At 66.2% G+C, this 56,658-nt stretch carries 53 protein-coding genes, 2 tRNA genes and 1 other RNA gene (2 of these 56 running past the window's edge); 39 read left to right on the top strand and 17 right to left on the bottom strand.

All coding sequences use genetic code 11. The features are described 5' to 3' along the window. The 10 genes from NC595_RS17915 to NC595_RS17960 all read right to left on the bottom strand — a co-directional run. On the bottom strand, positions 1–183 hold the start of the coding sequence (locus tag NC595_RS17915; RefSeq protein ID WP_253568710.1) for a DUF262 domain-containing protein. It extends 1,656 nt beyond the left edge of the window; 183 of the gene's 1,839 nt are visible here — the first part of the coding sequence; it begins with the start codon at positions 181–183; its stop codon lies off the left edge, out of view. A gap of 41 nt (positions 184–224) precedes the next feature. Next, on the bottom strand, positions 225–3,002 hold the full coding sequence (locus tag NC595_RS17920; RefSeq protein ID WP_253568711.1) for a DEAD/DEAH box helicase: 2,778 nt from the start codon (positions 3,000–3,002) through the stop codon (positions 225–227). Positions 3,003–3,011: 9 nt separating this feature from the next. Then, on the bottom strand, positions 3,012–3,509 hold the full coding sequence (locus tag NC595_RS17925) for a hypothetical protein (RefSeq protein ID WP_253568712.1): 498 nt from the start codon (positions 3,507–3,509) through the stop codon (positions 3,012–3,014). Between the two features lie 5 nt (positions 3,510–3,514). Then, positions 3,515–6,718 carry a DUF1156 domain-containing protein gene (locus tag NC595_RS17930; RefSeq protein ID WP_253568713.1) on the bottom strand — a complete coding sequence of 1,068 codons (3,204 nt, stop codon included), beginning with the start codon at positions 6,716–6,718 and terminating at the stop codon, positions 3,515–3,517. Beyond that, complete coding sequence (locus NC595_RS17935; protein ID WP_253568715.1) at positions 6,719–9,349, bottom strand: S8 family peptidase; 2,631 nt, start codon at positions 9,347–9,349, stop codon at positions 6,719–6,721. Beyond that, the gene (locus tag NC595_RS17940; RefSeq protein WP_253568717.1) at positions 9,349–10,377 is read right to left on the bottom strand and encodes an AAA family ATPase; all 1,029 of its coding nucleotides are present in this window, start codon (positions 10,375–10,377) and stop codon (positions 9,349–9,351) included. Before NC595_RS17940 ends, NC595_RS17935 begins: the two co-directional genes overlap by 1 nt. 24 nt (positions 10,378–10,401) lie before the next feature. After that, a complete protein-coding gene (locus NC595_RS17945) occupies positions 10,402–11,403 on the bottom strand; it encodes a hypothetical protein (protein WP_253568719.1) in 1,002 nt (333 codons plus the stop codon). Next, positions 11,403–14,132 carry a DUF499 domain-containing protein gene (locus NC595_RS17950; RefSeq protein ID WP_253568720.1) on the bottom strand — a complete coding sequence of 910 codons (2,730 nt, stop codon included), beginning with the start codon at positions 14,130–14,132 and terminating at the stop codon, positions 11,403–11,405. Before NC595_RS17950 ends, NC595_RS17945 begins: the two co-directional genes overlap by 1 nt. A 462-nt stretch (positions 14,133–14,594) precedes the next feature. Next, on the bottom strand, positions 14,595–14,807 hold the full coding sequence (locus NC595_RS17955) for a hypothetical protein (RefSeq protein ID WP_253568721.1): 213 nt from the start codon (positions 14,805–14,807) through the stop codon (positions 14,595–14,597). Between the two features lie 398 nt (positions 14,808–15,205). Then, entirely contained in the window at positions 15,206–16,258 is a 1,053-nt protein-coding gene (locus NC595_RS17960) for a glycosyltransferase family 9 protein (RefSeq protein WP_253568722.1), read from the bottom strand. Positions 16,259–16,283: 25 nt separating this feature from the next. On the opposite strand from NC595_RS17960, the gene NC595_RS17965 reads away from it, so the two are divergent. The 9 genes from NC595_RS17965 (at position 16,284) to NC595_RS18005 (ending at position 21,838) form a co-directional block, all read left to right on the top strand. After that, positions 16,284–17,048 (top strand): 3-deoxy-D-manno-octulosonic acid kinase, encoded by a 765-nt coding sequence (locus tag NC595_RS17965; RefSeq protein WP_253568723.1) that lies wholly within the window; start codon positions 16,284–16,286, stop codon positions 17,046–17,048. After that, positions 17,045–17,803, top strand: coding sequence for an MBL fold metallo-hydrolase (locus NC595_RS17970; RefSeq protein ID WP_253568724.1), 759 nt, complete (start codon positions 17,045–17,047; stop codon positions 17,801–17,803). The genes NC595_RS17965 and NC595_RS17970 overlap by 4 nt, the downstream gene beginning before the upstream one ends. A 140-nt stretch (positions 17,804–17,943) precedes the next feature. Then, a tRNA-Ser gene (locus NC595_RS17975) sits at positions 17,944–18,036 on the top strand. A gap of 101 nt (positions 18,037–18,137) precedes the next feature. Continuing rightward, positions 18,138–18,234, top strand: an RNA gene (ffs, locus tag NC595_RS17980) — signal recognition particle sRNA small type. Between the two features lie 115 nt (positions 18,235–18,349). Then, positions 18,350–20,011 (top strand): DNA polymerase III subunit gamma/tau, encoded by a 1,662-nt coding sequence (dnaX, locus tag NC595_RS17985; protein ID WP_253568726.1) that lies wholly within the window; start codon positions 18,350–18,352, stop codon positions 20,009–20,011. A 25-nt stretch (positions 20,012–20,036) separates the two neighbouring features. Then, positions 20,037–20,360, top strand: coding sequence for a YbaB/EbfC family nucleoid-associated protein (locus NC595_RS17990; protein WP_253568727.1), 324 nt, complete (start codon positions 20,037–20,039; stop codon positions 20,358–20,360). A 103-nt stretch (positions 20,361–20,463) separates the two neighbouring features. Continuing rightward, positions 20,464–21,066 carry a recombination mediator RecR gene (gene recR, locus NC595_RS17995; protein WP_253568729.1) on the top strand — a complete coding sequence of 201 codons (603 nt, stop codon included), beginning with the start codon at positions 20,464–20,466 and terminating at the stop codon, positions 21,064–21,066. Between the two features lie 4 nt (positions 21,067–21,070). Beyond that, positions 21,071–21,475 carry a GNAT family N-acetyltransferase gene (locus tag NC595_RS18000; protein WP_253568730.1) on the top strand — a complete coding sequence of 135 codons (405 nt, stop codon included), beginning with the start codon at positions 21,071–21,073 and terminating at the stop codon, positions 21,473–21,475. An 18-nt stretch (positions 21,476–21,493) separates the two neighbouring features. Next, a complete protein-coding gene (locus NC595_RS18005; protein ID WP_253568731.1) occupies positions 21,494–21,838 on the top strand; it encodes a histidine triad nucleotide-binding protein in 345 nt (114 codons plus the stop codon). A gap of 66 nt (positions 21,839–21,904) precedes the next feature. On the opposite strand, the gene NC595_RS18010 is transcribed toward NC595_RS18005, so the two are convergent. Genes NC595_RS18010 through NC595_RS18025 form a run of 4 tightly spaced genes read right to left on the bottom strand, consistent with a single transcriptional unit; the run spans position 21,905 to position 26,389 of the window. Further along, a complete protein-coding gene (locus NC595_RS18010; RefSeq protein ID WP_063670310.1) occupies positions 21,905–22,486 on the bottom strand; it encodes a Slp family lipoprotein in 582 nt (193 codons plus the stop codon). A 44-nt stretch (positions 22,487–22,530) separates the two neighbouring features. Continuing rightward, a complete protein-coding gene (locus NC595_RS18015; protein ID WP_253568732.1) occupies positions 22,531–24,501 on the bottom strand; it encodes a transglutaminase TgpA family protein in 1,971 nt (656 codons plus the stop codon). Further along, entirely contained in the window at positions 24,498–25,451 is a 954-nt protein-coding gene (locus NC595_RS18020) for a DUF58 domain-containing protein (protein WP_253568733.1), read from the bottom strand. Before NC595_RS18020 ends, NC595_RS18015 begins: the two co-directional genes overlap by 4 nt. Further along, positions 25,451–26,389, bottom strand: coding sequence for an AAA family ATPase (locus tag NC595_RS18025; RefSeq protein WP_253568734.1), 939 nt, complete (start codon positions 26,387–26,389; stop codon positions 25,451–25,453). Before NC595_RS18025 ends, NC595_RS18020 begins: the two co-directional genes overlap by 1 nt. 110 nt (positions 26,390–26,499) lie before the next feature. On the opposite strand from NC595_RS18025, the gene NC595_RS18030 reads away from it, so the two are divergent. Next, entirely contained in the window at positions 26,500–28,035 is a 1,536-nt protein-coding gene (locus NC595_RS18030) for an ArnT family glycosyltransferase (RefSeq protein WP_253568735.1), read from the top strand. A 2-nt stretch (positions 28,036–28,037) separates the two neighbouring features. On the opposite strand, the gene NC595_RS18035 is transcribed toward NC595_RS18030, so the two are convergent. Both NC595_RS18035 and NC595_RS18040 read right to left on the bottom strand, forming a co-directional pair. Further along, positions 28,038–28,619: a Maf family protein gene (locus NC595_RS18035; protein ID WP_253568736.1), complete on the bottom strand. Its 582-nt coding sequence runs from the start codon at positions 28,617–28,619 to the stop codon at positions 28,038–28,040. Next, positions 28,616–28,879, bottom strand: coding sequence for a hypothetical protein (locus tag NC595_RS18040; protein WP_253568737.1), 264 nt, complete (start codon positions 28,877–28,879; stop codon positions 28,616–28,618). The genes NC595_RS18035 and NC595_RS18040 overlap by 4 nt, the downstream gene beginning before the upstream one ends. 6 nt (positions 28,880–28,885) lie before the next feature. Here NC595_RS18040 and NC595_RS20590 point away from each other — a divergent pair, with 6 nt between their 5' ends. The 29 genes from NC595_RS20590 to NC595_RS18185 all read left to right on the top strand — a co-directional run bounded on the left by NC595_RS20590 (position 28,886) and on the right by NC595_RS18185 (position 56,104). Further along, positions 28,886–29,734 carry a YceD family protein gene (locus NC595_RS20590; RefSeq protein WP_425493170.1) on the top strand — a complete coding sequence of 283 codons (849 nt, stop codon included), beginning with the start codon at positions 28,886–28,888 and terminating at the stop codon, positions 29,732–29,734. A gap of 36 nt (positions 29,735–29,770) precedes the next feature. Next, complete coding sequence (gene rpmF, locus NC595_RS18050) at positions 29,771–29,965, top strand: 50S ribosomal protein L32 (RefSeq protein WP_017462269.1); 195 nt, start codon at positions 29,771–29,773, stop codon at positions 29,963–29,965. A 154-nt stretch (positions 29,966–30,119) separates the two neighbouring features. Further along, the gene (locus tag NC595_RS18055) at positions 30,120–31,094 is read left to right on the top strand and encodes a beta-ketoacyl-ACP synthase III (RefSeq protein ID WP_253568738.1); all 975 of its coding nucleotides are present in this window, start codon (positions 30,120–30,122) and stop codon (positions 31,092–31,094) included. 139 nt (positions 31,095–31,233) lie between these two features. After that, positions 31,234–32,181 carry an ACP S-malonyltransferase gene (gene fabD, locus NC595_RS18060; RefSeq protein WP_253568739.1) on the top strand — a complete coding sequence of 316 codons (948 nt, stop codon included), beginning with the start codon at positions 31,234–31,236 and terminating at the stop codon, positions 32,179–32,181. Positions 32,182–32,214: 33 nt separating this feature from the next. Beyond that, positions 32,215–32,958, top strand: a complete 744-nt coding sequence (gene fabG, locus NC595_RS18065; protein WP_253568741.1) for a 3-oxoacyl-ACP reductase FabG — start codon at positions 32,215–32,217, stop codon at positions 32,956–32,958. 227 nt (positions 32,959–33,185) lie between these two features. After that, complete coding sequence (gene acpP, locus NC595_RS18070; RefSeq protein WP_017462265.1) at positions 33,186–33,425, top strand: acyl carrier protein; 240 nt, start codon at positions 33,186–33,188, stop codon at positions 33,423–33,425. Positions 33,426–33,575: 150 nt separating this feature from the next. Then, the gene (gene fabF, locus NC595_RS18075; protein ID WP_253568742.1) at positions 33,576–34,865 is read left to right on the top strand and encodes a beta-ketoacyl-ACP synthase II; all 1,290 of its coding nucleotides are present in this window, start codon (positions 33,576–33,578) and stop codon (positions 34,863–34,865) included. Positions 34,866–34,872: 7 nt separating this feature from the next. Further along, a complete protein-coding gene (locus tag NC595_RS18080; protein ID WP_253568744.1) occupies positions 34,873–36,225 on the top strand; it encodes an aminodeoxychorismate synthase component I in 1,353 nt (450 codons plus the stop codon). After that, positions 36,222–37,040: an aminodeoxychorismate lyase gene (pabC, locus tag NC595_RS18085; RefSeq protein ID WP_253568746.1), complete on the top strand. Its 819-nt coding sequence runs from the start codon at positions 36,222–36,224 to the stop codon at positions 37,038–37,040. Before NC595_RS18080 ends, pabC begins: the two co-directional genes overlap by 4 nt. Further along, the gene (gene mltG, locus NC595_RS18090; RefSeq protein WP_253568747.1) at positions 37,037–38,071 is read left to right on the top strand and encodes an endolytic transglycosylase MltG; all 1,035 of its coding nucleotides are present in this window, start codon (positions 37,037–37,039) and stop codon (positions 38,069–38,071) included. Before pabC ends, mltG begins: the two co-directional genes overlap by 4 nt. Before the next feature lie 2 nt (positions 38,072–38,073). Beyond that, positions 38,074–38,703, top strand: coding sequence for a dTMP kinase (gene tmk / locus NC595_RS18095; RefSeq protein ID WP_253568748.1), 630 nt, complete (start codon positions 38,074–38,076; stop codon positions 38,701–38,703). After that, positions 38,700–39,635, top strand: coding sequence for a DNA polymerase III subunit delta' (holB, locus tag NC595_RS18100; RefSeq protein ID WP_253568749.1), 936 nt, complete (start codon positions 38,700–38,702; stop codon positions 39,633–39,635). The genes tmk and holB overlap by 4 nt, the downstream gene beginning before the upstream one ends. A gap of 24 nt (positions 39,636–39,659) precedes the next feature. Continuing rightward, complete coding sequence (locus tag NC595_RS18105; RefSeq protein ID WP_253568750.1) at positions 39,660–40,583, top strand: PIG-L deacetylase family protein; 924 nt, start codon at positions 39,660–39,662, stop codon at positions 40,581–40,583. An 86-nt stretch (positions 40,584–40,669) separates the two neighbouring features. Then, a complete protein-coding gene (locus NC595_RS18110; RefSeq protein ID WP_017462257.1) occupies positions 40,670–41,023 on the top strand; it encodes a PilZ domain-containing protein in 354 nt (117 codons plus the stop codon). 255 nt (positions 41,024–41,278) lie between these two features. Beyond that, positions 41,279–41,635, top strand: a complete 357-nt coding sequence (locus NC595_RS18115; protein ID WP_017462256.1) for an NADH-quinone oxidoreductase subunit A — start codon at positions 41,279–41,281, stop codon at positions 41,633–41,635. Beyond that, complete coding sequence (locus NC595_RS18120) at positions 41,626–42,183, top strand: NuoB/complex I 20 kDa subunit family protein (RefSeq protein ID WP_026107339.1); 558 nt, start codon at positions 41,626–41,628, stop codon at positions 42,181–42,183. The genes NC595_RS18115 and NC595_RS18120 overlap by 10 nt, the downstream gene beginning before the upstream one ends. 13 nt (positions 42,184–42,196) lie before the next feature. Further along, on the top strand, positions 42,197–42,925 hold the full coding sequence (locus tag NC595_RS18125) for an NADH-quinone oxidoreductase subunit C (protein ID WP_017462254.1): 729 nt from the start codon (positions 42,197–42,199) through the stop codon (positions 42,923–42,925). 1 nt (position 42,926) lies between these two features. After that, a complete protein-coding gene (locus tag NC595_RS18130; RefSeq protein ID WP_253568752.1) occupies positions 42,927–44,183 on the top strand; it encodes an NADH-quinone oxidoreductase subunit D in 1,257 nt (418 codons plus the stop codon). A gap of 19 nt (positions 44,184–44,202) precedes the next feature. Then, positions 44,203–44,730 (top strand): NADH-quinone oxidoreductase subunit NuoE, encoded by a 528-nt coding sequence (nuoE, locus tag NC595_RS18135; protein ID WP_253568753.1) that lies wholly within the window; start codon positions 44,203–44,205, stop codon positions 44,728–44,730. A 4-nt stretch (positions 44,731–44,734) separates the two neighbouring features. Then, positions 44,735–46,078, top strand: a complete 1,344-nt coding sequence (nuoF, locus tag NC595_RS18140; RefSeq protein WP_253568754.1) for an NADH-quinone oxidoreductase subunit NuoF — start codon at positions 44,735–44,737, stop codon at positions 46,076–46,078. Then, complete coding sequence (nuoG, locus tag NC595_RS18145; protein WP_253568755.1) at positions 46,078–48,405, top strand: NADH-quinone oxidoreductase subunit NuoG; 2,328 nt, start codon at positions 46,078–46,080, stop codon at positions 48,403–48,405. The genes nuoF and nuoG overlap by 1 nt, the downstream gene beginning before the upstream one ends. Before the next feature lie 2 nt (positions 48,406–48,407). Continuing rightward, positions 48,408–49,436, top strand: a complete 1,029-nt coding sequence (nuoH, locus tag NC595_RS18150) for an NADH-quinone oxidoreductase subunit NuoH (protein ID WP_253568756.1) — start codon at positions 48,408–48,410, stop codon at positions 49,434–49,436. An 8-nt stretch (positions 49,437–49,444) separates the two neighbouring features. Further along, a complete protein-coding gene (gene nuoI / locus NC595_RS18155) occupies positions 49,445–49,936 on the top strand; it encodes an NADH-quinone oxidoreductase subunit NuoI (protein WP_253568757.1) in 492 nt (163 codons plus the stop codon). A gap of 15 nt (positions 49,937–49,951) precedes the next feature. Further along, positions 49,952–50,608, top strand: a complete 657-nt coding sequence (locus NC595_RS18160) for an NADH-quinone oxidoreductase subunit J (RefSeq protein ID WP_253568758.1) — start codon at positions 49,952–49,954, stop codon at positions 50,606–50,608. After that, complete coding sequence (gene nuoK / locus NC595_RS18165; protein ID WP_017462246.1) at positions 50,608–50,913, top strand: NADH-quinone oxidoreductase subunit NuoK; 306 nt, start codon at positions 50,608–50,610, stop codon at positions 50,911–50,913. The genes NC595_RS18160 and nuoK overlap by 1 nt, the downstream gene beginning before the upstream one ends. Positions 50,914–50,917: 4 nt before the next feature. Then, positions 50,918–52,960: an NADH-quinone oxidoreductase subunit L gene (gene nuoL, locus NC595_RS18170; protein WP_253568759.1), complete on the top strand. Its 2,043-nt coding sequence runs from the start codon at positions 50,918–50,920 to the stop codon at positions 52,958–52,960. A gap of 15 nt (positions 52,961–52,975) precedes the next feature. After that, positions 52,976–54,484 carry an NADH-quinone oxidoreductase subunit M gene (locus tag NC595_RS18175; RefSeq protein WP_253568761.1) on the top strand — a complete coding sequence of 503 codons (1,509 nt, stop codon included), beginning with the start codon at positions 52,976–52,978 and terminating at the stop codon, positions 54,482–54,484. Positions 54,485–54,496: 12 nt separating this feature from the next. After that, positions 54,497–55,951 (top strand): NADH-quinone oxidoreductase subunit NuoN, encoded by a 1,455-nt coding sequence (nuoN, locus tag NC595_RS18180; protein ID WP_253568762.1) that lies wholly within the window; start codon positions 54,497–54,499, stop codon positions 55,949–55,951. Between the two features lie 76 nt (positions 55,952–56,027). After that, positions 56,028–56,104, top strand: a tRNA-Met gene (locus tag NC595_RS18185). On the opposite strand, the gene NC595_RS20595 is transcribed toward NC595_RS18185, so the two are convergent. Further along, on the bottom strand, positions 56,061–56,658 hold the final stretch of the coding sequence (locus NC595_RS20595; RefSeq protein WP_425493171.1) for a recombinase family protein. The gene runs 947 nt beyond the window's last position; the window shows 598 of its 1,545 coding nt (coding positions 948–1,545); its start codon lies beyond the right edge, outside the window — the gene reads right to left on this strand; the stop codon is at positions 56,061–56,063. The two genes, NC595_RS18185 and NC595_RS20595, sit on opposite strands and share 44 nt — an antisense overlap.

Raw genomic sequence — 56,658 nt, forward strand, 5'->3', positions numbered from 1 at the left:
CAGAACGGTGCCGATGAAATACTGCCGCGTCGTGCCCGCATCGATCTGCTCGCCGATGTCCTCCAGCAGCTGATGCACTTCCTTGTCCGTCCAGACGTACTCACGCTGGTAGTCCGGGACGATGTAGAAGCACTCCCTGAAGGCTTCCTCGATGCTGTATTGGTGGTTTTCGATACGGGCCATGCTTCCTGTCCTTGTCTTCTTCTATGCGCCGCGTGGCGACCTCAGGCGCTCTGCGCCACGACCTCGACGTAGCCGATCAGTTCCGCTGAATAGCTGCCATCGCCATTCGCGGCTCCCTTGTGTTTCAGTTCCCGCTGCAGGCTTGGCTCGACGGCGTAAATGAACAGGTCGCTCCGCTGCTCGGGCCGAAATATCGGTGTGGCGGGCGGCGCTTGCAGGTATTTCTCGCACAGGCGCTCGACCGCCGGAACACGCGTGCCGTCCTGTTTGACGGCGATAGGCTGCACAACCACGCGACGTTCGCCCTTGCCAGCCGATGCTTCAACCATCCACAGCGACAGCAGCACCGGCTCGTCCACGTCGCCGGATACGGCAATACCGACTTCCTCCGGCGGCACGCTGCGCCAGCGACCCAACTCGTCCTGCACCAATGGGTGATCCAAGCCCATCAATTGCAGATCGTCCTGATTGGTCGCGGCTTCGCGGCTCAGGGTGAAGCGAGCGCGGCGCGTGCCTTCGACGGTGACGAGGTCGTAGGTCGCATCGTCCACCTTGACCAGCTTCTGCTGGCAATCCGCGACCGCCGCCGAGAGGAAGCGCACCAGCCGATCCAGGCTGGACGACACGTCCGAGAAGGGCTTGTAGTCGTCGAGGCTGAAGCCGTCGAGGTCTTGGAACAGGTCGAACACCACCTGCCGCGCCTCGCGAGAGTTCGACAGTGCCGCCTCCAGCTCCACCTGCGTGCGTTTCAGCTCCGGGTCGGACAACGCCTCCTGATACAGCCGGTCGTAGTTCAAGCGTTCGGATAACTGTCCAAGGATCTGCGCGCGTAGGTCCTCCGCCACGTTGCCCTGGTCATCCACCTTGCCAACCGTGCGCGCGATCTCGGTGAGCTTCTCGTCGAGCAGCAGGAAGATGCGGCCTTCGATGGTATCCGACAGCACGAGGTTGTAGACCTGCGCGGTATGGCTCTGGCCGTAGCGATGGATGCGCCCTATGCGCTGCTCCATGTCCATCGGATTCCACGGCAGGTCGAAATTGAACAAGACGCGCGCGAACTGCAGGTTAATGCCTTCGCGCCCGGCCGCCGTGCAGACCAGCACGCGCGGGCCGTCCTTCAGGCGGAAGCGCCGCTCCGCCGCCACCTTCGCGCCGTGGTCGCCGCCGCGCAGCACGGCAACGCCCTGGCCGGGGAAGATCTGCTCGATCTCGCGGGCGATCATGTCCACCGTGCCGAGGTAGGTGGCGAAGATCACGATCTTCTCGTGGGGGTTCTGCCGCCACAGCGTGCCCAAGCCGTCGAGCAGCTTTTGCATCTTGGTTTCGCGCTCTGGCGGGAACACGCGCAGCAGGTCGCCAATGCGCAGGCGCTCCTCGGGCAGGTGCAGGTTCACCACCGCCGAAGCGGCTTCCTCGGCGTGCGAGGACGAATACTCGCTGGCATAAGGGTCGGACGCCATCTCCAGCGCCTCTTCGTCCAGCTTCTTCACCAGCCGGTACTTCAGGTCGGCCAGCACGCGGTCTACCTCGCTGCGCCCGACGCTGTCGCGCGGCAAGCCAAACTCCTCGTGGATAAGCTCGCGCGCTTCATCGGTCAGGCGCTCACGGCCTTCGATGTCCAGTTCCTTGTCACGCAGAAACGCCTCGTGCAGCGTCAGCATCAACAGGCGGCGTTTGAGCGTGCGGCGCACGGCGGCAAAGCTCGATGCCGCGATCTTCTGGAAGATCGCCATCAAGAAGCCCAGTGCACGCCCCTGGTTGCCCTGGCGGCGCGCGAGGTCGAAGCCGTCCTCCAAGTACTCGCGTAGCTTCTCGTAGAACAACCGTTCGGCTTGGTTCATCACGAAGGATTCCGTGTGAACCAAGCGCCGCGCGAACAGCGGCGAGCCATCCGGCTGGCAAGCATCGGCCTTGGTGCGGCGGAACATCACCGTGTTGAGCCGGTGCCGCTCCTCCACCATCTCCTCGGGACTGCGGAACAGCGTCGGGTTCAGCAGTTGCGCCAGCATCCAGAACTGGAAGTGATTACCCTGGTGCGGCGTGGCCGACAGCAGCACGAGGTCGCGCGAGTGATCCTTCAGCGCCTCGGCCAGCTTGTAGTTCTCGGTTTTCCTGATTTTGCCGCCGGTCTTGTAGGCCGTGAGGTGATGCGCTTCGTCGAATACCACCAGATCCCAGCGCGGCGCGTCCAGCAGGCGCTTGATGCGCGCCGGGCGCTTCAAAGTGTCGATGCTGGCAATCAGCCGGTCGTGCTTGGCGAAGGCATTGGTCTTGCGGTCGGTGATGTCGCCTTCGGAGCCGAACACCTCGAAGTCGAGGTTGAACACCTCGTTCAGCTCGCGGTGCCAGTTGTTCACGAGACCCGCAGGCACCACCATCAGGGCGCGGGTCAATTCGCCCCGGCTGGCCAGCTCTCGCAAAATCAGCGCGGTTTCGATGGTCTTACCCAAGCCCACCTCGTCGGCAATCAGGTAGCGCCGGGGTGAGGCGGTGGCGATGCGGTGCGTCAGCACCACCTGATGCGGCAACAGGTCGATCTTGGCCGAGGTCAGCGCCGAGGCGCTTTCCATCACCGGCAGCGCGTGCGCCTCGTAGGACAACCATGCCTTGCGCGACCGCTCTGCGCCACCATCCACGGCGCCCAGGATGCGCTCGGTGCGCGTGAGTTCGCGACGCAGCGACGCCACCGGCACCCGCCGTTCGCCGACGCCGAAGAACGCGCGCAGATAGCCGTCACGCGCCGGGTCGAGGACGACACCCTGGCCGTACTCGTGGTGTGTGATGCGCTGACCGGGTTGGAACTGAATCTCTGCCGTCACGCGCCGACCTCAAGTAATCCGCAGGTGGAACAAGCCAGCGGGCTTACCGCTGTCGCGCAGCAGAATCTCCTGCGGGTACTCGTTGGCTTGGCCCCACAAGATGCGGCCGAGGTCGATCTGATGCCCGTGGGGCGCGTGGCACAACCAGCCCACCTCGTCCGTGGCGGCATTCGCCCTGACGCGGTTCTGGCCACCGGGCAGCCAGAACACCAACGCGCCATCGCTTCCCCATTCGTCTTGAAACGACAGCACGGCAGGTTTGATGGTGTCAGCCAACCACGCCTCGGCATCCGTTGGCGCCAGCAGATCGAGACTACCGTCCAGTCCAGCGACCACAAGCGTTCTGCCGCCATTGCTGGGGAGATCATCGGGCCATTGCCCTTTCGCACGCAGGAACTGGCGCAGGCTCCACACTTCGCGGGCTGCGCAAATCTGGTTGCGGGCCTCTTCGTCCCACACCCAACTGGTGCCGCGCCGCTGCCACACCGTGTCGCGCAGTTGTCTCATTGCTCTTACTCCCCATCGTCATCGAACAAGGAACCCTGCGCGGGCTGAGGTGCCTGGCTGGCTCGCCAGGTGGTGAAGATCGACACCGCACGCGAAGCCGCGTTGCGGGTAGCCTGATCCGGGCCGTTGCGTTGGAACCATTCCAGCAGCGGCTTCAGTGCGACGTGCGGCCTGAAATTGTCATTCCTGAGCGTGTCCGAGGCATTAATGCCGCTTCCGTCAAAGCACGCGCCGATCAGCACTAGCGCCTGATCCAGATCGGAGATCAGCCTGCGGCGATGCTTGCCGGACCATTCGCGCGCGAAGTCCAGCGCTTCGGTGCGGGTGAACACCTTGTTCTTCTCCGCGCACCAGCTGCGCTGCACGAACTCGTCCGGCGTGGTGATCGAGCCTTTGAGAAACTTCTGCAACTGGTCACGCTTCAGCTCCGGCGCGCTGCCGAAGGTGCGCAGGAATTGGCGCGTGATCGGCTCGGCGTTGACTGGCGGTGCTTCCTTGCCCTTGTCGGCGTCCTCGTCGATGAGCTGGTTGATGCCGACCAGCGCGTCGCGCACGGAGATGGTGCGTCCTTCGTCGACATACACCTTGCCGTAGTGGCGCGAGAAGTATTCCAGCGCCTTTCCGCGCCGGATGACCTGAATGTCGGCGGCAGGCAGCCCTTCCTTAGCGTGGTTCTCCAGCATCGCCTGCAATTGGCGCACGTCGGCCATCACCTCGCGACGCATGCGGCCCCAGCTCACCGGCTTGGGTTCTTCGGTACGCTTGCGGCAGACGTGGATGATGTCGTACTCGATGGTCTTGGAGCCGAATTCGCCTTCGCCCTTGGTTTCGTCAGAGCGTATGGGGTAGGTCGCTTCAAGGTAGTAGCCCGCATCGAACAGCGACTCCAGCACCGCCACCCACGGCTCGTCCTCGCTGTGGTGGAAGGTGAAGGCCAGGATGCCGCTGGGCTTCAACGCGCGATGGGCTTCACGCCAGCACTGCGTAAGCAGGCGCTGGTAGAAGCCATCCGGGTCTTCTGGCTCGCGCGCGCGGTTGGCAACCGCCTCCAGTGACTTGGGCGTGTAGTCGGCGCGGAAGTAGTCGGGGTACTTGTCCTTCAGCGCGAGGCGCAGCCAGACGTAGAAGAAGTCGGACAGCTCCGAGTAGTGCAACAGGCCGCCGAAGGGCGGATCGGTGATGACCAGATCAAGGCTGGCATCAGCAACTTTCGCCAGCTCTGTGGACGACCCACAGAAAACTTCCGCGCCGTTGACAGGGTCGCTGGGAAACACTTTCTCGCTCTTGCCGCTGATGCCATCGGCAAGCACAGCGTCCTTGCGCTTCAAGCTCTCAGCACTTACTGCCTCCCAAGGCTGCATAGCCCAATCGCGGCTCTCAAGGAGAACAGGGACACAAGAACTCCAAGGGCCATAGCCCATCGGCGAAAAGACACCAACTTCAACCAGCGTTGATTTGGGGTGAAAATTGTTGTTCGACATCGCAGGAACAAAGTGATCCTTGTTGATGTGCCAGAAGGCAAGAACGCTTTGGTTGCGTAGGTAGTTCTGGAATGCGCCAAGAACAAACTCGCGCGTCTTCCAGTCGTAGCTCCCGACGTTCACTATGGCCTTCAGCAGTTGCGCGTGAACGAGCAACTGGCGCGGATGGAACATCGTCCACCAATGCGTGAAGCCGTGGTTCGGGACGCCACCTTGCAAATGGTGGGTCATAAACCCGTATGGAAGCTCGGAGCGCGGCCAGTAGTCCTTCAGGTCGGCATCCTTGCGCGCTTCCCATTCCGCGAACGCGGCGTCGTATTGCTTGGCGTGCGCCGTGTCGTAGGCGGCGAAGAAGCGACCGCCGTAGGGTTTGCCTGCTTCATCTCGTCTGGGCGCGTAGCCCTGCACCGCGTAAGCGGCCATCGGCCCGGTCTTGCCCGTGGCCTTGATGGTGGTCAGCACATCCTGCACCGTGCCGCAGGCCGAACAGGCGTAGTGCGATTTCTTCGGCACCGTGCCTTTCTCGGGCGCGAAGGAGACACCCGTATCCGGGTCGGTCACTTCATCCGCCAGCGCACCGCGCACCTCCAGCAAGCGAATCTTCGCGGCGCGTGCCGCATCCCATCGCGTGGTCGCCGCCACATCGTCCTGCGCCGAACCGCCGTAAGGCTGGCCGTTTGGATCCTGCTTCGCTTCGCCCGCCAGCCATTGCGGATGCACCAACAGGCTCAGTTCCACCTTCTTGTTCTTGCCCTTGCCCAGGCTCACCATCGCGGTGTGGCCGCAGTGCGGGCAGATCACGCCTTTCCTACGGTCGAGCACGGAGTAAGGAGCTTCGGTTGGCGCGACGTAGAATGGTGCATCGGGTGCCATGCGCGCGGCTTCTTCCTCTACGTCGAAGCTCTCGCCACACTCGCCGCAGCTGTGTGCCCAATGCTTGACGGTGAGCGTCTTCACCGCCATTACCGGGCTGGTCATGATCGGCGTGCGATGGCCGCAGCCAGTCACTTGGCAGGGCCCGTGCTTGGCCCAGAAGGTGTAAATGATCTCCGGGCCTTCGTAGCGGTAGTCCTTGCGCTCGTCACGCGGGATGGCGAGCGGGTCAAAGTCGGCGGGCATCGCCTTGTTGCTGGGCAGATGGGTCCACTTGCCTTTCTCGCCTTGCGGGCCGTCGCAGTAGTAGTACGGCATGATCTGCGGCTTGACCTCGGCCTCGATGTCGGCGAGGAGCTTCTTCACTTGCTCCAGATCGACGTTGGCCAGTTCCTGCTTCACCACGAACCACGCGACCGGATTGAGGTCGTTGCCGACCATCTGCATCCCGAGGCGCGAGCCTTCCACCAGCGTGGTGCCGCCGCCCATGAAGATGTCCGCCACCTTCAGGTGTTTGAACGCGCCTTTCTTCTGGTGGTTGGCGTAGTAGTTGTCCCAGACCAGCTTGGCCGCGTGCGAAGGGTCGTCCGGTGCTTTGGTGGCCGCAGCGATCAGCATGGAGCGGAACACGCTGGAACGCCGCCGCGCCCACCACTTCGACATCTGGTAGATGGGCTTGCCCGCATTGCCCTCGATGATCGCCAATTGATTGACCGGCAGGATGGGGAAATCCACCTCCAGGCAGGTCTTAGGGCGGTTGGGGTCGTCGAAGTCCACCGTTTCCAGCGCGACGGCTTTGCCTGCACCTACGGCCTTGGCGACGGCTTCTTGGAGTAGTTGTTTTTTGGTGGCCATTTAAGGTGTTCCCCCAGCTGCACCAACAGCGACTTGAGGCTGGAGCCGGGTACGCAGTTGTTCGTAAATTGGAATTTGGATGCCTTCTGCCACCTCCAGGGTGACAGCCAGGCCATAGGGAATGGCGTCGTCGAGACGTGCCGTTGCGTCCTTCTTGCACGCGATGTGCAGCAAGATGCTGTCGCCGTCTTGAAATGCAGCGATTTGGTCTGTGCCTTCGAGCACTTCATGCTGCACCGTTCCGCGCAGCACCTGATTGTGATCTCCGTCTTGGCGCGCAAGCTTCAGTGGCAAAGTGCCCCAGTTATTGGCTGGCGACAGTTCCAGCTTGGCCTCGCGGAAATTCCGGTGATCGGGATTGACGGCGCTAAACCATGCCAGGGTCACCACCATTCGACGCCATGCCTGACTGCTGGACAGGCCGGGCGGTAGGGGCAGGCGATATTCGTGGATTTCGTTCTCACGGATTTCGCCGCAGCCCAGCACCGTGCCGCGCTGCTCTGTACACGCCAGCACACGTTCGATCTGCACTACGCCATAGCCAAGGTAGCGCGCCATCACCTCTTTGAACTGGCGCGAGTTATCTCGCGTTTTCAGCGCGGCAGTGATGGCCTTGCAGGCTTCATCATCCTGCTTGGCACCATGAACCAGTAGCGCCTTGATGAGTACGGAGACCAACTCCTGCGGAATGTTGTCTTCGTGTTCCCCGCGCAGAGCATCCAGCACTTCATAAATGCGTGCCGCGCTGCGCGTGGCAAGGGCGGTGGCGTTGCTGGTGCCACGCGTATGGACGGTTTGCGACAAAGCGCCAGATTGATTGCTGTCCCAGGCTACTTGCTGTCCCGGCGCTCCGAGTGAGCCATCCAAGGAATATGAGGTTTGGCTATTCAATACAGGCGTGCGATACAACTGTCGGCCACCGGGGAACAGGATTTCCGGCTTGACTGAACGACGGAAGCCATGTCCAAGCCGTCCGGCGGGGCTGAACAACGCTGCACCGGGCAGCAAATCTGTACGCTGCCCCTGGTAGTAGGTTCCGCCGCTGTCAGCGTGGGTTGCGCCAACCGTGATGGCATTGATGGATTCTGCCGGGGACAGGATGCGCCGCCCGGATAGCTGGGCCTGAATGCACTTGAGCACATGCTCGACCTTTTGGGGGTCGGCCAAAGCTAGGTAGTCCGTTCCAGACAAGCCAATGTCGATGGCGTCGTGATAGTTCCCAGCGCTGACGCAGAAAAGCACGCGGTATTTCCACGACAGCCAATCCAGCAGTCTTGCCCAAGGGCTGGGTGTATGGATGAAGGGGCGTGCGGGGTCGCCGATGGAGAGATTGATGACGCAGACGCTGGGGGCCTGTGCAGACACCGCGCCTTCGCCCTCAAACATCCGCCGAATCGCGCGCGCGATGCGATCCTCGAAAAATACCTCGTCGGGGACATGCTCGATTCTGTTTCTTGGATCGGAAAGAGGGTCTGGCTGCATGATGGGCAGCACATACACCAAACGCGACAAGGGCTCGGCTTGGCCGTCGGCCATTTCGCCATGCACCACCAAAGACGCCATTGCCGTGCCGTGCTTTCGTTCGCCCGGTTGATACTGCGCAGAAAGATTGTCCGGGTCGTCCAGCAGCAAACGGCCCTTCAGTGCCTGATGCTGCACATTGGGCACGCCGTCGAGAATGGCCGCGATGGGGGGAAGATCAACAACTCCTTCGGCTATTTCCGTATCGACGCCTTCACCATCTTCCGTGACTGCAAGGCTTTGCCCGGTTGGGCGGAAATACATGACGCCATGAAACTTGAAGAGCTGGATGTCGGTGTCGTGGCTCTCGGATTCCAGATCGTTCAAAAGCTGCTGGATGCGCTCTGCGGGCAATTCAGCCTTCACCGCGTGAAAGGCGATTTCTGGCATATCAATGAAGCCGCCCAGCGCCCGGCCACCAGCCGCTTCCAGCAGTGCAGCAACGTCGCGCTCGTTCTGTCTGCGCCTGTCTTCTGATCGGCGATAGAACAACTCGATCTGAAAATGGATTGCTTGCGCCGGATTGATGGGGTTCAGCAAATCCTGCCAGCGATCCAGCATGCCTGTCTCGCGCAGCGCCTCTTCAAGCCCCCAACGGCGGATTTGTACGGTCTGGTTGAACACATCGCGCCATTTGGTTTTTCCGCTTGGCAGCGTTTTGTTGTCCCGCCACTTCTCCCACAGCGAGAGAAGCTCCCGCATTCCTGCTTCGTTGCCGAGCGAGAGGAACATGCGTCCTTTGACGGCCTTGTTCGTGCGTTCCCCTTTGGAGTTGCGCTCGAAAAAATTCTCATCGGGCAGAATGTCGTCAATATCCCATTCGCCCATCCACTCCAGCCCAATGGCTTCGACAGCCTGCCGAAACTCGTTGACGCTGCCTGCAATTTCGATCACCAAGACCGTCTCAGGCTCAAAGCCAGCCACGGAGCCGCTGACGCTGGCTTTGTAGCGATCAAAGTCTTGTTGCAGCGTGGTCAGTTGCGCGCCCAGGCGCGTCACCTGCTTCCCATGTCCGGGAACATGGGGTTGGCTTGTCGGGAAGCCATTTCCTTTGGGTGGTGCGATGGTTTTTGCCTGCGGAAATACCAGAAGTGGAAGAGAGGTTGCCATCAGCGGTTCGCCCCCTCTTCAGTCACATCGTCAGCGGCCTCTATGCGCTTTTTTGCGGCTGGCTTCAGGCGGCCTTTCCACTGTTCCAGCTTCAGCTTGGTAATTTGTTGGGCGTTTTCCGTTTTCATGTCGAGCACGGCACGACGAACGACACCCAAACAAAACTCTTCGACCTCTGCAAAATTCAGCCCCAGCAGGTGCTTCGCCAACGTTTCGGGTTCATAGCCGAATTTCACGCCGCATCGCTCGCCAATGGAGGCGATGTATTGCGTCAGTTGCTCACGAGTCGGAATCGCCAGTTCGATACGCAGCTGAAAGCGCCGCCAGACGGCCTTGTCCAACAGCTCTGGATGGTTGCTGGCTGCAACGACCACGACGTAGTCGGGCATTTCATCCAGTTGCATCAGCAAGGTGCTGACGACGCGCTTTATTTCTCCCGTTTCATGGGTGTCGCCGCGCTCCTTGCCCAGCGTTTCAAATTCGTCGAAGAACAGAACGCAACGCTGCGTTCTAGCGTAGTCCATCACGCTCTTCAAGCGGCTGGAGGTCTCGCCCAGATAGCTGCCAACCAAGGTTTCGTAGCGAATGACGATTAGCGGGTACATCAGCTCGAATGCCAGCGCCTCTGCCAAGGTTGTTTTCCCATTGCCTGGCGGGCCAGCGAGCAAGACGCGGTTTCTGGCGCGCAGATTGTGGGCGTGTAGCAACTCTGCTCGATGCTGTTCCTCCACCAGCTCTTGTATCTGCGCCCTGATTTTTTCTGGCAATACCAGACTTTGCAGGTTGCGCTCAGGCGTGATTTCGTAAAACAGGTCTTTGTGCGGGCTGTTGCCCATCACCTTGCCAACCGGCGGGCGTGCAGTCTGAAGGGCACTGGGCTGCAATGCCTTGGCGAGCCGCTCCGCAAGCAGCCGGTGCCCCTTCTGCTTCTCCTCCTGGATCAGCCCTTCAGCCGCTTTGCGAAAGGCAAGCTGATCCCCGCTGGTCGCGGTTTTGACCAGATCAACCAATAAATCAGCTTGTGCCATTAGCCCATGCTCCGAAAAATATGCTCATCTGCTTATCTCAATCCAAGGCGACAGCACTTCCAGCAGCGACAAGCCGCCATGCGTGAGCGTCGGGTAGCCGCCTTGGCTGCGCCACTTCCTGCGGCCCAAGGCCAACAGGTGCGCGCCGTGGGGGCTGTTTATCTGCAATGCCACGGGCGGCACGAAGGGGCCGCAATCGTTTTGCGTGAGGCCGGTGCCCGCCTTGTTGCGCCCGCTGGAAAAGGTCTGCTTGAGGAACTGGCCGACCTCGCCATCCGCATCAGGGAAGTAGCCGGTGGCCGCGTAGCCGTGGTCAGATGTGATGACCAGCCGCCGTCCGGTGGCAAGGCGTTCGACGAAGGCCCAGAAATCGTCACTGTTCAGTTGCTCGGCAACGTCCCTCGTGAGCGGCTCCAGCCCCTGGCCTTGGCCCGCAATGTCGTGCAGCTTGGCGTCGGGCCAGTGGTGCCAAAAGATCTGGTTCGGCGCGCTGCTGATCAGGGCTTTGCAGTCCTCCCACGGCAAGTCCACGGTTTCGGTATTGGCGGCTTGCAGTTTGTGCGCAAGGCCGCCACCGTTGTTCTGGAGCTTGCTGCGGCTACTGAAGCCGAGCGCACGGGCAAACTCGTCGGTTTCGCCGGGCAGTTCGGAGGCGCAGGCAGCGACCTCGTGCGTGGTGAAATCGCGCTCCTTCGCGCCCTGCAACAGCCACGGCAGCTCGCGCAGGGAAAGGCCGTCGAGGATCAACACTGCCTTGGCGCTGAAGGGCTCGACCCACCAGCGCACCAAGCGATCCGAGGTGCGCTCCACGCTGTCGCCGAAGGCTCGCCACAAATCCCAGCCGCTGGAGGAGAGGAACAAATCCAGTGCACCGATCTCGCGGTCGCGCTTGACGACCTCGCTGGGCGCATTGCCTGTGGCCAGCGGTTTGCTGGCAATTTCGACCGCGTGGCCGACGATGACGCGCCAAGCATCGGCGTCGGAGCCTTGGGTCAGTGCCTGCAAGGCGCTGGCGGTCAGTGCCATCAGTCGTCCTCCTTCTCAAGGTTCAGCTCGAAGGTCATGCCTTCGGGCAGCTTCTTGAGTAGTTCCTTGAGCTGCGCACCGGTGGCGGCAGAGACCTTGATGGACACCTCCGCCACCTTGGTGGCCGGGCCGATGCCCCAACCCTCGATCTTGCCGATCAGGTTCAGCGGCGATGTAGCCGGGTTCGACAGCGGCGTGCGCGGCCTGGCGGCGCCGCCGTCACCGCCAAAGATGCCTCCGCCGGGCGTGGGGGCTGGTGTGGGAATGGACGAACCGCCCGGTATGGGTTCGGACACACCCGGTGCAGGGGCCGCGCCATCACCTGACACACTACCCGGTGCTGGTGCGGGCGGCGTAGAGCCACCCGTTGCGGGCACTGCCGATGGCAGCATCACGAATACGTCGTCGAGGTGGCGACCCGTGAGCGAGAGCTTGGGACGCAGTCGCCGCCACGCGGTGTCCTCGTCCTCGCCGGGGTTCGTCTGCAGGTACTCCATGCCGCGCACGTTGATGGCGATCTTGCCCTTTGAGCACAGGCGCAGCAGGCTTTCCTTCATCGCCGTTTCGCCCAGCCAAGGGATGCAATCCTGCCCGGCCGGGCGCGGCTCTTGCAGTTCGCGCAGCAACTTGCCGACTGATTCGTTGTTGCTGGCGTATACGAGCACCAGATCCTCGAAGTCCTCTGGCACGAACAGGTCGCCTTTTAGCGCCTCTTCGATGGCTTCGGGGATCTGCGAGCCCTGCTTGTCGAGACGCTCGACGCTGAATTTGCACTGCGCGGGGTCGGCGAAGTTCCAGCGTTGCAGGATGGCGAAGCGGTCGAAGCGCTTTTTGAGGTTGTCGCGCAGGGTGTTCTCGAATTCCTTGTGCAGCTTTTTGTATTCGGGGTTCTGGCCGCTCCATTCCTGCGCCTTCATTTCGGCGCGGGCGAGGATGAGCAGGTCGCGATCCATGAAGGAGTTGGTACTACCCGCGCGCGGCAGCAGGAAGCGCACGGTGTTGCGGCGCTTCTGCAACTGGTCTTTGAGCCAGCGGCCTAGCGTGGCGTCGAGCTTGTCGGCTTCCTCGGGCAGCACGAGGATGGGCAGGCGGTCATCCCATTTGTCGGGCTGCTCGGCTTCATCGAGCGTCGTCCACGGATCGTTGACCCACGACTTGGGCAGTGCGATCACGCGGAAGGTCTTGGCGACCTCGTCGCTGCCGCCGATGACATAGCGCACTTGCTTGGCGAGCTGCGCCTGATCTGCGCCGTCGGCGAACAGCTTGTCGTTGCGCGCGTAGGCCATGAGCTTGGCGCGCGGGTTCTCTTCCTCGCGGAAGATCAGCTTGGTGCCTTCCTGATGGATGTTGAAGCTGTTCTCGACGATGGTCGCCAGCTCGACCTGGAAGGCGTTGTCGTCCACCGGCTTGTCACGGGTGATGTCCAGTTGCAGCGTGGCGGGATCGGCTCCGGCAAGGTTGCCCACGGCAATCGATCGCAGCCACAGTGCACCGATGATTTCTTGCAGGTGTGGCGCGACGCTGGCGTGGTCGTGCCGCGCTTCCTGCACCGAGATGATGTTCTGCTGCGCCTTCTCGCGCAGCGTGCGGTGGTGCTGGTTGGCGACGGCTTCGAGCAGTGCGCCGATGCCCGAGGTGTCGTCGTCAAGCCGGAAGTCGGCAGCGGTGAGCACGGGCACGGCCTCGCCACGGCTCTTGTAGAGGTTGGCGAGGATGCGAATCAGGTCGCGCGTTTCCTGCGCATCGGTGGCGATGAGCACCTGTTCTTCGAGCAGGCGCAGCAGGTGCGGCGCGTAGGGCCACGATTCGGTGAACTCCCGGCGCTTGCGCTCCTGCTCGGCGGACGGCACGTCTAGCAGGCGGAAGGATTCTGCGACGTGCTGCGCGACCAGCGATTCGATGGTGCCATCGGCGATCTGCAAGCGGTTGTCGAACAGACGGTGCAGCAGCATGCGGCGGCGGTCCTGCTGGATGCGCTCGGCACTGCCGCCTGCCTTGAAGTCGATGGCGATCGGGTTGACGCGATGTACCTGCTGGTAGGCGTCGCTGCCGCCGTTGCGCACCGAGATAACCAATACCAGCAGATCGGGGCGCTCTTTGGCGATCTCCGAAAGAATCTGGATGAAGTTGAATGCCCAGTTCTTCCACGGGTACTGCTTGGTGTTGGTTAGACCGTCGTACCACGTCTGGAATTCGTCCAGCAGCAGCATCGTCGGCTTGTTCTCCAGCAACTCGATGATGAGCTTGTCGGACGGGATTTCGGTCTTGGACGCGCCCTGGCCGTCCCACTTACCCTGGATGAAGGTGCCGTGCGGATGGTTCTCGAACAGCACGTCCCACAGAAATTTATAGCGGTGGCGATGCAGGCTCTCGCCGATGACGTGCATTCCGTCGCGCAGGGCGATCTTGCCAATGCTGGCGTCGGCAAGCGTGGTTGCCCATGCATTGAGCCATGAGCTGGTCGAGGACGGGTCGGTCACCGCGTGGTAGAGCGCGGCCATCAAGTGCGACTTGCCGAGGCCGCGTTCGCCGATCACGACCACGGGGCGGCCCTGGTTGGGGCCAACGGCCTCGATGCCTTTCAGCAGGTCGTGCGTCGGATAGGTGATCTCCAGAAACTCTTTGGCTGCAATCTGGGTCGCGCCGGTCTTCTGATCGTTGGACAGCTCGATGGCTGTGCCCTTGAGGCGCTTGCCCCGGAATTCTTCTCGTAGCGTCAGTCCAAGCATTTCCGGTCGGTCCCCTGGTTCGATGTGCCAATCTTTTTTGCGCTTCCAAACACTCTTAGCCGCGATCCTGTGGCCTGGAGCGCGGCACCCTCTTCGTGATGATTTGCGACCAGAGACCGTGTGAATGCCCCAAGGCGTGTCAGGGTCCATCTGGCCTGAGGTCGGAATGAACGGTCATCCTCAGTGGGCGCAATCCTATGCGGCGGGGTGCTCGACCCTACAAGTCTTACAGAATACGCGCGGCTTGGGGACCACTGATAAGGCCTCAAGGCATGTAGCGTTCGTCATGCTTGGCACCCGCCCGCAGGAGCAGACCAAAGAGCCAGTCATCCCCGCAACGGAGCATGTTTCTGCCGTTCGGACGAATACCGGAGCAGGAGGGAGCAAGAAAGGCCGACGTGAATGAACCGAGGAAGGTCGAGGGACAGCCTAGAGACCGTCCCTCGAGACTGCGGCTTGCGATCAGCTCAAGAAATGCACGGCTTCTTCGCGGTCGATGTGCCGAATGACCACGCAGTCCTCGGACGCCACACCGCTGGCCTCGGCGACGCTGACGAGCTCACGATAGGCTTGTTCGGCCGTGTCGTATCCGAAGCGCAGCGTCTGATAGTGCGCTGCATCGCTGGCGGGATCGGGGAAGGTCACGTGGCTGATAGCGTAGGGTCCAGGGATCACAAAGGCCTCCTTGAAAGGGATGGAAAGGACGTGAGCTTGCAAGCGTGGCGGCTCATCGGCTGAGACGCGGTGGCGGCCACGCAAGAAATCACGGGAGGCGCATCCTACGCATCTCGCGCGCGTTGAAAAGAGGGGAGGTCGCAGTGAGGTCGGATGAGGTCGCGGCGAGGTGTGCGCGTGTCCGGAAAGAGGGTGAAGGAGCCCCGTGCCAATGGGTAGCCCGATGGGTAGCTAGAAAGAGCAATGGCCTGGAACCCTGTGCTGCATAAGGGTTCTTATAGTCCTACCAGGATTACCGCGCCGTCTGATCGATTCGAGTCGTGTAGGAGCCCGCTCGCGGGCGATACTCTTCGCTTTGATGCAGCATCAGAGCCAGAGCATCGCCCGCGGGCGGGCTCCTACACGGGGCGGGACAGGTCGAGATGGCTGGCGAAAGCCTCGAAGCGCTCGACCACGTCGTCGACGGTGATCAGGTCCATCACGCCCGGCTTCTCGATCTTTGCGCCCCAGGCCAGTTCGTTGGCCGGCTTGCCGAGGAAGCGGCGTGCGGCGTCGTCGTAACGGTTCACGCACCAGCGACGGTTGGAATAGGGGCCGGAACGGTCCGGATTGCTGGCCGCGTGCAGGCCGAGTACGGCTGTACCCATCGCGTTGGCCATGTGCATCGGTCCGGAATCCGGGGTGAGTAGCAGGTTTGCGCGCTCGAACAGGGCCAGCGCGCGCTTCAGCGTGTCCTTGCCGGTCAGGTCGATTGGCTGGTGCCGGCAGGCGGCGAGCACCGCATCGGCCATCGTGCGCTCGAGGGTGGACGGCCCGCCGACCAGCGCCACGCGCCAGCCTTTGTCCATGGCGTGGTCGATCACCGCCGCATAGCGTTCGGCGCGCCAGTTACGCAGCGCGTGGCTGGATGTGGGGCTGACCAGCAGAGTGGGGCGATCGCCTGGCAATTGCTCGGCGGCCCAGATGCGATCGGCCTCGGGGACGGGAATGTCCCAGCGCACCTCGGTCTGCTTCAGGCCCAGCGGTTCGCAGAAACTGCCGATGGCGTCGAGCACGTGCTCGCCGCTGCGCGCCGGGATGCGTTCGTTGATGACCAGGCCATGCAGGTCTTTCGAGCGCGCGCGGTCGTAGCCGATGCGTCGTTCGGCGCGGATGCCCAAGCTAAGCAGGTTGGAGCGCAGCGCCACCTGCATCTGCAGCAGGGCGTCGAAACGCTCAACTTTCAGCTCGGCATGCACAGCGCGGATGCCGGCGCGGCCGGCGGATTTGTCGAAGGTGACGAAGCGCACGCCCGGCAGGTCGCCGACCAGCCGGCGTTCCAGCTTGCCCACGATCCAGGTCAGGGCGGTGGAGGGCAACGCCCGCTGCAGGGTGCGCACCAGCGGCACCACGTGGGTGACGTCGCCGATGGCGGAGGTGCGCAGCAGGCAGATCGAGGCGGGAACGGTCATCGGCTTGGGCTAGAATCGTCGCGCCATGAATGCAGACAGCGCCCCCGACGTGCCCGGCACGAGCATGCGAGAACAGGTCCGCCGGGGCGCGGAAGGCGTGATTCTGTTCGACCCCGGCGTGTTCCCACAAGTCGACGGCGACTGGTTCGACCCGGACTACTGGCGACGCCACGGCGTGCTCAAGACGCAGAAGGGCGGTCGCGGTGGTGTGGCGGTGATCGAGACGCCGGTCGGCGAATGCGTGCTCCGGCACTACCGCCGCGGCGGCGCCGTGGCCGTGCTGATGGGTGACCTCTACCTGTGGACCGGCGCGGCGAGGACCCGTTGTTTCGCCGAGTTTCGCCTGCTGCAGGGACTGCGCGCGCGGGGTCTGCCAGTGCCCGAGCCGGTGGCGGTGCGCTACCGACGCCGCTCGCTCTGGTACAGCGCCGACCTGATCACGCGTCGCATCGCCCGCGCCGAGACCCTGGCCGAACGGCTCACCGTGAACGGCATCGGCACCGAGCTGGCTGAAGAGGTCGGCGCGCTGGTGGCGCGCTTCCATCGCGAGGGCGTCTGGCATGCCGACCTCAATGCCCACAACATCCTCATCGCGCCGAACGGGCTGTTCCTGATCGACTTCGACCGCGGCCGCCTGCGCGCGCCGGCCGAGGGTTGGCGGCTGGCCAACCTCCAGCGGCTGCGCCGTTCGCTGATCAAGCTCGGCGCGATGGAGGACCAGCCCGATGTCTTCGAGCAGCGGATCTGGGCGCCGCTGCTGCGCGGCTACGAGCGGACTTTCAGCGCGTGAGCTGGGCTCTGCATTTTCTCGGCACCGGCGCAGCGCATGCCGTGGAACTCGGTTCCTCGTCCGCGGTGCTGGAGCGTGACGGCCGCCCGGTGCTGCTGATCGACTGCGGCCCGGACACGCTGGACCGCTACGAGGCTGCCTACCGCGAGCCGCCGCGCGCGCTGTATGTCACCCACACCCACATGGACCATGTGGCGGGGATGGAACGTCTGTTTTTCCGGCTCTGGTTCGATTCGGAACGTCGGGGCCGCACCCGCGTGTTCCTGCATGCCGACCTGCTGCCATGGTTGCAGATGCGGGTGGCCGATTATCCCTGCGCGCTGGCCGAAGGCGGCGCAAACTACTGGGAGGCGTTCCAACTGGTGCCATGCACCCGCGGTTTCTGGCTGGACGGCCTGTGGTTCGACGTGTTCGCCACGCGGCATCACCGCCCGGGGACTTCGTTCGGACTGGCACTGCGCGGCAGTTTCCTCTACACCGGCGACACCCGGCCGATCCCGGAGATGCTTGCCGTACAGGGTGCCGGGGCCGGATGCATTGCGCACGATTGCGGGATGGTGGGCAACCCGTCGCATACCGGCGTGGACGATATCGAGCGCGAGTACGATGCCGCGCTGCGCGAGCGACTGTGCCTCTACCACTACGGCAGTGCGGCAGATGGCGAGGCCCTGGAAGCTCGTGGCTACCGCGTGGCGCGCCCGGGCGAACGCATCCCGCTGGATGCGCCGCCCGCACCGCGTGCCGACGCTGGCTGAACGTCGGGCCGCTTGTCTCGGTCCAAGCGTGCCGCTATCCTTCCGCCTCTTTGCCGGGGCGGGTTCGCCCGGCATGCACGTCGCCCTTCGAGGGTGGTCGTGTGACCGGCGCCACAGGACGCGGCCCGGGGAAGTTTTGCGGAGAGGTGTCCGAGTGGTTGAAGGAGCACGCCTGGAAAGTGTGTATACGGCTTATCCCCGTATCGCGGGTTCGAATCCCGCCCTCTCCGCCAATTCGTGAGGTGCGCGACGGTCGAAAGCCGGCGCGGAGGTAAAAAAGCCGCCGATCCGATCGGCAGCGACAGGGCGTAAAGCCCAATGTCTATGGTGGCCCCGTCGGTCCCCCCGCGACGATAGTCCGCAAACTCCGCCAGGTCCGGAAGGAAGCAACGGTAGTGGATGATTCGGGTGCCGGGGTGTGGCTGGCGGGGCCGCCGCCTTTTCGGGAGCTGCGCGGCTGACTTGCCCGTCCCGACTTGGCACAATCGGCCTTTGCCCCCAAGTCCTCCCGGACCGACCCGGCGCAGCAACACAGGTCTTTCCCGCATGTCCTACCAGGTACTCGCGCGCAAGTGGCGCCCCCGCAAGTTCGCCGAACTGGTGGGCCAGGAGCACGTGGTGCGAGCGCTGACCAATGCGCTCGACACCGGCCGCATGCACCACGCCTACCTGTTCACCGGTACCCGGGGCGTGGGCAAGACCACCATCGCGCGCATCTTCGCCAAGTCGCTGAACTGCGAGCGTGGGGAATCGGCCGATCCCTGTGGCGAGTGCTCGGTCTGCACCGCGGTGGATGCCGGCCGCTTCGTCGACCTGCTGGAAATCGACGCAGCCAGCAACACCGGTGTGGACGACGTGCGCGAGGTGATCGAGAACGCGCAGTACGCGCCCTCGCGCGGTCGCTTCAAGGTGTACCTGGTCGACGAGGTGCACATGCTCTCCAAGCCGGCCTTCAATGCCCTGCTGAAGACGCTGGAGGAGCCGCCGCCGCACGTGAAGTTCCTGCTCGCCACCACCGACCCGCAGAAGCTGCCGGTGACGGTGCTGTCGCGCTGCCTGAAGTTCAATCTCAAGCGCCTGCTGCCCGAGCAGATCTCCGGGCAGATGCGGCATATCCTCGCCGCCGAGAACATCGCCTACGAGGACGCCGCCATCGTCGAGCTGGCGCGCGGCGCCGACGGCTCGCTGCGCGACGGCCTGTCGCTGCTCGACCAGGCGATCGCCTACGGCGGCGGCGCGCTGAAGGCCGACGACGTGCGTGCCATGCTCGGCAGTGTGGCGCGCGGCCAGGTACTGGGCCTGCTGCAGGCGCTGGCCGCGGGGCAGGGCGAGGCGCTGATGCTCGAATGTGCGCGGATTGCTTCGTACTCGCCGGATTTCGGCGGCGTGCTCGATGACGTGGCGGCCGTGCTGCATCGCATTCAGCTGATGCAGCTGGTGCCGGGCTACCAGGCCGAGGGCGACGAGGGGGCCTGCGAGGAACTGGCCGCGCTGGCGCAGCAGTTCGCTCCGGAGGACGTGCAGCTCTACTACCAGATCGCCACCACCGGCCGCCGCGACCTGCCGATGGCGCCCGATGCCCGCACCGGATTCGAGATGGCCGTGTTGCGGATGCTGGCATTCCGGCCGGGCGAGGTTGGCGATGCGCCGGCGACACGTTCGATGCCGGCTCGCGCGATGCCAGCCGCCGCCACGGTCTCCAGCCCGGGGCATCCGGCCCCCGAGCGTGCCTCGCCATCGGAGGTGGCCGCGGCGCCGCGGCCGCCCGCGCCGGCTCCCTCCGCGCCGGAGTCGCGTCGCGCCGTGCCGACGGATGCCCGCGGCCTGCCCGACTGGATCGCACTGATCGACCAGGCCGGGCTGCGTGGCCCGCTCGGCCAGCTGGCGCAGAATGCCGCGCTGCGCGACCGCGATGGCCAGACGCTGACCCTGGTGCTGCAGGAAGCGCACATGCACCTGGCCGTGGAGCCGATGGTCGGTCAGATGGAAGAGCGCGTCAGCGATGCGCTGGGCGAGCGCATCCGCCTGCGCTTCGTCAGCGACGCCCGCGCCGCCACCCAGACCCCGGCCGCCCGCGCCGCCGAGGCGCGCGATGCCGCCCATGCGCGCGCCGAGCAGTCCATCGCGGAAGATCCCCTGGTGCAGGCGCTCAAGCGCGATTTCGGCGCCCGCGTCGTACCGCAATCCATCAAGCCCGTGTCGGGCTGACCCCAAGAGCGACGGAGTACCCCCCATGAGAGGACAGATCGGCCAGCTGATGCAGCAGGCGCAGCGCATGCAGGAAGACATGAAGCGCGCGCAGGATGAACTGGCGAAGATGGAAGTCACCGGCAGCGCCGGTGGTGGCCTGGTCAGCGTGGTGATGACCGGTGCGCACGAGGTCCGCCGCGTGCAGATCGATCGCAAGCTGTTCGCCGACGACCCGGAGATCGCCGAGGACCTGGTGGCCGCGGCCGTGAACGATGCCGTGAACAAGGTGGCGGCGGCCAGCAAGGACCGGCTTGGTGGAGTCACCGCCGGCCTGAACCTGCCGCCCGGCTTCAAGATGCCGTTCTGAAAGCAGGAGTGAGTGTCGAGAAGTGAGGAGTGAGAGAGCGGTAATGCCCTCGACTCCCCGCTTTTCTCTCACTTCTCACTTCTCTCCCCCACTCCCCGCGCCCATGTCCTCCAGCTCCCCCCTCCTCGCCGAACTGATCGACGCCCTGCGCTGCCTCCCTGGCGTGGGCGCGAAGAGTGCCCAGCGCATGGCCTTCCATCTGCTGGAGCGCGAGCGTGAGCGCGGTCTGAAACTGGCCGGCGTACTGGAGCAGGCGATGCAGCGCATCGGCAATTGCAGCCGCTGCCGCAACTTCAGCGAGGAGCCGGTGTGTGCGCTGTGCGCCAGCTCCAGTCGCGACCGCCACGTGCTGTGCGTGGTCGAGTCGCCGACCGACCTGGCGGCGGTGGAGCAGGCGACCGGCTATCGCGGGCAGTACTTCGTGCTGCTTGGCCGGCTCTCGCCACTGGATGGCCTGGGCCCGCGGGAGCTCGGCCTGCACCTGTTGACCGAGCGGCTGGCCGAAGGCGAAGTGGAGGAGCTGATCCTCGCCACCAGTCCGACCGTGGAGGGCGAGGCGACCTCGCACTATCTGGTGCAGCTGGCACGGGCGGGCGGCGTGAAGGCCACACGTCTCGCCCATGGCGTACCGCTGGGTGGCGAACTGGAGTACGTCGATCGCGGCACGCTGGCTCACGCCTTCGGCAGCCGGCAGGCGGTGGAGTGAGGCGATGGAAGCGGAGCTTTCCCTGACGACTCCCGGCGAGGACGAGTACCGCGCACTGCGCGTCGCGGCCGGACTCAGCGCGATGAGTCCCGAAGGTGCGCGGCTGGGCCTGCCGGCCAGCTGGTGCTCGGTGTGCCTGCGCCACGAGGACGAACTGGTCGGCATGGGGCGCGTGGTAGGTGACGGCGGGCTGTTCCTGTTCGTCGTCGACATCGCGGTGACTCCGGCCTGGCAGGGCCGGGGGCTGGGACGGCGGATCATGCAGGCGCTGATGGACGAGGTGCACGCGCGCGCGCCGGCGCGCACCATGGTCGGCCTGATCGCCGACGGGACCGCGCACAGGCTTTACGAGAAATTCGGTTTCCGGCTCGTTGGGCCGGGAGCGCAAGGCATGCTGCTGCGTCTTTGAAACGAGAGGAACCAAGCCATGGGCGACACGATCTTCGGCAAGATCATCAAGCGCGAGATTCCCGCCGACATCGTCTACGAGGACGACGAGGTGCTCGCTTTCCGCGACCTCAATCCGCAGGCGCCGGTGCACGTGCTGTTCATCCCGAAGCGGGCCATCGCCACGCTCAACGACGCCACGCCCGATGACGCGGCCCTGCTCGGCAAGGTGCTGCTGGCCGCGGCGGACTACGCGAAGCAGGAGGGCTTTGCCGAGGACGGCTATCGCACGGTCGTCAACTGCAACACCCACGGTGGACAGACCGTCTACCACCTGCACGTGCACTTGCTGGCCGGCCGCCGGATGACCTGGCCGCCCGGCTGAGGTGCGCCGCCGCGAGCAACGAAAAACGCCGGCCAGGAGCCGGCGTTTTTCATGGGTGCGGGACGCTTACTTCTTTGGCGGCGGCGGGGGTGGCGCGGGCACCACGATCACCCGCGGCTGGTACCAGTACGGGTAGCCGAAGCCCGGTCCCCAGGGGCCCCAGAACGGGTCGTAGAAGCCCGGCGGGTACGGATAGTTCACGGTCACCGGACGACGCGGCCACAGGTACACCACGTCGGCTTCCACGCGCGGATAAGCGTAGTCGTAGTCACCCACCTTGCGGGTGACCATGCCGTGCACGGTACCGGTGACGGTCAATTCGCGACCCTTGGAGAACACTTCCGGATCGTAGAAGCCTGCATGGCAGGCGACGAAGCGGCCATCCTGCCTGTCGTCGCCCCGGCCAGCGCGCGGGCGGGCCTGCGAGTCGAGCGGATGGGCCAGCATGTAGAAGCAGGTCTCCTGCGGGCCGGGTTCGGTCTTGATGATCTCGCCGCCCCAGCGCACCTTGGTGCCGCCGGCTCCGCCCTGCTGGGCGTTGACTGTGCTGACGTCGGCGTAGGTGCCTTCCAGTGGCTTGGGCACGGTGGCGCAGCCGGCGAGCAAGGCGACGGCAGCGGCAAGCGTGAGCGTTCGATAGTGAGCCATGAGTCTCTCCAGCAGGGACGATGGACGTGCCATCGCGTCGATGTTTATTGGACCACGCGAGCGGCCCGAAAATCCCGCACCTTCCTGCGGAAGTCCCGCAGTGATTCATCGGCCGGTTCATCGCCGGCGTAGCGCAATTGCAGATACTGCTCCATCAGCGCTCGCAGCGCTTCGCGTTGCCCGGGCAGGGCGCGCGCGGCACGGCGCAGGTAGTGCTGCGGTCCTTCGCCGCGTCGCCGTGCCACACCCGCACGGGCGAGCTTGCGCTCGAGCCGGCGGAGCGCCGACAGCGCCGGGTCGATCCGCTGACGCCGCGCCATCGCCCACGCCAGCCCTATGCCGCCGAACAGCAAGCTGCCGGCCACCAGCAACCAGGCCAGCGTCTGGTTGTCGGTCTGCTCCACGCCGAATGGCGTGAGCAGGCCACGCTGGCGCAGTGCATCGAATCCGACAACGCCCTTGTCCCACCAGCGGTTGACGATGTCCCAGCGGTTGCGCAGGTTCTGCAGCCAGGCGTCCTGATACCACGGACGTTCTCCGCCACCGGCTGCCGCAGCGCCCAGGCTGACCCGCTCGGGGCGCACCGCGGCGGTGGGATCCACGCGGACCCAGCCGTGGCCTGTCATCCACACCTCGCTCCAGGCATGGGCGTCGGATTGCCGTACCAGCAGGTAGTTGCCCATGCGGTTCCAGAAGCCGCCCTGGTAGCCGGTGACCACCCGGGCCGGTACACCCGCGGCACGCATCAGCACGGTGAAGGCCGAGGCATAGTGCTCGCAGAAGCCCTCGCGGGTGGAGAACAGGAAGTCGTCCATGGCGTCGCGTCCCAGCGGTGCCGGGGTCAACGTGTAGCTGAATCCGCCGTCATGGAACAGGGCCAGTGCGGTACCGACGATCGCCGCCGTATCGCCGTGGAAGTGCTCGCGCCACTCGCGTCCCAGTGCCAGCGTGCGTGGATTGAGGCCTGCCGGGAGCTCCAGGGCGGGTGCCCGTTCCGGGCCGAGCGTGGCCCCTAACCGGTAGTGAAGCGCCGAGGTCAGCCGGTAACGCAGGAGGTCGTCGACGGGCTTTTCGCGGGTCAGGACGCGGCCTGCACGCAACATGGCGCCGTCCGGGACGCCCAGCGGCACCCCCAGCGCCGGAAGGACCCGCTGTCCGTTCGGCAGCAGCGTCACCGCGTAGCTGACGCGGTCCGTCGCGCCGACCGGTTCGGGCTTCGCGTAGGGGGCCGACGCCCGCCAAACCGTGCCGTCGTAATTCCACATCACGAAGGCACGGAAATACAGGTCGCCGCGCGGTGGCGGTGCCGTGTCGAAGCTGACGCGCATGGCCGGGCTGTCGTCGACCAGCAACCGGGTCATGTCGCCGGGCGACATTTCGCTGCTCAGCCCGGTGCGCGCCTGGTCGTCCTGTGGCGCTCCCCACAGCGGCGTACTGAGCCGGGGTACGACAGCAAAGGCGAACAGCGTCAGCGGCAGCGATACCGCCAGCAGGGTCAGCCCCGGCAGCAGCTGGCGCGACAGGGTGGCCGGGGCCTGGGCAGGTTCCAGCGAGCGCAGGGCGGCAAGCACCGGCAGCAGGCCGAGTGCCACGCCGAGCGTGGCTGCCAGTCCCTGGTCGAACAGCAGCGCGGCCATCAGCGCGAAGCAGGCGAAGGCGATGCCGACCCGGGCGTCGCGGGCCGTTTCGGTCTCCAGCAGTTTCAATACCAGCAGGCCGACCGCCAGCGATGCGCCCGGGGCGCGCCCGAACACGGTGCCATAGGTGGTGACGATGGCCAGCGTAAGCAGGGCGATCAGCGGCAGCTTGAGCCAGGCCGGTGTCTTCCCCGGGGCGCGGCGCCGCTGCCACCAGCGCAGCGCCAGCACGCTGCCGAGACCGAAGGTAAGCCACACCTGCAGGTGCGGGGCATGTACCGCGAGCACCATCAGCATGGTCAGCACGGTGAGGTCGAAGCTGCGTGGTGTCAGCAGCGGACCCTCGACGCGTCGACGCCAATGGACGCGCCAACTCATGGCAGCAGAGCCAGCGCGCTCATGCAGCGCGCATAGTGGTCGCCGCCGCTGTCGGTGGCGATCTCCAGCGTGGGCAGCCACAAGCCGTAGCGGCGCCGTTGTGCGTGGGCCTCGCCGACCCAGCGGGCCAGCCGGGCGATGCGCGCCTCGTTGTCGAGCGCGCCGAGTTCGCGCCAGTCCAGGCGCCATTCCTCGTGCGCACGGGGCTGCTCGAAATCCTTCACCAGCAGACCCTCGTGGCGGGCGCTGGCCTTCCACGCCACATGGCGCGGCGGATCGCCGGTGCGGTAATCGCGCAGGGCGGCGAGATCCTCGCCACGATGAAGCTGGCGCTCCGCGGCGTCGCTTTCCGGCAGGCGCGGCGGCGGGCCCTTGGCCTCCGGCTGTGGCCAGACCAGCACCGACTGCTCGGGATACAGCCAGCTCCAGGCGCGGAACATGCCCAGCGGCCAGGTGCTCCATACGCGCATTCGCGGCAACGGCTGCCAGCCGCGGCGGCCCGTGGGCAGCTGGAAGACCAGCTCGGCCTCGCCGGCGGCGGCGAGATGGAATGTCCGCGACTGGCCGGTCAGGTCCACACGGATCGACTCGCGCGCCCGGGCGGCGGCGAAAACCAGATGCAGGTCCAGCGGCTGTCCCGCGATGGCCTGGCCGGCACGCACCGATGCCAGGTTCAGGCCATCCAGCGCGCGGAAAGTCAGCAGCATGCTGGTCATGCTGGCCGCGCCGAGCAGGCAGGTGAGCAGCAGCGCGGCGTTGTTGGTGTAGTTGAGCGCGCCGACCAGCATCACCAGCAGCAGTACGCCGAAACCCAGACCGAAGCCGGTCGGGACGATATAGATGCGTCGTCGGTGCAGTTCGATCGGCAACGACTCCGCGCGCCGGTAGCGGGTGAGCGCAGGCAGGCGCCGTTCGGCCCACTGCTGCAGGCGTGCGAGCGGAGCCCGCATCAGTCCACCGCGACCTCGGCGAGCAGTTCGCGCGCCAGTGCCTCGCCGCTGCTGCCGCGGCTGGGCACCAGGCGGTGGCCGGCCAGCGGTACGAACAGCGCCTGCAGATCCTCCGGCAGCACATGCCCGCGCCCGCTCAGCAGCGCCCACGCCTTGGCCGCGGCCAGCAGCGAGAGGCCGGCCCGCGGCGAAAGGCCCACGCGGATCTCGCCGTGGCGGCGGCTCGCGGTCAGCAGCGCCTGCAGGTAGTCGAGCAGGGCGGTGCTGACGGTGATCGCCTGCGCACGATCGCACAGGGCGACCAGCCCTGCGGCATCGAGCTGCGGGGCGAGCCGGGCCAGCAGGTCCCGGCGATCAGCCCCGGACAGCAGCGCCCGTTCCGCGCCGGCGTCCGGATAGCCGAGCGAGATGCGCAGCATGAAGCGGTCCAGCTGCGAGTCGGGCAGGGCGAAGGTGCCGTGCAGGTCCAGCGGGTTCTGCGTGGCGACCACGTAGAACGGCTGCGGCAACGCGTGGGTCTGGCCGTCGACGGTAACCTGGCCCTCGGCCATCGCCTCGAGCAGCGCGCTCTGTGTCTTCGGCGTGGCGCGGTTGATCTCGTCGGCGAGCAGCAGCCCGGCGAAGATCGGCCCCGGGTGGAAGCGGAACTGCGATGTCTCGCGCTCGTAGACGCTCACGCCGATAATGTCCGACGGCAGCAGGTCGCTGGTGAACTGCACGCGCTGGAAGTCGAGCGAGAACGTGGCGGCCAGCGCATGGGCCAGCGTGGTCTTGCCCACGCCCGGCACATCCTCCAGCAGCAGGTGGCCACCGGCGAGCAGGCAGGTGAAGGCCTGCTTGACCTGGCGCGGCTTGCCGAGCAGCACCTGATTGACCTGCGCCAGCGCCGCTTCCAGGCGCTGCATCAGCGGATCGTCGCGGAGGGGAGTGGCAGACATGGCGATGGGTGGTTTCCTTGCGGCTGGCTGCGCCGTGGCGCATGCGTGACCGGATCAGTGTAGTGGTGCCTGTCGCGCGCTGGCGAGCCGCTTTCCTCACGGTTTTCACCGTGCAGTTCGCCATCAAGGCGTGGCTGGTGGCCACGCTGGAGCCATTCACCGACGAGGCCTTCTACTGGCTGGAAAGCCGGCATCCGGCATGGGGTTACAGCGATTTGCCGCCCCTCACGGCGTGGCTGATCCGGGGCGGTGAGGCGGTTGCCGGACACGGGGTGATCGGCATGCGCTGGCCGTTCCTGGTGCTCGGCGCGGCGCTGCCGTGGATCGTGGTGCGTTTCGCGCGCGAGGCGTTCGATCCGCGCACCGGCTGGCAGGCCGGACTGCTCTGCCTGATGCTGCCGCTGGCCGGCACGCTGGGCGTGCTGGCGGTACCCGATGTCCCGCTGACGGTGGCGATCATGCTGGCCGTGCTCGCGTTGCTGCGGGTGGCGGCGAAGGATCGCTTGCGCGACTGGCTGCTGCTCGGCGGTTCTCTCGCACTGGCGTGGGCGACCCATTACCGCGCGGCGATGCCCATGCTCGTCGGGTTGCTGCTTATGCTGGGCGCTCCGCGTGGACGGGCGCTCTGGCGCCGTCCGGGGCTGTGGCTGGCCATGGCGGTGGCGGTCATGGGTCTGGTGCCGCTGGTGATATCGAACTGGCACCAGCACGGCGCGGGTCTCGCCTTTCAGCTGGTCGATCGCAACCCCTGGCGATTCCGTGCCGGCGCGCTGGTGCAGCCGCTCGAGCAGGCGCTGGCCTGCACTCCGCTGTTGTACGCCATGCTGCTCTGGACCGGCTGGCGTGCCTGGCGTCGTCGCGGGGAGGGGGCGCCATGGGATGTGATCGCTTTCGTCTCGATCGGCTTTCTCGCCCTGTATTTCCTCCTCGGCCTGTTTGCCGACGACGTGCGCTTCCGTGCGCACTGGCCGTTGCCGGGCTACCTGCCATTGCTGGCGGCGCTGCCGGCCCTGGTGGCGGCAAAGACGGGGACGTCGGCCCGTCGTTGGCTGGGGGGAGCGGTGTTCGTGGCTGTGCTCGGGCAGGGCCTGGGCCTGGTCTGGCTCGGCATGGCGGCGACGCCGGGGGGCGCCACGCGGCTGGCGGATCTCAAGGCGTTTCCCTATGCCTTTGTCGGCTGGCGCGAGGCGGCAGCGCGGGTCGAGCCGCTGCGGCATGAAGGCGTGCTGGTGGCGGACAATTTCGCCCTGGCTGCCGAGCTGGCGTTCGCCCTGGATGACCGGCGACCGGTGTACAGCCTGGACAGCCCGTTGAACGTCAAGCACGGCCGCGCTCCACAACTGGCTCTTTGGCATCTGGACGAGGCGGGCCTGCAGGCGGCGCACGCCGGCGAGCCGATGCTGCTGGCGGTGGAGGAAACCGCACAGGGCGAACGCGAGCGCTCTGCCTGGCTGGGCACGATCTGCCGTCGCATCGATGCGCCGAGGGCGGTGACGCGCGTGTCGCTCTACGACGGACGCAAACGGGTGGCCCTGTATCTGGGGACGGTGCCGCTGAGCATGCCGGCGACCGTCGCAGCCACGCCCGTCGAGCGTGGGGCGTGTCCGATCTGGCTGGCGGCCCATGCGGCCGACAGCCCTCGTTGATCTCAGGGGATGGTGTGGCCAGCCTGGCGCAGCAGGCGTGCGAGCGCGATCAGCGGCAGTCCGACGAGCGCCGTGGGATCGTCCGTCTCGATGCGTTCGAACAGGCTGATGCCCAGCCCCTCGCACTTGAAGCTGCCAGCGCAGTCCAGCGGCTGTTCGCGTGCGACGTAGCGCTCGATCTCGCGGTCCGAAAGAGGGCGGAACACGGCACGGGTAACGTCCACGTGCACATGTTCCGCACCGTCGCGAGCATCGAGCAGGCACAGCGCGGTGTGGAATTGCACGGTGCGGCCGGACGAGCGCCGCAACTGTTCCCGTGCGCCCTCGGCCGTGCCCGGCTTGTCCAGGGCGAAACCATCCAGTTCGGCGACCTGGTCGGAGCCGATCACCAGCGCCCCCGGATGCCTGGCGGCCACCGCCCCGGCCTTGGCGATCGCCAGCCGGAGTGCGCGGGCGGCGGGCAGCTCGTCGGGCAGGTGGCCCTCGTCGGTACCGGGGGCGTCCTGGACGAAGTCTTCGCACACACGACGCAGCAGGTCGGCCCGGTAGCGCGAGGTCGAGCCGAGCACCAGCGGCGGCGTCACGCGCCCGGTCCCCGGTGGATGTGTTCGCGCATCGCACTGTCCAGGTCCTGCTGGGCCTGGCTCAGCGCTTCGAGCAGGGGGCGCAGGCGACCGCGGGTGTCGCGCATCGACTGGGCCGTGGCCTCCAATTGCTGCTCGCTGGCCTCGCTGGCGCAATCGCGGATCCACAGCCGCTGCTGCAGCAGCGCCCGCAGTCCGGCGTCGATCGCCTGGCGGGCATCCTTCTCGCTTGGTTGCGGGCTGTCGGGGTTGAGCGACATCACCGAGTGGGCTTTCTGCAGTCCGGTGCGGCAGGTCTTCAGATCGCCTTCCAGTCGATCGGCGAGGTCGAGCAGGGTCTGCAGATTTTCGTGGTGCCGCCGTTCGCGCTGTCGCTGGCGCAGCAGCAGGACCACCACGACAATGGTCAGTCCGAGCAGGGCCGCGCCGCCCGCTATCATCATTTCGGGAGTCACTGGGGGCGTTCGCCGCAAGAAAATCGGGCGACCAGTCTGCCTGAACCGGCACTTTGCAGGCAAAATGCACGCCTTGCCGCCAAGTGGACGCCGGTTTCATGCGTGGTTGACTTGGACCGCCGCCAAACCGATAATTTCGCGATTATGTCCGTGACACTGCCAGAGTCCGTGGACGCTTGGCGCATGGTTTCGGCGCGGCGTTCCTTCGCGGGAACGCTTCCGGTGGCCTCGATGCCCCGCCTCTGCGGGATGCTCGCAGGCGATGCGGGGGAGGTTGCCTACGAGCTGGAGTTCGGCCGCGACGACCTCGGCATGGCTTATCTCGACGTTCGTGCGGATGCGCCGCTGACAGTCACTTGCCAGCGATCGCTTGAGCCGTTCGTGCTGCCGGTGTCGATCAGCAGCAGGCTGGGATTGATCCGCTCGGAGCGCGAGGAGTCCGGGTTGTCGCCCGAGTCCGAGCCGCTGCTGGTGGAAGAGGATGGCAAGCTGGCCATGGCCGATGTCATCGAAGACGAGCTGTTGTTGGCGCTGCCGCTGGTGCCGGTCAATCCGGACAGCGCGTTGCCAGAAGAATTCACCCGTCCGCCGTCGGAATCCGAAGCCGGCGACGAACATACCGAAAACCCGTTCGCGGTGTTGCGCGAACTGAAGAAATAACCCGCTAGCTACAAGCGATTACGTTGGAGATCCGCCATGGCCGTTGCCAAGAGCCGCAAGACCCCGTCCACCCGCGGCATGCGTCGTTCGCACGACAAGCTGAAGACCGTGCAGCTGTCGACCGACCCGACCAGCGGTGAAGTGCACCTGCGCCATCACGTGACCGCCGACGGTTACTACCGCGGCAAGAAGGTGATCGACACCGCCACGGCGGTGGTCGAAGAGGATTGATCGGTCCCGCAAGGGATTCCGGTGGCAAAGCGGCGCGGTGACGCGCCGCTTTGCTTTTGCGCGCGCGCGAACGTACCTTTCCCGGCTTCGGTGCGGTTGCGACATCCAGAGGGGATGCGCGACGCCCGATCGACCGCACTGACTGGATAGTGGAATGACCCCGATCTACTCCCGCATCACCGGTACCGGCAGCGCCCTGCCGGAGCGCATCCTTACCAATGCCGACCTGGAAAAGCTGGTCGAGACCAGCGACGAGTGGATCCAGACCCGTACCGGCATCCGTCAGCGCCACGTCGCCGCCGAGGGCGAGACCACTGGCGACCTCGCCACGCTGGCTGCGCAGCGCGCGCTGGAGGCGGCCGGCGTCAAGGCGTCCGAGATCGACCTGATCGTGCTCGGTACCACCACGCCGGACATCATCTTTCCCTCGACCGCCTGCCTCGTGCAGCATCGCCTGGGCGCGAACGGTTGCGCGGCATTCGATGTCAACGCGGCCTGCTCGGGCTTCATGTACGCGCTGGGTGTGGCCGACAAGTTCATCAAGAGCGGCCAGTCGAAGAAGGTGCTGGTGATCGGCGCCGAGACGCTGACCCGCATGGTCGACTGGACCGAGCGCGAGACCTGCGTGCTGTTCGGCGACGGCGCGGGTGCCGTGGTGCTTGAGGCTTCCAGCGAGCCGGGCATCTACGCCACCTGTCTGCATGCCGACGGCGGCCACAAGGAGCTTCTGTACAACCCGGTCGGCGTGTCGGCCGGTTTCACCGATGAGCCGAACCACGGCGTGCGCATCCGCATGGCCGGGCGCGAAGTGTTCAAGGTCGCGGTCAAGACGCTCGACTCGCTGGTCGACGAGACGCTGCAGGCCGCCGGCATGCAGGAATCGGATATCGACTGGCTGATCCCGCACCAGGCCAATCTGCGCATCATCGAGGCGACCGCCAAGCGGCTGAAGATGTCGATGGACCGCGTGGTGGTCACCGTGGACAAGCACGCCAATACTTCGTCCGGCTCGGTGCCACTGGCGCTGGACTACGCCGTGCGTTCGGGCAAGGTGCAGCGCGGTCAGAACCTGCTGCTCGAGGCATTCGGCGGCGGCTTCACCTGGGCTTCGGCACTGCTGCGCTACTGAGCCGGTCCGGAACCCCGCTTCGCATGGGCCGCCCTCCGGGGCGGCTTTTGCGCTCTACGGCACGTAACGTCGCGATACGGCTGCGTACGTCATCGATTGCTGGCAACATGCCGCTTTTACCTCGACGGTTTTCCAATCCATGACTGCTTCCGCTTCCTCGCTGGCCTTCGTGTTTCCCGGACAGGGCTCCCAGTCGGTCGGCATGCTGGCCGAGCTGGCCGAGTTGCATCCGGAAGTGCAGGCCACCTTCGAGGAGGCCTCCGAGGGGGCCGGCGTGGATCTATGGGCGCTGAGCCAGCAGGGGCCGGAGGAACAGCTCAACCGCACCGAGTACACCCAGCCTGCGCTGCTGGCCGCGAGCATCGCGGTGTGGCGCGTCTGGATGGCCCGGGGCGGCGCCATGCCGGCCCAACTGGCCGGCCACAGCCTGGGCGAGTACAGCGCGCTGGTCGCTGCCGGATCGATCGCCCTGGTCGACGCGGCGCACCTGGTGCGCATTCGCGGGCAGGCCATGCAGGATGCCGCCCCGGCGGGCACCGGCGCGATGGCCGCCGTGCTCGGCGCCGAGGATGCCGTGGTCCAGCAGGCATGCCAAGACGCCTCCGGTGTGCACGTGGTGGTCCCGGCCAATTTCAATTCGCCCGGTCAGGTGGTGATCGGTGGCCACCTCCAGGCGGTGGACAAGGCGCTGGTGCTGCTGGCCGAGCGCGGTGTGCGCAAGGCGATCAAGCTGCCGGTGAGCGTGCCGTCGCATACGCCCTTGATGCGCGAAGCCGCCAATCGGCTGGCCGAGGCGATGACCGCCTACGCGTGGCGCGAGCCGTCGATCCCGGTCGTGCAGAACGTGGACGCCCGGGTGCATGAGGGCGTCGATTCGATCCGCGAGGCGCTGGTCAGCCAGCTCTACCAGCCGGTGCGCTGGACCCAGTGCGTGCAGGCCCTGGCCGCCGGCGGCGCCACCCGTTTTGCCGAGTGCGGTCCGGGCAAGGTGCTGGCCGGGCTGGCCAAGCGTATCGACAAGAGCCTGGATGCACGCGCCCTGGGTACTCCGGGTGATCTCGAAGCCGCCCGCACCGAGTGGGCCTGAGCCCTTTCGATCACGAACCGCAAGGACACATGCATGAACGACGTACTCAAGGGTGAGGTTGCCCTCGTCACCGGGGCCAGTCGCGGCATCGGTGCGGCCATCGCCGACGAGCTGGCGGCGATGGGCGCTACCGTGATCGGCACCGCCACCAGCGAGGCCGGCGCTACCGCCATCGGCGAGCGGCTGGCTGCCAACGGTGGCCATGGCCGCAAGCTCGATGTCACCGACGGGGTGGCGGTCACGGCGCTGATCGACGCCATCGGCAAGGAGTTCGGCCCGGTCTCGATCCTGGTCAACAACGCCGGCATCACCCGCGACCAGTTGCTGATGCGCATGAGCGACGAGGACTGGCAGGCGATCCTGGACACCAACCTGTCCTCGGTCTATCGCACCTCCAAGGCGGTGATGCGCGGGATGATGAAGGCGCGCAAGGGTCGCATCATCTCGATCGCCTCGGTGGTCGGCGTGACCGGTAATCCGGGCCAGGCGAACTACGCGGCGGCCAAGGCCGGCATCATTGCGTTTTCCAAGTCGCTGGCGCGCGAGATCGGCAGCCGCGGCATCACCGTGAACGTCGTGGCGCCGGGCTTCATCGATACCGACATGACCCGCGCCCTCAGCGAGGAGCAGCGTGGCGCGCTGGTCGGCCAGATCGCGCTGGGCCGGCTTGGCGAGGCGGTGGACATCGCAAAAGCGGTGGGTTTCCTGGCCTCGCCCGCAGCGGCCTACATCACCGGCGAGACGCTGCACGTCAACGGCGGGATGTACATGCCCTGAGTTTCCGGGGCGGGGTGCGAGCCCTGTCCCATGCCATTTGGCCGGTTGTCGCCAGCAGACGTTTTTTGGGCGACAATGGCCACTTCGCGCCGGCCGGCTGGCCAGCGTTGCTCCACTGTCCGCGACAAGGCGGCCGGCTCCCAAGGGGGCCGCGCAGCGCCAGACGCGGGCCTCTGCCGGAACAAGCCGGCGCAGCACGAAAATTTCTCCTTGGGAGGTTTTGCAACATGAGCACCATCGAAGAACGCGTCAAGAAAATCGTCATCGAGCAGCTGGGCGTGAAGGAAGATGAAGTCACGGCGAACGCTTCGTTCGTGGACGATCTGGGCGCGGACTCGCTGGACACGGTCGAGCTGGTGATGGCCCTCGAAGAAGAGTTCGAGACCGAGATTCCTGACGAGGAAGCCGAGAAGATCACCACCGTGCAGCAGGCCGTCGATTACATCAAGGCCCATTCCAAGGAGTAATCGCGACGCGGGGGAGTGCCGCTGCGGTGGCGCCGATCTCTCCGCGTTCCGATCACGAAAGCTGCGCCGCACCGGCGCAGTTTTCGTTTCCGCATTTCGTAACCTGCGACCGCGTATGGTTCGCGCGGCCTCAGTGTAAGGAACAGACGCATGAGCAAACGACGCGTGGTAGTGACCGGCATGGGCATCGTCTCGCCGGTCGGCAACGACATCGCCACCGCCTGGAAGAACGTGCTCGAGGGCAACACCGGCATTGGCCCGGTCACCGCCTTCGATGCCTCCGCCTATGCCACTCGCATTGCCGGCGAGGTCCGTGACTTCGATCCGGTCGAGGCCTACTTCGTCGGCTCCGACGCCCCGGACGACGAGCGGCGTGCGATCGCCAAGGACTTCAAGCGGATGGATCCGTTCATCCACTACGGCATCGTGGCCGGTACGCATGCGTTCCGTCAGTCCGGCCTGGTCGTCACCGACGAGAACGCCGGGCGCATCGGTATCGCGGCGGGCGCCGGCATCGGCGGCCTGCATACGATCGAGGGCACGACGCTGGAGCTGGCCGAAAAGGGGCCGCGCAAGGTGTCGCCGTTCTACGTGCCCAGTTCGATCATCAACATGGTCGCCGGCAACCTGTCGATCTACCACGGCATGAAGGGACCCAACATTGCGCTGGTGTCGGCCTGCACCACGGCCGCGCACAACATCGGCATGGCGATGCGGCTGATCCAGTACGGCGACGCCGATGCGATGCTGGCCGGCGGTGCCGAGTTCGCCACCACGCCGACGGCGATGGCGGGCTTCTGCTCGGCCAAGGCGATGTCCACCCGCAACGACGACCCGGCGCACGCCAGCCGTCCCTGGGACACCGGTCGCGACGGCTTCCTGCTGTCCAACGGCGCGGGCATGCTGATGCTCGAGGAGTACGAGTTCGCCAAGGCGCGCGGTGCCACCATCCTGGCCGAGATCATCGGCTTCGGCATGAGCGGCGATGCGTTCCACATCACCGCACCGAGCGGCGACGGCGCCGAGCTGGCAATGCGCAATGCGCTGCACGACGCCGGTCTGAAACCGGAGGAAGTGCAGTACGTCAACGCGCACGGTACCTCGACCCCGGTCGGCGACCTGGGCGAGGCGAAGGCGATCCGCAACGTGTTCGGCGAGCACGCCACGCATAAGGGCAGGTTCGCGGTCAGCTCCACCAAGTCGGTCACCGGTCACCTGCTCGGTGCGGCCGGAGGCGTCGAGGCGATCTTCTCGATCATGGCGCTGCGCGACGGCGTGATGCCGCCGACGATGAACCTCGAGAACGTCGATCCCGAGGTCGAGGCGCTGGGCATGGACCTGGTGCCGAACCAGGCGGAAAAGGCCGATCTCAACGTGGCGATGTCCAACTCGTTCGGCTTCGGCGGGACCAACGGCACGCTGGTCTTCCGTCGCGTCTGAGCGACGGATGGACGGCCATCGCCGCACCCTTGGCGGCCGGCGCGACTTGCTCGCGCCGGCCGCGTCGTTTCCCGGGCGCTATCCGGGCCTGTTGCAGAGCGTGGTCTCCGGCACGCCGCAGGCGCGTCGCGACCTGCTGTTCGCTACGACCGGCGAATCCATTGCGCTGCACGCCGACGGCATCGTCCGCGACGAGTCGGGCCGCGCGTTGCCTGGCCGCTTCCTCGAGCTGCTCGATGCGCGCTGGAGCGAGCATCGGGTCGACCAGTCCACTGACGACACACTGCCGTTTCGCGGCGGCTGGCTGCTGTTTTTCGGTTACGAGCTGGCCGGCGAGATCGAGCTCCGCCTGCGCCTGCATCCGCATGCCGTGCTGCCGGTCGCTCTGGCGCTGCGCTGCCCGGCGGCGGCGATCGTCGATCACGCGCGCGGCGTGACCGAGCTGGTCGCCGAGCCGGGGCATGAGGCCCTGCTCGAACGGATCGCGGTCGACCTCGATGCGGCAGCATGCTGGACGGGTATGGCCGCGCCGCTGGCGATCGAGGAGGACGATCCACAGCGTTTCCTCGATGGCGTGGCGCGCATTCACGAGCACCTCCGCGCAGGCGACATCTTCCAGGTGAACCTGTCGCGTGCCTGGTGTGCGCGCTATGCCACGGCCCCTTCGCCGGCCGCGCTTTACGACGCGCTGCGGCGGGCCAACCCTGCGCCGTTCGCCGGCCTGCTGCAGCAGCCTGGCTGGTCGATCGCCAGCTCATCGCCGGAGCGGCTGGTCGAGTCGCGCGCCGGCCTGGCGCAGACCCGGCCGATCGCCGGCACGCGGCCGCGCCTGCCCGGTGAGGACGAGGCCGCACGCATCCGCGAACTCAGTGGTCATCCGAAGGAGCGCGCCGAGCACGTGATGCTGATCGACCTGGAGCGCAACGATCTCGGTCGTGTCTGCGTGCCGGGCACGGTCGAAGTGGACGAGCTGATGGTGGTCGAGAGCTACGCTCACGTGCATCACATCGTCTCCAACGTGCGGGGCCGGTTGCGGCCGGGCGTCACGCCGGGCGAGCTGATCGCCGCCACCTTTCCCGGTGGCACCATCACCGGCTGTCCCAAGGTACGCTGCATGGAGATCATCGCGGCGCTGGAGCAGGCCCCACGTGCGGCCTACACCGGCGCACTGGGCTACCTGGACCGGTCCGGCGACATGGATATCAACATCCTGATCCGCACGCTGACCCAGGTCGGCGATGAGGTGAGCCTGCGCGCCGGGGCAGGCATTGTCGCCGACTCGATTGCCGCGAGCGAACTGGAGGAAACCCGCGCCAAGGCACGCGGGCTGCTGCGCGCGCTTCGGGCTGCCGACGCATGACCGTGCGCATGCTTGTCGACGGCCGGCCGGGCGACACCGTGTCTGCCCAGGACCGAGGACTCAGCTACGGCGACGGGCTGTTCGAGACGGTGAGCGTGATCGGTGGCCGCGCGCCGTTGTGGTCCAGGCACATGGCGCGGCTGGCCGAGGGCGGTCGCCGTCTGGCCATCCCGTTGCCGGATGCCGAGGTGCTGGCGAGCGAGGTGCTCGCCGTCGCGGCCGGGATGGCTGCCGCCGTGGTACGTATCACCGTTACCCGGGGTGTCGGCCCGCGTGGCTACGCGCCGCCGGTGGCGTCGATGCCTACCCGCATCGTTGCGGCCTTTCCGGCGCCGGACCTGCACCTGGCAAGCGAAGGCGTGCGCCTGCGCGTGTGCGACCTGCGCCTGGCCGAACAGCCGGCTTTGGCCGGCCTCAAGCACCTCAATCGCCTCGAGCAGGTGCTGGCCCGGGCCGAATGGGCCGATCCGTCGATCCACGATGGACTGCTGCTCGATGTCGCCGGTCGCGTCACATGCACCACCATGGCGAACGTGTTCGCGGTGATCGACGGCGCCCTCGTCACGCCCTTGCTTGCTCGTTGCGGGGTGGCCGGCGTCGCCCGCGCCGAAGTGCTGGCGACGATTCGGACGGCGCAGGTGCGTGATCTGGTGCTGGATGAACTGCTTCGTGCCGACGAGCTCTTCCTCACATCCAGCGTTCGCGGCATCCTGCCGGTTCAGGCCGTCGGCGATAAGGTCTTTGCCCCCGGCCCCGTGGCGCGCGCGATGCAGCGACATTGGCGCGGGCTGGGTTTTCCATTGGAGTTGGCATGAGTCGTTTTCTGGTGCGTGGCCGTGCGGCGTGGCGGGCGCTGATCCTCCTGTTGCTGCTGGCAGCGGTCGCCGCGGCGTGGCTGTGGCGTGACCTCGACCGCTTCGGTCGGACGCCGTTGGACATCGCTTCCGCCGGGCAGACGATCGATGTCGCCCGCGGCACCGGCTTCAAGCAGATCGTCGACGAGCTGCGCAGCCGGGGACTGAGTCATGCCGCGCCACTGTACTGGCGTGCGCTGGCCGAGCAGATGCACGTGGCTGGCCGCCTGCATGCGGGCGAATACGCGCTGGTACCCGGCCTCACGCCGCGTTCGCTGCTGGAGAACATGGCTGCTGGCCGCGTGCTGCAGCACGATTTCACCATCATCGATGGCTGGACCTTTGCCGAGCTGCGGGCCGCGCTGGACAAGGCCTCGTCGCTGCGACACCTGACCCGGGGCATGGACAACGCGACGATCATGCAGAAGATCGGCGCGCCCGGGGAAATGCCCGAAGGCCGCTTCCTGCCGGAAACCTACGCCTACGTGAAGGGCGACAGCGACCTCGACGTGCTCAAGCGTGCCTATGCCGCCATGCACAAGACGCTCGACGCGCTGTGGCCCGGGCGCGATCAGGGGTTGCCGCTGGCCACGCCCTACGATGCGCTGATCCTGGCGTCCATCGTCGAAAAGGAAACCGGCCGCGCCGACGAGCGCAAGCGCATCGCCGGGGTGTTCGTGCGCCGGCTCGAACACCACATGCTGCTGCAGACCGACCCCAGCGTGATCTACGGCATGGGGGCGAGCTATACCGGCAACATCCACAAGCGCGACCTGACCACCGACACTCCCTACAACACCTACACCCGCCCGGGCCTGCCGCCCACTCCGATCGCCCTGCCGGGCAAGCCGGCGATCGAGGCCGCGTTGCACCCCGCATCCGGCGACGAGCTGTATTTCGTGGCCAAGGGCGACGGTACGCACGTGTTCGCCAGGACGCTGGCCGAGCACGACCGCAACGTCGACTGCTACCAGCTCAAGCGGTGCCACTGACGATGCGCGGTGTGTTCATAAGCCTGGAAGGAGGCGAGGGGGCCGGCAAGAGCACGTTGCTGGCCGGTCTGCGCGATCACCTGGTGGGGCAAGGCATCGATCTGGTGCAGACGCGCGAACCGGGCGGCACGCCGCTGGGCGAGGCGCTGCGGGCGATCCTGCTGGATCCGACCATGCGCGGGATGAGCGCGGAGAGCGAGCTGCTGATGATGTTCGCCTCGCGCGCCCAATTGGTGCGCGAATGCATCGCACCGGCACTGGCAGCCGGCCGCTGGGTGCTGTGCGACCGCTTCGCCGATGCCAGCTATGCCTACCAGGGAGGCGGTCGTGGTCAGCCTATGGAACGCATCGCCGCGCTTGAGGCCTGGGCCTGCGCCGGGATCGCTCCCGATCTGACCCTGCTGCTCGACCTGCCGGTGGCCGATGGTCGTGCGCGGGCGGCCGGTCGCGGTGCGGCTGACCGCATCGAGGGCGAGGCCGATGCGTTCTTCGAGCGCGTGCGCAAGGCCTATCGCGCGCGCGCGATGGCCGAGCCGGTACGCTTCCGCGTGCTCGACGCCAGCGGGACACCGGAACAGGTGCTGGCTGAGGCGATCGCGGCGGTGACTCCGCTGCTGGAGCGTGACCGATGAGCGCGATGCCCTGGCTGGACGACGCCTGGCGCCGGTTGCAGGCGCGCCGCGAGCGCGGAGCGCTGCCCCACGCGCTGCTGATCTGCGGACCCGAGGGTCTCGGCAAGCGCGACTTCGCCGCACGATTCGTCCGTGGGCTGTTGTGCCAGCAGCCGGAGCTGGGTGAGGCCTGCGGGCACTGTCGCAGTTGCGTGCTGCTGGATGCGGGAACGCACCCGGATCGCGTCGCGGTGGGCTACGGCCTGCGCAAGGACGGCGTGCAGCGCAGCGAGATCGTGATCGACCAGATCCGCGAGCTGTCCGCCCGCCTGGCCATGGCCAGCCAGTTCGGCGGCTGGCAGGTCGCGACCATTGATCCGGCCGACGCACTGAATGCCGCGGCGGCCAACGCGTTGCTCAAGACGCTGGAGGAGCCGGCGGCACAGACCATGCTGGTGCTGGTGGCCGATGCGCCATGGCGTCTGCCGCAGACGATCCGCAGTCGTTGCCAGCGGATCGAGTTCCACCTGCCCGAGCCGGCCCAGGCGTTGGCCTGGTTGCAGGCCCGGGGGGTGGTCGATCCCGCTTCGGCGCTGCGGGCGGCCGGCGGCAATCCCGGCCTGGCCCGGCGTTGGGCGGAGGAGGGGGCGCTGGATCGTCGCAGCGAAGTGCGTCGCGACCTTGCGGCCCTGGCCGCCGGCCGCGGTGAGGCTGCCGATGTGGTCCGGCGCTGGCTGGACAGCGAACCCGCCCAGCGGGTCTGGTTCGCGGCCCAGGCCGTCGCCGACGAGAGCCGTGCGCGGGCCGCCGGCGAGGCCGGGCCGCTGGCCAGCGGCATGGACACGGCGGCGCTGGGCGAATGGTACGACCGCGCCAACCGCACGCGCGACTCGCTGCGCGGTCCGCTGCGCGGCGACCTGGCTCTGCTGGAGCTGCTGGCCCGCTGGCGCTGAGCGCGGCCCGGGCAGCGATCGAACATGGAAACCCTGTTGGCGCGCACGCGGCTGCTGGTGGTCGCTCCCCATCCGGACGACGAGACGCTGGCGACCGGCATCCTGATCCAGCGGGTACTCGCGGCCGGCGGCGCGGTGCACGTATTGCTGCTCACCGATGGCGACAACAATCCGTGGCCGCAGCGTCGGCTGGAGCGGCGGCTGTGGGTCGGGCGGCGGGCACGGGCGCACTGGGCCCTTCGCCGGCGCGGCGAATTCATGGGGGCGCTCGACGAGCTGGGTGTGCCCGCTTCGGACATCACGGCGATGGGGTGGCCCGATCAGGGGCTCACCGGGCTGATCGCCATCGATGCGGCCGCCCGTGTCGAGGCGCTGGATGCGGTCGTCGCTCGGGTGCGGCCCACCCTCGTGGCGATGCCGGCACTGGACGACCGGCACCCGGACCATGGGGCAGCTCATGTGCTCATGCGGCTGGCACTGGAGCGGAGGGCCGAGTTGCCGGCGATCTGGCTCTACCGGGTGCACGGTGGCACGCGAAGGGTGCGCCCATCGTTGGCCTGCGTCGCCGACGCTCCAACCTGGGCGCGCAAGCGCTCCGCGCTCGCGCGGCATGCCAGCCAGCTGGTGCTGAGCCGGCGCCGCATGGAGCGGCTGGCCGCCCGTACCGAACGATTCGAAGTGCTGTCGACGGAATCGCTTCCGCGGGAACTGCCCTGGTTGCCGAGCTGGCCGCTGCGGACCTGTCTGCGGCTGACCGCGGCCACGGCCGGTGCCGGCATCGCTTGGCGGTGGATGCGCGCCCCGCTCCAGCGCCTGCCTGGCGCCACCTTCCGGCTGGCCGAGGGTGTATTGCCAGCCGGGGAGGGGGCGCTATTCGTCAAACTCGAGCTCACGCTGCCCTCGGTCTGGATTTACGATCACTGGGGCTGGTGCGAACTGCGCCGCTAACCGGCCAATCGTGCTTTGCGCAAGCCTGTGCGCATCGCTAGGATTCGGTATCCGATGCGCTCGCGGATAGTCCGCCAGGAGCACGCATGAACCCCGTTGTCGCCCGTCAGGGCATCATCTCGCTGAAGATCAAGGACATCCCGACGCTGTATAGCGCCTACATGCCGTTTCTGAAGAACGGTGGGCTGTTCGCGGCGACCACGCAGCGCTACGCGCTGGGCGACGAGGTGGTGCTGCTGCTCAGCCTGATCGACGAGAGCGAACGCATTTCGGTGGCCGGCAAGGTGGTGTGGATCAGTCCGGTCGGCGCGCAGGGCAACCGCCCGGCGGGCATCGGCGTGCACTTCAACGAGTCCAGTGACGGCGAGGTGGCGCGCCAGCGCATCGAGAACCTGCTCGCCGGCATGACCGCCTCGGACCGCGTGACCAGCACGATGTAGCGCGACGGCGCGCTCGCCGATCGCGCGCCGCTTTCGAAAGTCTGTTCGAAAGCGGCCGAATACTTGTCGTGTCACCTGCCCTCGCTGGTACAATGGCGCGATCCCCGAACCAGACCGTGGTCAATCGGACGCTCGCAAACGGACCGTGAGCGATGGTAATGGCGCCCCGGGCGTCCATTGCTTTCCGCTGATCACTTCCGGACCGTCCTCTTCACGGTCACTGATGCGCCTGCGGGCGCGGAGGTACGCTGCATCGTGCTTGCCGAATACTGGCCCATCCTCCTTTTCATCGGCGTCGCCACCGGGCTCGGCCTGGTGCTGCTCGCCCTCGGCCTGCTCGCCGGCCCGCGCCGTCCCGAATCGGAGAAGCTCTCGCCCTACGAGTGCGGCTTCGAGGCGTTCGAGGACGCGCGCATGCGCTTCGACGTGCGCTACTACCTGCTGGCCATCCTGTTCATCATCTTCGACCTGGAAATCGCCTTCCTCTTCCCGTGGGCGGTGGTGTTCAAGTCGATCGGCCTGACCGCGCTCATCGAGATGGCGCTGTTCCTGCTGCTGCTGGTGATCGGTTTCGCCTACGTCTGGAAGAAGGGAGCACTGGAATGGGAGTGATGTCTTCCATCGACCGGGTGATGCACAACCCGCAGCCGCTGAACCTGGTGGACGACATCCTGCGTCCGGCCGGGGACAACCCGGTGATCCAGCGCGGCTTCGTCACCACCAGCGTCGATGCGCTGATGAACTGGGCGCGCACCGGCTCGATGTGGCCGATGACCTTCGGTCTGGCCTGCTGCGCGGTGGAGATGATGCACGCCGGCGCGGCGCGACTGGACCTAGACCGCTACGGCGTGATCTTCCGCCCGTCGCCGCGCCAGTCCGACGTGATGATCGTCGCCGGCACCCTGGTCAACAAGATGGCCCCCGCGCTGCGCAAGGTCTACGACCAGATGCCCGACCCGAAGTGGGTCATCTCGATGGGCAGCTGCGCCAATGGCGGCGGCTACTACCACTACTCCTACTCGGTGGTGCGCGGTTGCGACCGCGTCGTGCCGGTGGACATCTACGTGCCGGGCTGTCCGCCGACGGCCGAGGCGCTGATCCACGGCATCCTGCAGTTGCAGAAGAAGATCCGCCGCACCAGCACCATCGCGCGTTCCTGAAGGCGTCCGTACCATGACTGATACGCAAGACACCTCGCTCGCCGGCCGCCTTGCTGCGCGCTTTGGCGACACGCTGGCGATCCGCGTCGAGCGCAACGAGACCATCGCCGAGGTGCGTCCGGCCGACCTGATCGCCGTGGCCACCGCGCTGCGCGACGAGGCGCCGTTCCGCTTCGGTCAGCTGATCGACCTGTGCGGCATCGATTATCTCGGCTATGGCCAGAGCGAGTGGGAAACCAATACCGCCGGCGGTGAGGGTTTCTCGCGCGGCGTGGAAGGGGAGGCCATGGGGCGTTTCGCCTGGGCCAACCGTCCGCGTGCCGGACATGATCCTCGCCGTTTCGCCGCGGTGATGCAGCTGCTTTCGATCGAGCACAACCACCGTCTGCGCCTGCGTGTGTTCTGCGAAGACGACACGCTGCCGGTGATGCCGTCGGTCACCGGCATCTGGGCGGGTTCCAACTGGTTCGAGCGCGAGGCGTTCGACCTGTACGGCATCCTGTTCGAAGGGCATCCGGACCTGCGCCGCATCCTCACCGACTACGGCTTCGTTGGTCACCCGTTCCGCAAGGACTTTCCGCTGATCGGCAACGTCGAAGTGCGTTACGACGCCGAGCAGAAGCGCGTGGTGTACGAGCCGGTATCGATCGAGCCGCGCGTGCTAGTGCCGCGCACCATCCGCGACGACGCGGACCTTTTGCAGGCCCAGGCCGAGGCCGCCGACGACTGGCGCAGGAACTGACATGGCCCAGGAAATCCGCAACTACACGATGAACTTCGGCCCGCAGCATCCCGCTGCGCACGGCGTGCTGCGTCTGGTGCTGGAGATGGACGGCGAGACCATCGTCCGTGCCGATCCGCACGTGGGCCTGCTCCACCGCGGTACCGAGAAGCTGGCCGAGTCCAAGCCGTTCAATCAGTCGATCGGCTACATGGACCGCCTCGACTACGTGTCGATGATGTGCAACGAGCACGCCTATGTGCGCGCCATCGAGAACCTGATGGGGATCGAGGCACCGGAGCGTGCGCAGTACATCCGCACCATGTTCGACGAGATCACCCGCATCCTGAACCACCTGATGTGGATCGGTTCGAATGCGCTCGATCTCGGCGCGATGGCGGTGTTCCTGTACGCCTTCCGCGAGCGCGAAGAGCTGATGGACTGCTACGAGGCAGTCTCCGGCGCGCGCATGCATGCCACCTACTACCGCCCCGGCGGCGTCTACCGCGACCTGCCGGCGCAGATGCCGCAGTACCGCGAGTCGCCGTGGCACAAGGGCAAGGACCTCAAGCGCCTGAACAGCTGGCGCGAGGGTTCGATGCTCGACTTCCTCGATGCGTTCACCGCGGACTTCCCGTCCAAGGTCGACGAGTACGAGGAACTGCTGACCAACAACCGCATCTGGAAGCAGCGCACCGTCGGCATCGGCGTGGTGTCGCCGGAGCTGGCCCAGCAGTGGGGCATGACCGGCGCCATGCTGCGCGGCTCGGGCGTGGCCTGGGACCTGCGCAAGAAGCAGCCCTACGCCAAGTACGCCGAGATGGATTTCGACATCCCGCTGGGCGTCAACGGCGACTGCTACGACCGCTACCTGGTGCGCGTGGAAGAAATGCGCCAGTCCAACCGCATCATCCAGCAGTGCGTGAAGTGGCTGCGTGCCAACCCCGGCCCGGTGATGCTGAAGAACTTCAAGGTGGCGCCGCCGTCCCGTGTCGAGATGAAGGACGACATGGAAGCGCTGATCCACCACTTCAAATTGTTCACCGAGGGCTATGGCGTGCCGGCCGGCGAGACCTATGCCGCGGTCGAGGCGCCCAAGGGCGAGTTCGGCTGCTACCTGGTCTCCGATGGCGCCAACAAGCCGTTCCGCGTGCACCTGCGTGCACCGGGCTTCGCCCACCTGTCGTCGATCGACACCGTCGTCAGTGGCCACATGCTGGCCGACGTGGTGGCGATGATCGGCACCTACGACCTCGTGTTCGGCGAAGTCGATCGCTGAGCGCACGGGAGCCAAGAACATGAAAGCCACCGGACATTACGACCAGGTCAAGGACGTCGATCCGCAGGTCGTCCTCAACGACCACACCCGCCAGCACATCGAGGAGTGGGTGGCCCGGTTCCCGCCGGACCGCAAGCGCTCGGCGCTGATCCAGTCGCTGTTTGCGGCGCAGGAGCAGAACCATGGCTTCCTCACCGACGAGCTGATCACCGCCGTCGCCAAGTACCTCGGCCTGCCGGCCGTGTGGGCGTACGAGGTGGCGAGCTTCTATTCGATGCTCGAGACCAGGCCGGTCGGTCGCAACAACGTGGCCATCTGCACCAACATCTCGTGCTGGCTCAACGGCGCCGAGGAGCTGGTCAAGCACTGCGAACAGAAGCTCGGCATCAAGCTCGGTGAGAGCACGGCGGACGGCCGCGTGTACCTGAAGCGGGAAGAGGAGTGCATCGCGGCCTGCGTCTACGCGCCGGCGATGACGGTCAACGGGCATTACCACGAGCGTCTCACCACCGAGAAGCTCGATGCCATCCTGGACGGGCTGGAGTAAGACGATGGCGAACACCACCACCGGTCCGGTCGGACCCGCGCCGCAGGACCACCAGGTCGTCTATACCACCCTGCATTTCGACAAGCCCTGGGCGATGTCGAGCTACGAGCAGGTGGACGGCTACAAGGCCTGGCGCAAGATCCTTGCCGAGAAGACCGATCCGACCGCGATCATCGAGGAAGTGAAGAAGTCGAACCTGCGCGGCCGCGGCGGCGCGGGCTTTCCGACCGGCCTGAAGTGGTCCTTCATGCCGAAGGGCGACATGCAGAAGTACATCCTCTGCAACTCGGACGAGTCCGAGCCGGGCACCGCCAAGGATCGCGACATCCTGCGCTACAACCCGCATGCGGTGATCGAGGGCCTGGCGATCGCCTGCTACGCGACGGGCTCAACCGTCGCCTACAACTACCTGCGCGGCGAGTTCCACCACGAGCCGTTCGAGCACTTCGAGGAAGCGCTGGCCGAAGCCTACGCGGCCGGCCTGCTGGGCAAGAACATCCAGGGCAGCGGCATCGACGTCGACATCTACGGCGCGCTCGGCGCCGGCGCATACATCTGCGGTGAGGAAACCGCGCTGATGGAGTCGCTGGAGGGCAAGAAGGGCCAGCCGCGCTTCAAGCCGCCGTTCCCGGCCAACTTCGGCCTCTACGGCAAGCCGACCACGATCAACAACACCGAAACCTACGCTTCGGTGCCGGCGATCCTGCGCAACGGCGCCGACTGGTTTCTCAACCTTGGCAAGCCGAACAACGGCGGTCCGAAGATCTTCTCGGTCTCCGGCCACGTCGCCAGGCCAGGCAACTTCGAGATCCGCCTCGGCACCCCGTTCGCGGAGCTGCTGGAGATGGCCGGCGGTGTGCGCAACGGCAACAAGCTGAAGGCGGTGATTCCGGGCGGCTCCTCGATGAAGGTTCTGCCGGCCGCGGTGATGATGGAAGCCACCATGGACTACGACTGCCTGCAGAAGGCGGGTTCGGGCCTGGGGTCCGGCGCGGTCATCGTGATGGACGAGACCACCTGCATGGTCAAGGCCTGCCATCGCATCTCGCGTTTCTACTACGCCGAGTCCTGCGGCCAGTGCACGCCGTGCCGCGAGGGCACCGGCTGGATGTACCGCGTGCTCAGCCGCATCGTGGAAGGGAAGGGTACCGAAGACGACCTGCATCGCCTCAAGGCGGTCGCCGGCCAGATCGAGGGCCACACCATCTGCGCCTTCGGTGAAGCCGCCGCCTGGCCGGTGCAGGGCTTCCTGCATCACTTCTGGGACGAGTTCGAATATTTCGTGCGCAACGGTCGCTCCATGACGGACGACCAGCTTGCCGCCGCAAACCAGGGAGTCGCCGCCTGATGAGCGCGCAGCCAACCCCCGCCGCCCCCGATCTGCTGAACATCGAGATCGACGGCAAGCCCACCCAGATCCGCAAGGGCGCGATGATCATCGAGGCGGCCGACGCCATCGGCGTGCCGATCCCGCGCTTCTGCTACCACCGCAAGCTTCCCATTGCCGCCAACTGCCGCATGTGCCTGGTGGACGTGGAGATGGGCGGCCGCATGATGCCCAAGCCGCAGCCGGCCTGTGCCACTCCGGTGGCCGAGGGCATGAAGGTGATGACGCGCTCGGAGAAGGCGCTGAAGTTCCAGAAGGACGTGATGGAGTTCCTTCTGATCAACCACCCGCTGGACTGCCCGATCTGCGACCAGGGCGGCGAGTGCGAACTGCAGGACGTCTCGCTGGGCTACGGCCGCAGCGTGTCGCGCTACACCGAGCGCAAGCGCACGGTGGCCGACGAGAACATCGGTCCGCTGGTCGCCACCGAGATGACCCGCTGCATCCAGTGCACCCGCTGCGTGCGCTTCACCAGCGAGATCGCCGGCACCTACGAACTCGGTGGCATGAACCGCGGCGAGAACCTGCAGATCGGTACCTACATCGGCAAGACGATCGAGACCGAGCTGTCGGGCAACATCATCGACGTCTGCCCGGTCGGCGCGCTGACCAATAAGCCGTTCCAGTTCAAGGCGCGCGCCTGGGAGCTGACGGCGAAGCCGTCGATCGGCTACCACGACGCGCTCGGCTCCAACCTCTGGCTGCACACCCGCCGCGGCGAAGTGCTGCGCACGGTGCCGCGCGACAACGAGTCGATCAACGAGTGCTGGCTGTCCGACCGCGACCGCTACAGCTACCAGGGCCTGTATGCCGCCGACCGCGTCAGCGCGCCGGAAGTGAAGCGCAACGGCCAGTGGCAGGCGACCACCTGGGAAGACGCGCTGTCGTTCGCCGCCGAGGCGCTGCGCAAGGTGCCCGCAGGCGAGCTGGGCGTGCTGGCCAACCCGGCCACCACCAGCGAGGAGGGCGACCTGCTGGTGCGTCTGGCGCGCGGCCTGGGCAGTGCCCACGTCGACCACCGCCTGCGTCAGCTCGACTTCGCCGATGGTGCCGTCGCCGGCACGTTCGCGATGCCGGTAGCCGACGTGGCCAAGGTGCGCGGCGCGCTGCTGGTCGGCTCCAACCTGCGCCACGAGATGCCGCTGCTCAACCATCGCCTGCACCAGGCGGTGAAGAAGGGCGCGAAGGTCTACACGGTCAACCCGGCCGCGTTCGACTTCAACTACAAGCTGGCCGGCGAAGCCGTCGTCGCGCCGCAGTCGCTGGTTGACGCGCTGCTTGGCCTGGCCAGGGCGGCGGTGAATGCCGGTGCGTCCGCACCGGCGGCGCTGGCCGAGGCAATCGCTGCGGCGTCGTCCGACCAGGGGGATGCAGATGCCGTGGCCCAGCTGAAGAACGGCCCAGCGGTGATCGTGCTCGGCGAACTGGCGGTCACCCATCCGCAGGCTTCGTGGCTGCGTGCCATCGCCCGTTTCATCGGCGAGGCAACCGGGGCCGCGGTCAATGAGCTTCCGGTCGGCGCCAATGCGCTGGGCCTGGCCCGCGCCGGTGTACTGCCGGGCAACGGTGGCCTGGATGCACAGGCCATGCTGGCCAATCCGCGCAAGGGCTACGTGCTGTTCGGCGTCGAGCCGCCGTATGACTTCGCCGATGGCGGCAAGGCGCTCAACGCGCTGCTCGGCGCGGACTCGGTGGTCGCCTTCGCGGCATTCGCCAGTCCCACGCTGCGCGACGTCGCCGATGTGATCCTGCCGATCGCGCTGTTGCCGGAGACCGACGGCACGCTGGTCAATGTCGATGGCGTGCCGCAGCAGGTGCAGGCCGGTACGAAGCTGCCGGGGCAGGCCCGGCCGGGCTGGAAGGTGCTGCGTGCGCTGGGTGGCCTGCTGCAGTTCGCCGGTTTCGAGTTCGATGATCTGGCTGGTCTGCGTGCAGGCATGGCCGAGGTGTCGACCCGTCCGGGCGCGGTGGGCCTGGCCACCCGCGAAACGGTTTCCGGCCTGACCCGCCTGGCCAGCTGGCCGATCTATCGCACCGATGCGGTGCTGCGCCGTGCCGAAGCGCTGAACGCACACCCGCTCAATCGCGCGCCGGCCGCCCGCATGAATGCCGACGAGGCCGCCCGCCAGGGGCTCGTCGCTGACGCGGCGGTCAAGCTCGGGCAGTCGGTGTTGCCGGTCGTGATCGACGCTGCGGTGCCCGACGGTGCCGTCTGGATCGAGGCTGCACACGACCTCACCGCGACGCTGCCGGCCTACGGCGCAACCCTCACCCTGAGCAAGGCTTGACCATGGGCGACCAGATCCTCAACCAGCTCGTCTGGCCGATCGTACACATCCTGGCCATCGTGCTGCCGCTGGTGCTGGCGGTGGCGATGTTCGTGTACTGGGAGCGCAAGATCATCGGGTGGATGCACGTGCGGATGGGGCCGAACAAGATCGGTCCGCTCGGCCTGCTGCAGGCCTTCGCCGACGTGGTCAAGCTGCTGATCAAGGAAGTGATCCTGCCGACCAACGCGAACCGCTTCCTGTACTACCTCGCGCCGCTGCTGGCGCTGGTCCCGGCATTGGCCGCCTGGTCGGTGATCCCGTTCGGGACCAAGATGGTGCTGGCCAACGTCAATGCCGGCCTGCTGTACCTGCTGGCGATGACCTCGCTGGGCGTGTACGGCATCATCCTCGCCGGCTGGGCGTCCAACTCGCGCTACGCGCTGCTCGGCGCGATGCGTTCGGCGGCCCAGGTGATCTCCTACGAACTGGCCATGGGCCTGTGCCTGGTCTGCGTGCTGGTGCTGGCCGGTTCGCTCAACCTGACCGACATCGTGATGGCCCAGGCGGGCAGCAAGGGCATCGGCGAGTGGTTCATGTGGCCGCTGTTGCCGGTGTTCGTCATCTATTTCATCTCCGGCGTGGCAGAGACCAATCGCGCTCCGTTCGACGTGGCCGAGGGCGAGTCGGAAATCGTCGCCGGCTTCCACGTGGAGTACTCCGGCTCGGCGTTCGCACTGTTCTTCCTGGCCGAGTACGCCAACATGATCCTGGTGAGCTTCCTCGCCTCGATCCTGTTCATGGGCGGCTGGCTCAGTCCGTTCCCGGAGAGCTGGGGCTGGATCGGCCACGGCAACTTCTTCTGGCTGTTCGCCAAGGCCTTCGCCTTTGCCTTCCTGTTCCTCTGGTTCCGCGCCAGCTTCCCGCGTTACCGCTATGACCAGATCATGCGGCTGGGCTGGAAGGTGTTCATTCCCATCACCATCGTGTGGGTCCTCGTCGCCGGCTGCATGAAGTATTTCGGCTGGGTCACCATCGGCACGGGGGTCTGAAGAAAGCCATGTCCCGCATAACCCACTATTTCAAGAGCCTGCTGCTCATCGAGCTTCTCAAGGGCATGGCGCTGACCTGGCGCTACCTGTTCGCGCCCAAGTACACGATGCGCTACCCGATGGAGCACATTCCCAAGTCGAACCGCTTCCGCGGCCTGCACGCCCTGCGCCGGTATCCGAACGGCGAGGAACGCTGCATCGCCTGCAAGCTGTGCGAGGCGGTGTGCCCGGCACTGGCGATCACCATCGACTCCGCGCCGCGCGCCAGCGATGGCCAGCGCCGTACCACCCGCTACGACATCGACCTGTTCAAGTGCATCTTCTGCGGTTTCTGCGAAGAGAGCTGCCCGGTCGATTCGATCGTGGAGACGTCGATCCACGAATACCACTTCGAGCAGCGTGGCGAGAACGTGGTGACCAAGCCGCAGCTGCTCGCCATCGGCGACCGCTTCGAGGCCGACATCGCCGCCGCCCGCGCGCAGGACGCGGCGTACCGCTGAGGGCAGGGGACACACATGATCAATCCACAACTGTTCCAGCTGATCTGCTTCTACGCCTTCGCCACGGTCACCGTGGCCTCGGCGCTGGCCGTGATCACCTTGCGCAACTCGGTGCACGCCGTGCTCGCGCTGGTGCTGACCTTCTTCAGCTCTGCCTGCATCTGGCTGCTGGCCGAGGCCGAGTTCCTGGCGATCGCGCTGATCGTCGTCTACGTCGGCGCGGTGATGGTGCTGTTCCTGTTCGTCGTGATGATGCTCGACATCGACCAGGAGAAGATGCGCGAGGGCTTCGTGAAGTTCCTGCCGGTCGGCCTGATCGTCGCACTGGTGATGCTCGGCGAGATGCTCGCGCTGATCGGCGTGCGTGCTATGCACGCCAGGGTGCTCGGCGCGAATCCGGCGACCGAGGCGGGCCTGTCCAACACCGCCTGGCTGGGCCATGCGCTGTACACCGACTACCTGCTGCCATTCGAGATCGCCGCGCTGATCCTTACCGTCGGCGTGGTCGCTGCGGTCGCGCTGACCCTGCGTCATCGTGGTGGCGTGCGCTACCAGACCGCCAGCCAGCAGGTGGCGGTCAAGGCCAGCGACCGCGTGCGCATCGTCAAGATGGCCGCGGACACGAACTACGGCCGCACGCCGGCCCCGGCGGCTTCCGAGGAGTCCAAGTGATGCTCACGCTCTCGCACTACATCGTGCTCGGCGCGGTGCTGTTCTGCATCTCCGTGGCCGGCCTGTTCATCAACCGCAAGAACGTCATCGTGCTGCTGATGGCGATCGAGCTGATGCTGCTGGCTGTGAACATGAACTTCGTGGCGTTCTCGCGCTTCCTCGGCGACGTGTCCGGCCAGGTGTTCGTGTTCTTCATTCTCACCGTGGCCGCGGCGGAATCCGCCATCGGCCTGGCGATCCTGGTCCTGCTGTTCCGCAACCGCAGCACGATCAACGTCGCCGAAATCGACAGCATGAAGGGTTGATTGGATGGAACTCTCGACGGCAATCCTTCTCACCATCCCGCTGGCGCCGCTGGTCGGCTGTCTGCTGGCCGGATTCTTCGGCAAGTTCATCGGCCGGGCCGGTGCGCACAGCGTGACCATCCTGGGCCTGCTGGTCGCCTGCGGCCTGTCCTTCTACGTGCTCTACCAGATCACGATGGGTGGCGCGCCGGTCTACAACCACAACCTGTACACCTGGTTCGAGATCGGCAAGTTCAGCGCCAGCGTCGGCTTCCTGATCGACCGCCTGACCGCAATGATGATGGTGGTGGTGACCTTCGTGTCCCTGCTGGTCCACGTCTACACGATCGGCTACATGGCCGACGACCCGGGCTACCAGCGCTTCTTCAGCTACATCTCGCTGTTCACCTTCTCGATGCTGATGCTCGTGATGAGCAACAACTTCATGCAGCTGTTCTTCGGCTGGGAAGCGGTGGGCCTGGTGTCGTACCTGCTGATCGGCTTCTGGTACAAGCGGCCGACGGCGATCTTCGCCAACCTGAAGGCGTTCCTGGTCAACCGCGTGGGCGACTTCGGTTTCCTGCTGGGCATTTCGGCGGTGCTGTACTTCCTCGGCACGCTGGACTACGCCACCGCCTTCGCCGGCGCCGACTCGCTGGTCGGCAAGACGCTGACGATCACCCAGGGCATGCACTGGGACGCGCCGACCGTGATCTGCGTGCTGCTGTTCATCGGCGCGATGGGCAAGTCGGCCCAGGTGCCGCTGCACGTGTGGCTGCCCGACTCGATGGAAGGCCCGACCCCGATCTCGGCGCTGATCCACGCCGCGACGATGGTGACCGCCGGCATCTTCATGGTCGCCCGCATGTCGCCGCTGTACGAACTGTCCGGCTCGGCGCTCAGCTTCGTCATGGTGATCGGCGCCACCGGCGCGCTGTTCACTGGCCTGATCGGCATCGTGCAGAACGACATCAAGCGCGTGGTGGCCTACTCGACGCTGTCGCAGCTTGGCTACATGACCGTGGCGCTGGGCGTGTCGGCCTACTCGGGCGCGGTCTACCACCTGATGACGCATGCCTTCTTCAAGGCGCTGCTGTTCCTCGGCGCGGGCTCGGTGATCATCGCCATGCACCACGAGCAGGACATGCGCTACATGGGCGGCCTGCGCAAGTACATGCCGATCACCTGGATCACCATGTGGATCGGTTCGCTGGCGCTGTGCGGCGTGCCGTTCTTCTCCGGCTTCTACTCGAAGGACGCGATCATCGAGGCGGTCGGCGAGTCGCACCGCTGGGGCGCCCACTACGCCTACTTCTGCGTGATGGCCGGTGCACTGGTCACCGCGCTGTACACCTTCCGCCAGATGTACCTGACCTTCCACGGCAAGGAGCGATTCACGGTCAAGGCCCATCACGGCCACGGTCACGATGCGCACCATGACGACCATCATGACGATCACGGCCACCACGAGCCGGGTGTGCTCGAGCACGCGCCGACCGAATCGCCGTGGGTGGTGACCCTGCCGCTGGTCCTGCTGGCGATCCCGTCGCTGCTGGTGGGTATCTTCACCGTGGGCCCGATGCTGTTCGGCGGCTGGTTCGGCCAGGCGATCCACGTGGACGAGGCCAACAACGTGCTGGGCGAGATGGCGGGCGATTTCCATGGCGCGATGGCGATGGCGCTGCACGGCTTCACGCAGCTGCCGTTCTTCCTGGTGCTGACGGGCTTCGCCATCCAGACCTACATCTACCTGTTCAACCCGGCACTGGCCGGCCGGATCAAGAGCGCACTCAAGCCGCTGTGGACCGTGCTGGACCGCAAGTACTGGGTGGACGACGTCTATTTCGCGGTCTTCGCCCGCGGCGGCGTGAAGCTCGGTCGCCTGTTCTGGAAGGCCGGTGACGCCGCGGTGATCGACGGCGCCATGGTCAACGGTTCGGCCAGTCTGGTGCAGAAGATCGCCGCTGCGATGCGCCGCCTGCAGTCCGGCTACCTCTACCACTACGCCTTCGCGATGATTCTCGGCCTCATCCTGCTGCTTGGCGGGTTCTGGCTGGTCGGGCACTAAAGGGAATCCAGCTCCATGTTCAATCACCTGCTCAGCCTGCTGATCTGGCTTCCCGTGGTGGGCGCCGTCCCGGTGCTCCTCGCGGGCTCCGGCCGTCCCTCGCTGGCCCGCTGGCTCGCCCTGGCCGTCGCCGTCCTCACCTTCGCGGTGAGCCTGTTCCTGATTCCGCAGTACCACCTCGACGGTGCAGTGATGCAACTGGGTGAGGACCACCTGTGGATCGCCTCGCTCGGCGTGCACTACGGCCTGGCCGTGGACGGCATTTCGGTCGCCCTGATCCTGCTCACCACCTTCGTCACCATCCTGGTGGTCGTCGGTGCCTGGGAGGTCATTCAGGACAAGCCGCACCAGTACATGGCCGCCATGCTGGTGCTCGAGGGCCTGATGATCGGCGTGTTCTGCGCTACGGACGCGCTGCTGTTCTATGTGTTCTTCGAGGCGATGCTGATCCCGATGTTCATCCTCATCGGCATCTGGGGTGGCCCGCGTCGCGTCTACGCCACGATCAAGTTCTTCATCTACACGTTCCTTGGCTCGATCTTCATGCTGATCGGGCTGATCTACCTGTACCAGAAGGCCGGTACCTTCGACCTGCACACGCTGGCCGCGCTGCCGCTGTCGATGACCGAGCAGACCTGGCTGTTCTTCGCCTTCCTGCTGGCCTTCGCAGTGAAGGTGCCGATGGTGCCGGTGCACACCTGGCTGCCGGACGCCCACGTGGAGGCGCCGACCGGCGGTTCAGTGGTGCTGGCGGCGGTGATGCTGAAGATCGGCGGATACGGTTTCCTGCGCTTCTCGCTGCCGATCACGCCCGATGCCGCCGCCCACTTCGCGCCCCTGGTCATCGTGCTCAGCCTGATCGCCGTGGTCTACATCGGCTACGTGGCGCTGGTGCAGGACGACATGAAGAAGCTGGTCGCCTATTCGTCGGTGGCCCACATGGGCTTCGTGACGCTGGGCATCTTCATCGCCTTCATGCTGGTGCGGGACGCCGGCAACCTGGATGCGGCCAAGCTCGGCATGCAGGGTGCGATGGTGCAGATGATCTCGCACGGCTTCGTCTCCGGCGCGATGTTCTCTTGCATCGGCGTGCTGTACGACCGCCTGCATACCCGCCAGATCAAGGACTACGGTGGCGTCATCAACGTGATGCCCTGGTTCGGCTTCTTCTACGTGCTGTTCGCCATGGCCAACTCGGGCCTCCCGGGTACCAGCGGTTTCGTTGGCGAGTTCATGGTGGTGTTGGCCAGTTTCACGGCCAACCCGTGGATTGCGCTGTTCGCCGCCTTCACCCTGATCATCGGTGCAGCCTACACGCTGTGGATGGTCAAGCGCGTGCTGTGGGGTGACATCACCAACCCGCACGTGGCGGAGATGAAGGAGATCAACGGGCGCGAGACCTTCGTGCTGGCTGCCTTCGCCGCCGCGGTGCTCGCGCTGGGCATCTGGCCGCAGCCGCTGATCCATCTGATGGACCACTCGGTGGCGCAGCTGGTCCAGCAGCTGGCTGTTCACAAGATCTGATCGGGACCGACCATGCCCTCAATGAATGACATCCTGATCCTTGCGCCGGAGTTCTACCTGGTCGCGGCCGCGTGCTTGCTGTTGCTGCTCGACGCATTCATGAAGCCCGAGCAGCGGCACTGGCTGCACTGGCTCTCCATCGCCGTGCTGGCGGTGGCGGTCTACATGGTGGTCGGTGCCGTGCCGCCGGTTACCGTGACAGCCTTCCACGGCATGTTCGTGCGCGACGGCGTGGCGACCATCCTGAAGGTGTTCGCGCTGCTGACCACGATCCTGGTGTTCGTGTATTCGCGTCCCTACCTGCGCGACCGCAAGCTGTTCATCGGCGAGTTCTACACGCTGATGATCTTCGCGGTGATCGGCGTGATGCTGCTGGTCTCGGCCGGCAGCCTGGTCACCGTCTACCTCGGCCTGGAGCTGTTGTCGCTGTCGTCCTACGCGCTGGTGGCGCTGAACCGCGACGCGCCGCTGCCCTCCGAGGCGGCGATGAAGTACTTCGTGCTGGGTGCGCTGGCCTCGGGCATGCTGCTGTATGGCATGTCGATGGTGTACGGCGCTTCCGGCATGGGCGGGCAGGCCACCCTGGACCTGGCCCAGCTGAAGTCCGTGATGGGTTACACCCAGGCGCCGACGCTGCTGTTGTTCGGCCTGGTGTTCATGGTCGTGGGCATCAGCTTCAAGCTCGGTGTCGCGCCGTTCCATATGTGGATCCCGGACGTCTATCAAGGCGCGCCGACGCCGATCACCACCTTCATCGCCTCGGCGTCCAAGCTGGCGGCCTTCGGCATGGCCTATCGCCTGCTGGCCGGCGGCATGGCCGAGGTGTGGCACCAGTGGCAGCTGATGCTGGCGGTGCTGGCGGTGCTCTCGCTGGCGATCGGCAACCTCGTCGCGATCGTGCAGACCAACCTCAAGCGCATGCTGGCGTACTCGACCATCTCGCACATGGGTTACCTGCTGCTAGGCCTTTCGGCGGCCAACCCCGAGGGCTATTCGGCGGCGATGTTCTACGCGATCAGCTATGCGCTGATGAGCACGGCGTCGTTCGGCGTGATCCTGGCGCTGAGCCGTGCCGGTTTCGAGTGCGAGGAGATCGACGACCTGCGTGGTCTCAACCAGCGCTCGCCCTGGCTGGCCTTCCTGATGCTGCTGGTGATGGTCTCGCTGGCCGGTGTGCCGCCGATGTTCGGCTTCTTCGCCAAGCTGCTGGTGCTGCAGGCGGCCGTGCACGCGAACATGCTGTGGCTGGCGATCGTCGGCGCGGTGTTCGCTATCATCGGCCTGTACTACTACCTGCGCGTGGTGAAGGTGATGTACTTCGACAAGGCGGTCGAGGGCTCGGAACTGCGCATGCAGTCCGACGGCTCGCTGCGCGTGGTGCTGTCGCTCAACGCGCTGGGCCTGCTGGCCATAGGCCTGTACTGGGGGCCGCTGATCGCGTGGTGCCGCAACGCGCTGGCCGGCTGAGTCCCTTTCCCGGGGAAATATTCGCGGGAAAGACTTGCAAGAAACCGGCCATGTCGCTATAGTCTCCGGACTCTGATGCGGGGTGGAGCAGTCTGGCAGCTCGTCGGGCTCATAACCCGAAGGTCGCAGGTTCGAATCCTGCCCCCGCTACCACAGATATCTCACTCGATGCGGCGACCTCAGCGATGAGGTCGCCGTTTTCGCTTTTGAGGGTGATGCGGTCACCGAGCAGGTCACGGATCGCGGCGCGCGCTTCGTGCTTGTTGCGTCCCACGTCGGCCAGTCGATCGATGATGCTCTGCCAGCGCTCGCGGGCACGCGGCAGGAACTGCGCCGGCTGAAACGCCTTCAGCTGGTCCAGGTGCGCGCGAGCAGCGACCACATCGGCCTCCGACTTCACCAGCTCCGCCTTCGTGCTCGCCGTGATGATGCCGGCGCGGATCGCTCCCATCACGTTCTCATGCACGCGCTCTGCCTCGGCCACACGCCGGCGGCCGGAATCCAGGTCCGGCGCGGCGCGCTTGAGCGCTTCGGCTGCAGCCCGCTGGAATCGCGCGAAGGCGGCCTCGCTCAGCAGATCCTTTCGGATGCTCGCCAGCAGGGCATGCTCGAGCGTGGCGCGCGGCACGCGCAGCCGGGAAGGGCATACGCTATCCCCGCGATCCTTGTGCCTGGCGCAGCCGTACCGATAGCGGTCGACGATCACC

Source organism: Dyella lutea (genome assembly GCF_024158035.1).
Classification (GTDB): Bacteria; Pseudomonadota; Gammaproteobacteria; order Xanthomonadales; family Rhodanobacteraceae; genus Dyella_A; species Dyella_A lutea.

Bases quoted from the DNA above. Each gene is read 5' to 3' on its own strand.
- NC595_RS17925 (WP_253568712.1), bottom strand. From the start codon at position 3,509: ATGAGACAACTGCGCGACACGGTGTGGCAGCGGCGCGGCACCAGTTGG.
- NC595_RS17930 (WP_253568713.1), bottom strand. From the start codon at position 6,718: ATGGCCACCAAAAAACAACTACTCCAAGAAGCCGTCGCCAAGGCCGTA.
- NC595_RS17935 (WP_253568715.1), bottom strand. From the start codon at position 9,349: ATGGCAACCTCTCTTCCACTTCTGGTATTTCCGCAGGCAAAAACCATC.
- NC595_RS17940 (WP_253568717.1), bottom strand. From the start codon at position 10,377: ATGGCACAAGCTGATTTATTGGTTGATCTGGTCAAAACCGCGACCAGC.
- NC595_RS17945 (WP_253568719.1), bottom strand. From the start codon at position 11,403: ATGGCACTGACCGCCAGCGCCTTGCAGGCACTGACCCAAGGCTCCGAC.
- NC595_RS17950 (WP_253568720.1), bottom strand. From the start codon at position 14,132: ATGCTTGGACTGACGCTACGAGAAGAATTCCGGGGCAAGCGCCTCAAG.
- NC595_RS17960 (WP_253568722.1), bottom strand. From the start codon at position 16,258: ATGACCGTTCCCGCCTCGATCTGCCTGCTGCGCACCTCCGCCATCGGC.
- NC595_RS17965 (WP_253568723.1), top strand. From the start codon at position 16,284: ATGAATGCAGACAGCGCCCCCGACGTGCCCGGCACGAGCATGCGAGAA.
- dnaX (WP_253568726.1), top strand. From the start codon at position 18,350: ATGTCCTACCAGGTACTCGCGCGCAAGTGGCGCCCCCGCAAGTTCGCC.
- NC595_RS17990 (WP_253568727.1), top strand. From the start codon at position 20,037: ATGAGAGGACAGATCGGCCAGCTGATGCAGCAGGCGCAGCGCATGCAG.
- recR (WP_253568729.1), top strand. From the start codon at position 20,464: ATGTCCTCCAGCTCCCCCCTCCTCGCCGAACTGATCGACGCCCTGCGC.
- NC595_RS18000 (WP_253568730.1), top strand. From the start codon at position 21,071: ATGGAAGCGGAGCTTTCCCTGACGACTCCCGGCGAGGACGAGTACCGC.
- NC595_RS18005 (WP_253568731.1), top strand. From the start codon at position 21,494: ATGGGCGACACGATCTTCGGCAAGATCATCAAGCGCGAGATTCCCGCC.
- NC595_RS18010 (WP_063670310.1), bottom strand. From the start codon at position 22,486: ATGGCTCACTATCGAACGCTCACGCTTGCCGCTGCCGTCGCCTTGCTC.
- NC595_RS18015 (WP_253568732.1), bottom strand. From the start codon at position 24,501: ATGAGTTGGCGCGTCCATTGGCGTCGACGCGTCGAGGGTCCGCTGCTG.
- NC595_RS18020 (WP_253568733.1), bottom strand. From the start codon at position 25,451: ATGCGGGCTCCGCTCGCACGCCTGCAGCAGTGGGCCGAACGGCGCCTG.
- NC595_RS18025 (WP_253568734.1), bottom strand. From the start codon at position 26,389: ATGTCTGCCACTCCCCTCCGCGACGATCCGCTGATGCAGCGCCTGGAA.
- NC595_RS18040 (WP_253568737.1), bottom strand. From the start codon at position 28,879: ATGTCGCTCAACCCCGACAGCCCGCAACCAAGCGAGAAGGATGCCCGC.
- rpmF (WP_017462269.1), top strand. From the start codon at position 29,771: ATGGCCGTTGCCAAGAGCCGCAAGACCCCGTCCACCCGCGGCATGCGT.
- NC595_RS18055 (WP_253568738.1), top strand. From the start codon at position 30,120: ATGACCCCGATCTACTCCCGCATCACCGGTACCGGCAGCGCCCTGCCG.
- fabD (WP_253568739.1), top strand. From the start codon at position 31,234: ATGACTGCTTCCGCTTCCTCGCTGGCCTTCGTGTTTCCCGGACAGGGC.
- fabG (WP_253568741.1), top strand. From the start codon at position 32,215: ATGAACGACGTACTCAAGGGTGAGGTTGCCCTCGTCACCGGGGCCAGT.
- acpP (WP_017462265.1), top strand. From the start codon at position 33,186: ATGAGCACCATCGAAGAACGCGTCAAGAAAATCGTCATCGAGCAGCTG.
- fabF (WP_253568742.1), top strand. From the start codon at position 33,576: ATGAGCAAACGACGCGTGGTAGTGACCGGCATGGGCATCGTCTCGCCG.
- NC595_RS18080 (WP_253568744.1), top strand. From the start codon at position 34,873: ATGGACGGCCATCGCCGCACCCTTGGCGGCCGGCGCGACTTGCTCGCG.
- pabC (WP_253568746.1), top strand. From the start codon at position 36,222: ATGACCGTGCGCATGCTTGTCGACGGCCGGCCGGGCGACACCGTGTCT.
- mltG (WP_253568747.1), top strand. From the start codon at position 37,037: ATGAGTCGTTTTCTGGTGCGTGGCCGTGCGGCGTGGCGGGCGCTGATC.
- tmk (WP_253568748.1), top strand. From the start codon at position 38,074: ATGCGCGGTGTGTTCATAAGCCTGGAAGGAGGCGAGGGGGCCGGCAAG.
- holB (WP_253568749.1), top strand. From the start codon at position 38,700: ATGAGCGCGATGCCCTGGCTGGACGACGCCTGGCGCCGGTTGCAGGCG.
- NC595_RS18105 (WP_253568750.1), top strand. From the start codon at position 39,660: ATGGAAACCCTGTTGGCGCGCACGCGGCTGCTGGTGGTCGCTCCCCAT.
- NC595_RS18110 (WP_017462257.1), top strand. From the start codon at position 40,670: ATGAACCCCGTTGTCGCCCGTCAGGGCATCATCTCGCTGAAGATCAAG.
- NC595_RS18120 (WP_026107339.1), top strand. From the start codon at position 41,626: ATGGGAGTGATGTCTTCCATCGACCGGGTGATGCACAACCCGCAGCCG.
- NC595_RS18125 (WP_017462254.1), top strand. From the start codon at position 42,197: ATGACTGATACGCAAGACACCTCGCTCGCCGGCCGCCTTGCTGCGCGC.
- NC595_RS18130 (WP_253568752.1), top strand. From the start codon at position 42,927: ATGGCCCAGGAAATCCGCAACTACACGATGAACTTCGGCCCGCAGCAT.
- nuoE (WP_253568753.1), top strand. From the start codon at position 44,203: ATGAAAGCCACCGGACATTACGACCAGGTCAAGGACGTCGATCCGCAG.
- nuoF (WP_253568754.1), top strand. From the start codon at position 44,735: ATGGCGAACACCACCACCGGTCCGGTCGGACCCGCGCCGCAGGACCAC.
- nuoG (WP_253568755.1), top strand. From the start codon at position 46,078: ATGAGCGCGCAGCCAACCCCCGCCGCCCCCGATCTGCTGAACATCGAG.
- nuoH (WP_253568756.1), top strand. From the start codon at position 48,408: ATGGGCGACCAGATCCTCAACCAGCTCGTCTGGCCGATCGTACACATC.
- nuoI (WP_253568757.1), top strand. From the start codon at position 49,445: ATGTCCCGCATAACCCACTATTTCAAGAGCCTGCTGCTCATCGAGCTT.
- NC595_RS18160 (WP_253568758.1), top strand. From the start codon at position 49,952: ATGATCAATCCACAACTGTTCCAGCTGATCTGCTTCTACGCCTTCGCC.
- nuoK (WP_017462246.1), top strand. From the start codon at position 50,608: ATGCTCACGCTCTCGCACTACATCGTGCTCGGCGCGGTGCTGTTCTGC.
- nuoL (WP_253568759.1), top strand. From the start codon at position 50,918: ATGGAACTCTCGACGGCAATCCTTCTCACCATCCCGCTGGCGCCGCTG.
- NC595_RS18175 (WP_253568761.1), top strand. From the start codon at position 52,976: ATGTTCAATCACCTGCTCAGCCTGCTGATCTGGCTTCCCGTGGTGGGC.
- nuoN (WP_253568762.1), top strand. From the start codon at position 54,497: ATGCCCTCAATGAATGACATCCTGATCCTTGCGCCGGAGTTCTACCTG.